This window comes from Roseovarius salincola (genome assembly GCF_026891095.1).
Lineage (GTDB): Bacteria > Pseudomonadota > Alphaproteobacteria > Rhodobacterales > Rhodobacteraceae > Roseovarius > Roseovarius salincola.
In genome coordinates, this window is sequence record NZ_JAPTNL010000005.1 from 55,267 (window position 1) to 112,209 (window position 56,943).

The following is a 56,943-nucleotide window of genomic DNA, read 5'->3' on the forward strand; positions in this document are numbered from 1 at the left end:
GGCAATGCCCCTATCTCTTGCATGTCGATGGAGAAAACGCTTTACCGGCGCAGCGCCGCAGGAGAGACCCCGCAACATCATGAACCGCCTATTCAACATATCCAGGCCCGACCGATGAATGCCGCGCGCGATGCCTTTCTTGCGGCGATGCGACAGGTCGCGGCGACGGTGACCGTGGTCACCACCGACGGGCCTGAGGGACGCATGGGCGCGACGGTCAGCGCCTTCACGTCGCTGTCAGCCGACCCGCCCATGGTGCTGGTCTGTCTCAAGCGGGGCAGCCGGATCGCGCGGGCGGTGGCGGCGAATGGTGTCTTCACCGTCAATGTTCTGCCCGAGGACGCGCATGAACTGGCGCGCCGCTTCGCCGGGGTGTTCGACGACGAGACCCCCGACAGGTTTCACGGCACGGATTTCACCGCAACCGATTTTGGCCCGGTGCTGCCGCGGGCCACCGCGTTTACCTGCAATGTCGAGCAATCCTATCACCATGCCACGCATGAGATCTGCATCGGCGCGGTCACCGGTATTTCCAACGCGGGCGAACAGCCGCTGACCTATCTGCATGGCGCGTTCCACGTTGTGCGCCCCAAGCAGCTACTTTGAGCGCGCGCGGTCCCTGAGGCAAGTCCGGGGGGGCCAGCCCCCCGGACCCCCCGAGGTATTTGACGCCAGATGAAGGGCAGGGTGCCTTCAGATGGCGAGGTTGGGGATGATCTGCTTCTTGCGGCTCATCACGCCGGGGAGCACCACGCTGTCGCCCTCGGGTGCGGCGCCGAAGGATTTCTCGGCCAGGGTCCGGACCAGATCATTGGGGACGAGGAGGGTGGCTTCCTCGTTGAGGATGTCCACCACGAAGAGCAGCACCTGATCGACGCCGTCTTCGGTGGCGACGCTTTTCATGGTGTCCATCAGGCTGTCCTTGCGCGCGAGCACCATGTCCGGTGCGGTGGTTTCCAGGACGCTGACGCGGAACTTGGTGTCGCCCACGGCATATTCCTTCGAATCCATGCGCAGAAGTTCGGCATCCGAGAAGGCGCTGACATCGGATTTGGCCGCGAACATCTCGGCGGCGTAGTCGGCGATATTGACGTCGAGGTCGGCGGCCAGCCTTTCGGCTGTGGCGCGGTCATGGTCGGTGGTGGTGGGGCTGCGGAATTCAAGCGTGTCGCTGAGGATGCAGGTGAGCGCCGCGCCTTTCATCGCCTCGGGCATTTTTGCCGCGTCATCGCCCATCAGGTCGACCATGATCGTCGCGGTGCAGGCCAGCGGGCGGATGGTGATGTCGATCGGACCCCTGGTTTCCAGACCGCCCACCAGCTTGTGGTGGTCGATGATTCCCTGCACATCGGCCTCGTTGATCCTGCCGGGCAGTTCGGCGGGGTTGTTGGTGTCGACGATCACGCAGGGCTGTCCGGCGTCCACGTCGCTGATGATACGCGGCTTGGGCAGGTTCCATTTCTTCAGCATGAAGGCGGCTTCGGTGTTGGGTTCGCCCAGCAAGACGGCTTCGGCATCGCCGCCCTGCAGTTCGTTGAGATACCAGGCCCACAGGATCGGCGAGCCGGTGGAGTCGGTGTCGGGGGATTTATGGCCGAATACGAGAGTCGTCATTGTCACTTGTCCTTACGCGTTGGATCCGATTTGCGCGCCTTATAGGTTCGCAGGGCGCGCTTGTCACCCATGCGCGATGCGGCAGGGTTTCATGCGCCGACGGGGTGCGTGGCTCAGGGTGCGAAGGGCAGCCGGGTGACGCTGTATCCCGCCTGTTCGAGCAGGCGCAGAACACCTGTCTCTCCCGGCAGATGCGCCGCGCCTACCGCCACGAACAGCCGCTCGCCGGGCGCGCGGGTCAACAGGTCGATCCAGTCGGCATTGCGCCGGGTCAGCAGGAGCGCCTCGAAGCGGGCGAAATCCTGCGCCGCGCGGTCGCCTCCCGATTCAAGCGACACCTTCCGCGAATAGGCCCAGATCAGCGCGATGCGCTGCTCCAGGTAACGCTGGCGCAGGGTGTAGGCCATGTCGTCGGGATTGCCCGTCCAGGCAAAGAACAGCCGGATCATGTCAAGCTGCTCGTCCATCGGGAAACTGTCGAGCATCCCGAGAATCGCGCGGAAATCCTCGAGCGAGCGGGTGGGCGTGCCGAGGTCTGCGGCCGTATCGCCGATCAGCTTGTCTATGCCCGCGCCGGTCATCGCGCCGTTGCGCGCCTCGCAGGGGCCGATGCCCAGCATCATCGCCGCCCAGACCGGCTTGAACCTGGCGGCGAAGAAGGGCGGGATCGCACGCGCCCGCATTTCTTCGGCGAAAAGCGCCCAGTCGGAATCGCCCAGCAGGTCGGGCAGGGTGGGGCCGTCGGTGATGAACATGAGCGAGGGATCGTCGGCCAGCGCCGTCTGCATCGCCGCCTGATCGTCGTTGGACACTTCGAGATAGACCGATTGGGATGTTTCGATGACCGGCAGAAGGTGGTCGAGATGCGCGCGCGTGTCGTCATGCGCGAAATGATAGGTGCCAAAGAGCGTGATCACCTGATCGCCGCGCGTTGCGCGCCACAAGAGCCCCTCGGGGTGGGGCATGGCGGCGGCCTCGGCCTCGAGCGCTGCGCGCTGTGCTTCGGGCAGCGCGTCAATGAGATCGGTGCCGTCGCAGCTTGCATGCGCCGCCAGCGGTTGCAGACTCAGCAGAACAATGATCAGACCGCGCAGCATATGGCTCTTTGCCCCTTGGTTTGGGGCAGGCTAGTGAGCCGCCCGGGGCGGTGCAATCAAATGTGCTGCAAAAAATTGCAAAGGACTTGTTGACAGCCCCGCCAGACCTGCCTAGCTATGCGCCGTTAGCACTCGACTAAAGTGAGTGCTAACGGTTCCACGAGGAACCACCAGGAAGAAACTTTGAGCCAAGGAGCCAAAGACATGGCATTCACACCGCTGCACGACCGCGTGCTCGTTCGCCGCGTTGAAAGCGACGAAAAAACCGCAGGCGGGTTGATCATCCCCGAAAGCGCCAAGGAAAAACCCCAACAGGGGGAAGTCGTCTCTGTCGGCGAAGGCAGCCGCAAGGATAACGGCGAACTGATCGCAATGTCCGTCAAGGCGGGTGACAAGGTGCTGTTCGGCAAATGGTCGGGCACCGAGATCACACTTGATGGTGAAGAGCTGCTGATCATGAAGGAAAGCGACATCCTCGGCATCATGGCCTGATCGCTTTTCGATTCAACAGCAACAACCGATAGTCAGGAGAGACAGATATGTCTGCAAAAGACGTCAAATTCGATACCGAGGCCCGGAACAAGATTCTCAAGGGCGTCAATGTTCTGGCCAATGCGGTCAAGGTGACGCTTGGCCCCAAGGGCCGCAACGTGGTTCTCGACAAGTCCTTCGGCGCGCCGCGCATCACCAAGGACGGCGTTTCGGTCGCCAAGGAAATCGAACTGGAAGACAAGTTCGAGAACATGGGCGCCCAGATGGTCAAGGAAGTGGCCAGCCGCACCAATGACGAGGCCGGCGACGGCACCACCACCGCGACCGTTCTCGCTCAGGCGATCGTCAAGGAAGGCATGAAGGCGGTTGCCGCCGGCATGAACCCGATGGACCTGCGCCGCGGGATCGACCTCGCCACCAGCAAGGTCGTCGACGCCATCAAGGCCGCATCGCGCGAAGTCAAGGACAGCAGCGAAGTCGCCCAGGTCGGCACGATTTCGGCCAACGGCGAGTCCGAGATCGGCCAGCAGATCGCGGACGCGATGCAGAAGGTCGGCAATGACGGTGTCATCACCGTCGAGGAAAACCGCGGCCTGGAAACCGAGACCGACGTGGTCGAGGGCATGCAGTTCGACCGTGGCTACCTGAGCCCCTACTTCGTCACCAACTCGGACAAGATGATCGCCGAGATGGAAGACTGCCTTATCCTGCTGCACGAGAAGAAACTCTCGTCGCTTCAGCCGATGGTTCCGCTGCTCGAGCAGGTGATCCAATCACAGAAACCCCTGCTGATCATTGCCGAGGATGTCGAAGGCGAAGCCCTTGCAACCCTCGTGGTGAACAAGCTGCGCGGCGGCCTCAAGATCGCTGCCGTCAAGGCGCCCGGCTTCGGCGACCGCCGCAAGTCGATGCTGCAGGACATCGCCATCCTGACCGGCGGTCAGGTCATCAGCGAAGACCTCGGCATGAAGCTCGAGTCCGTGACCATGGACATGCTGGGTTCGGCCAAGAAAGTGTCGATCACCAAGGATGAGACCACCATCGTCGACGGCGCCGGTGAAAAGGCCGAGATCGAAGCACGGGTCAATCAGATCCGCACCCAGATCGAGGAAACCACCAGCGATTACGACCGCGAGAAGCTTCAGGAACGTGTCGCCAAACTGGCCGGTGGCGTTGCCGTCATCCGCGTCGGCGGCATGACCGAAACCGAGGTGAAAGAGCGCAAGGATCGCGTCGACGACGCCCTGAACGCCACCCGTGCGGCCGTTCAGGAAGGTATCGTCGTGGGCGGCGGTGTCGCTCTCATTCAGGCGGCCAAGTCGCTTGACGGTGTGACCGGCGTCAATGTCGACCAGAACCGCGGTATCGAGATCGTGCGCCTGGCGCTCGAGGCTCCGCTGCGCCAGATCGCCGAAAACGCCGGTGTGGACGGTTCGGTCGTTGCGGGCAAGATCCGCGAAAGCGACGATCTGAAGTTCGGCTTCAATGCCCAGACCGAAGAATATGGTGACATGTTCGCCTATGGCGTGATTGACCCGGCCAAAGTGGTGCGCACCGCGCTCGAGGATGCCTCCTCGATCGCCGGCCTGCTGATCACCACCGAAGCCATGGTCGCCGACAAGCCGCAGAAAGAAGGCGCCGGTGGCGGCGCTGGCGGTGGCATGCCCGACATGGGCGGCATGGGCGGCATGATGTAATCAGCCGCGCATCGCGCAGAAAATCGGGGCCGTCCTTTGGGGCGGCCCCTTTTTCATGCCCGCGCCCGCGTTCAGCGCGCGAAGCGGATCTCCAGAACCTCCAGCTCGACGGTTCCCGTGGGCTTGGGCCACTCCACCAAATCGCCAACGCCCGCCTCGAGAAGCGCACGCGCCAGCGGCGAATGTGCCGAGATCAGCCCATCCGCGGGTGCGGCCTCATCCTCGCCCACAATGGTGTAAACCGCCTCACGGCCGTCCTCGTCGGCCACATGCACCGTTGCGCCGAACTGCACATGGCCGGGCGGCGTCATGTCCTCGTGCGGGGCGATCACGATGGCGGATGCGAGCCGCGCCTCGACATAGCGCAGATCGCGCTCCGCCACGGCCAGCGGCCATGTCCCGGCCATGTGGTCGCCCTGGCCGCGCAGCCGCGCGATTTCGGCCTCCAGCGCCGCCTTGCGCGTTTGCAACTGCGCCAACCCCTTTGGAGTAACGTGATTGGGGTGCTTGCTGATCGGCAGGTCCGGCAGGCGCTGTGGCGTGCTGCTGTCTTCCTCTTTGGTAAAGGCCTTGTTCATGATCGCGGGTCCATTGTTTTCGCCCGAATGTAGCGCATCGCGCAAGAAAACGCGACGTCGCGCCGCCATCTGCCTGCAGTGTTTAAGATTGGGGCTGTTGCCGCGCGCCGATTGCCCCTATCTCAAGCGCCATGAATGCGAGAACCTCCGCCCTTGCGCTGATCATGGCGCTGATCGTGGCTTTGCCCGCCAGGGCCGTGCGCGCCGATTGCGTGGTGCTGCTGCATGGCCTGGCGCGCAGCGATGCCTCCTTCATCGTGATGGAGGAGGCGCTTCAGGCACAGGGTTATACGACCTACCGGCCGGATTATCCCTCGACCGACCTCGATATCGCGGCCCTTGCCGAAGATACGCTGCCCTATGCGGTCCGGGTCTGTGGCGATGCAAGGATCCATTTCGTGACCCATTCCATGGGCGGCATCCTTCTGCGCCACTGGCTGCGCGACAACCGCCCGCAGGACATGGGCCGCGTGGTTATGCTCGGCCCGCCCAATCACGGCTCGGAACTTGTCGATCAGCTTGGCGGGCTAGAACTTTTCGCCTGGTTCAACGGCCCGGCGGGGATGCAACTCGAGACTGGCGCGGCCAGCTTCGCCGAAGCCCTGCCCCCGGTCGATTTCGAGCTTGGCGTGATCGCCGGAACCCGCTCGCTCAACCCCTATTTCTCGTCACTGATCGAGGGGCCGGACGATGGCAAGGTCTCGGTCGCCTCGACCCGGATCGAGGGCATGGCCGATCACATTACCCTGCCGGTGACCCATACATTCATGATGAACAACCCGCTGGTGATCGCCGAGGTGCTGGAATTCCTGCGCAACGGACGCTTCGATCACCAGATGAGTCTGGGCGACCTGTTGTCAAACGGCAGCGACAGCGAGGGCAATAGCGAGGACCGCCAGTGACCCCGCTGCCCGAACTGCGCCTTGTCGGCGCCGACGTGCTGACGCCCGAAGGTTTGGGCGAACAGCCCTTGACGCTGGTCAATGGCCGCATCGCGGATGACAGCCCGTCCTGCCGCGAAATCGACCTTGATGGTTTCCTCGTCCTGCCCGGAATCGTCGATATTCATGGCGACGGGTTCGAGCGCCACCTTGCTCCCCGGCGCGGCGCGATGAAGGATCTCGATCAGGGCCTGATCGCCGCCGAGGCCGAACTTGCCGCCAACGGCATCACCACCGCCGTACTGGCGCAGTTCTACAGCTGGGAAGGCGGCATGCGCGGCGCTGATTTCGCCGCCCGCGTGCTTGGCGCGCTCGATCAGGTGCGGGGCCGGCTGGTCAGCGAATTGCTGAGCCAGTTGCGCTTCGAGATTTGCATGCTCGAGGATTACACCGCGATGCAGCAACTGGTCGCGGCCCATGCGATCCGTTACGTGGTCTTCAACGACCATCTGCCGCATGAGGCGCTGGAGAAGGGCAAACGCCCGCTGCGCCTGACAGGACAGGCGCTCAGGATCGGGCGCAACCCGGAACGCCACCTCGAATACATGCAGGCGCTGCATCAACGGTTGCATGACGTGCCCGCCGCGCTTGACCGCCTCTGCGCCGATCTTGCCGGACAGGGCATGCTGCTTGGCAGCCATGACGACCGCAGCGCCGCCGCGCGCGGGGTCTGGCGAGGGCGGGGCGTGCGAATCTGCGAATTCCCCGAAACGCTCGAGGCCGCCGAGGCCGCGCAGCAAGCGGGCGATCCGGTGATCCTCGGCGCGCCCAACGTGGTGCGCGGCGGGTCTCATAACGGCAATGTCAGCGCCACTGACCTTGTGACGATGGGCTATTGCGACGCTCTGGCTTCGGATTACCATTACCCTTCGCTGCGCCGCGCCGCGCTGCATCTGGCCGATAGTGGTCTCCTTGATCTTCCGGCGGCATGGGCGCTCGTCTCGTGCGTCCCGGCGCGGATCCTGGGTCTCGGGGATCGCGGCAGCCTCGCTCAGGGCCAGCGCGCCGATCTCATAGTACTCGAGCCCCGCACGCGCCAGGTTTGCGCGACGATGGCGGGTGGCCGTTTCAGTTACCTGAGCGGTGAAGTAGCTGCGCGGTTCATTCGGTAGCACCTTCGCCCGTCACCAGCGCATGGCAGGACAGACGGGAGCCTCCGGCGGAAGTATTTCAAGCAAGATGAAGCCGGACTCCTGTCTTCATCTGGCGGAAAATACCTCGGGGGTTTGGGGGCAGCGCCCCCAATCCCAGCACGCGGGGCGGGCGCCTCAGTTCATCATCTGGGTGACGCTTTCGCCGAATGATGATGGTGTGGGTATGATCGTCACGCCGGATTCCTTGAGTATCTCGACCTTTTCCTGCGCCGATTCACCGAAGGCCGAGACGATGGCGCCCGCATGGCCCATGCGCCGCCCCTTGGGCGCCGAGAGCCCAGCCACATAGGCGGCGACGGGTTTGGTCATCGTGCTCTGGATAAATGCGGCCGCCTCGGCCTCTTGCGGGCCGCCGATTTCGCCGACCATGACGACGGCGTCGGTGTCGGGGTCCGCCTCGAACAGCTCGAGGATGTCGCGAAAGCTGGATCCGTTGATCGGATCGCCGCCGATACCGATGGAGGAGGACACGCCGATCCCCATCGCCTTCAACTGGCTGGCGGCCTCGTAGCCCAGCGTGCCAGAGCGCCCCACGATGCCGACGCGGCCGGGCATGTAGATATGGGGCGGCATGAGCCCCGCAAAGGCCTGGCCGGGGGTGATGATGCCCGCGCAGTTGGGGCCGATCAGGCGCATCCGGCGATCGGACTTGTAGCGGCGCATGTAGCGTTTCACGCGGATCATGTCGGCGGCGGGGATGCCGTCGGCGATGCAGACGCAGGTCCTGATGCCCGCATCGGCCGCTTCCATGATGGAATCGGCGGCGAAGGGGGGCGGCACGAAGCTGACCACCAGTTCGGCGCCGGTTTCGGCGACGGCGCCCTTCACGGTGTTGAACACCGGCAACCCGAGATGCGTGGTCCCGCCCTTGCCCGGCGTCACGCCGCCCACGACATTGGTGCCGTGATCCATCATGTCCTGCGCATGAAAGCTGCCGATGCGGCCGGTCAGGCCGGTGACGAGCACCTTGGTCCCGCTGTCGATGAGAATGGCCATCACGATGCCTCCTTGTATCTGGCGTTCTTCCAGGCGCCGACGACCTTGTCGGCGGCCTCGGCGAGGGTGTCGGCGGTGATCACCGCAAGGCCGCTTTCGGCCAGGAGCTTGCGCCCCTCCTCGACATTGGTGCCCGAGAGGCGCACGACGATGGGAAGGTCGAGATCCAGCTCCTTGACCGCGCGCACGACACCTTCGGCGATCCAGTCGCAGCGGTTGATACCTGCGAAAATGTTCACGAGGATCGCCTCGACCTTGGGGTCGTTGAGCACCGCCTGAAAGGACATCAGCACCCGTTCGGGGCTCGCGCCGCCGCCCACATCAAGGAAATTGGCCGGGTCGCCGCCCGCCATCTTGATCATGTCGAGCGTCGCCATCGCCAGCCCGGCGCCGTTGACGATGCAGCCGATTTCACCTTCGAGCCCGATATAGCTGAGGCCGCGGTCCTCGGCGAAGGTTTCGCGCGGGTCTTCCTGGCTCTTGTCGCGCAGTTCCGAGATTTCCGGGCGGCGATAGAGGGCGTTGTCGTCAAAGCTGATCTTGGCATCGAGCGCGACGATCTCGCCTGCGCGGGTGACGACCATCGGATTGACCTCGACCATGTTGGCATCCATGTCGCTCATCAGCGCGTAACAGCCCATGATGGTCTTGGCCGCCTGGGCGATGAGTGGCGGCTCGAGCCCCAGGGAAAAGGCGATTTCGCGCGCCTGGAAGGCCTGCATCCCGACTGCCGGGTCGACCACCGAGCGGATGATCGACTCGGGTTCGTTGGCGGAAATCTCCTCGATCTCCATGCCGCCCTGGGCCGAGGCCACGACCACCACGCGTTCGAGTTTGCGGTCCATCACGAAGCCGAGATAGATCTCCTGGGCGATGGCGGTGGCCTCTTCGACATAGAGGCGGCTCACCAGCTTGCCCTGGGGGCCGGTCTGGTGGGTGACGAGCTTGCGCCCGAGCATCCAGGCGGCTGCGTCGCAGACCTCTTCCTCGGTGGCGCAGATACGCACGCCGCCCGCCTTGCCGCGTGCGCCGGAATGGATCTGCGCCTTGACCACCCACTTGTTGCCCGAAAGCTCGCTGGCGCGGTAGACGGCCTGTTCGGGGCTGTAGGCGATGCCGCCGCGCGGCACCTGCACGCCGAAGCGCTTGAGCAGGTCCTTGGCCTGGTATTCGTGAATATCCATTTTCTTTCCTTTCTGCTGACCTGGTGAGCGATCGCTAGCCGTGCTGCGCGGCGATGGCGTCGTCCACGGCGATCACGTTGTTGGCCATGCGCTCGGAGGCGGCGTCGATCATCTTGCCGTCGAGGCTCGCGGCGCCGCGGCCCTCGGCGGCGGCTTTTCGCAACTCCTCGATGATGGCGCGGGCGCGGGTGACTTCGGCCTCGGGGGGCGAGAACACGTCATTGGCCAGCGCGATCTGGCTGGGATGGATGGCCCATTTGCCCTCGATCCCCAGCGCGGCGGCGCGTTTGGCCGAGAGGATGTAGCCGTCGGGATCCGAGAAGTCACCGAACGGCCCGTCAATGGCGCGCAGACCGTAGGCGCGGCAGGCGACGATCATGCGTGAAAGGGCGAAATGCCACTGATCGCCCGGATAATCGGGGTTGAGTCCGCCGATCACCACGGTGTGCGCGCGGTTGGAGGCGGCGTAATCGGCGACGCCGAAATGCAATGCCTCTAGCCGCCCGGCCGTTGCGGCGATGGCCTCGACATTGGCCATGCCGAGTGCGGTTTCGATCAGCGCCTCGAGGCCGATGCGGTGGGGCAGGGCGCAGGCGTTCTCGATCTGGGACACCAGTGTTTCGACCATGTAGAGATCGCCTGGCACGCCCACCTTGGGAACGAGGATCGTGTCGACATGCTGGCCTGCCTGTTCCAGCACCTCGACCACGTCGCGATACATGTAATGGGTGTCGAGCCCGTTGATGCGGATCGAGATGGTCTTGCCGCGGGCCTTCCAGTCGATATCGTTGAGCGCCTGAATGATATTTGCGCGGGCCTTGATCTTGTCGGGGGGCGCGACGGCGTCTTCGAGGTCGAAGAAGATGTAGTCGGCGGGGCTGTCGGCGGCCTTCTCGATCATCGAGGGGTTCGAGCCGGGCACGGCCAGTTCCGAGCGTTGCAGGCGCTGTTTCTTCAGGGGGTGCAGGGTATAGCTCATGTGTGGGTCCTTCCGTGGCGCGCCGTTCAGGCGGCTTGCGAGGCGGGTTGTTCGATCCCGTCGGGGGTGGTGAGGCGGTAGCATTCCTGTGCGGCGGCGACGCCGGCGCCGGGTTCGATCATGGCACCCGCGTCGCGCAGGGCCATTTCCGCCGCCGAGATCGCGCCGCAGAGCATCACCGGGTTGAGCGAGCCGAGATGGCCGATGCGAAAGGCGCGCCCGGCCAGGATGTTGAGGCCCGAGCCCAGCGAGGTCTGGTATTTGTAATAGGCGGTCGAGATCACGTCGCGGGCATCGACGCCCTGGGGCGTATAGATTGCGGAAACGGTATCGGAATACCATCCGGGGTCTTGCGCCACGAGGTGGCAGCCCTGCCATGCGGCGACCGCCTTGCGCACGCCTTGCGCCAGCCGGTTGTGACGCGCCCAGACGTTTTCCATCCCCGCGCCGAGCAGGAGATCAAGCGACGAGCGCAGCCCGCGCAGAAGCTGCGTGGCGGGCGTATAGGGGAAATAGCCGGTATCGTTGAGCGCGATCATGTCGGTGAAGCTGAAATAGCAGCGCGCCATCGTGGCCTGATCCTGGGCGGCGAGCGCCTTGTCGGAAACACCGAGGAAGCCAAGCCCGGCGGGCAGCATGAAGCCTTTTTGCGACCCCGCGACCGCGAGGTCGACGCCCCATTCCTCCATCTCGAATTCGATCGATCCGATCGAGCTGACGCCATCCACGAACAGCAGGGCAGGGTGCTGCGCGTCATCGAGCGCCCTGCGGATCCCGGCGATATCCGAGGTCACGCCGGTCGCGGTTTCGTTATGGGTGCAGAAGACGGCCTTGATGTTGTGGTCGCGGTCCTCTTGCAGGCGCGCCGCATATTCGTCGAGCGGCACGCCTTTGCCCCAGTCGGTGTCGCAAAGCTCCACATCGAGGCCGAGGCGGCGCGCCATGTCGGCCCAGAGCAGCGAGAACTGCCCGAAACGCGACATCAGGACCCGGTCGCCCGGATTGAGCGTGTTCGAGATCGCCGCCTCCCAGGCGCCGGTGCCCGATGAGGGGAAAACGAAGACACGGCCATTGCGAAGCCGGTAGACCTGTTTCAGATCCTCGAGAACGCCCGAAACGAATTCGCCTAAATCGGGGGCGCGCATATCCTCCATCGGGATGTTCATGGCCTGGCGCACGGGTTCGGGCACATTGGTCGGGCCGGGAACGAAAAGATGTTGATAACCGTTCATGATCTTCCTCCGAAATCAGGGTCATGCCCTTTATCGGCCAGTGGTCGGCGCTTGCGAAACGCCCGAAGGAATGGTCATCAAGGCCAGCGGCGCGCAGCTGCCAACGAACGGGTAGGGCTGCCCCACCCGTTCGAGTGAAATGGTGGGACGGAATACGCCAGTATGCGCCGGTATGCCGATTTTTCCTTTAAAATCATCGGTTTCGAGTGATCATATGTCGCAATTCAGAGCATGGTGCGAAGCGATTCCTGGTGTAAGCTTATGCGATGGAGGAGAGACAACCCATCTTGGGTACGCCCGCGCATGGCGCGGCGTCCGATGTCCCGCGGGTGATCGTGGCCGACCGGCAGGCGATCGTCTGCCAGGGGATCGCTTCGCTTGTCGCGCAGATTCCCGAAGTGGCACTGGGGGCTTTCGCCACCGACAAGGCGAGCCTCAAGAAGTTGTTATCGGGCGCGCGCGGTCAGTCGATCCTTATTCTCGGGGTGCGGCTGGCGGATGGCGACCTGACGCAGGTTCTGGAGATGGTGCGCAAGGATCACCCGGATGTCATGGTGGTGGTCATTGCCGAGGATACCGAGTTCGCGTTTATCCGCATGGCGGTGAAGGAGGGCGCGAATTCGGTCTGCATGATGAGCCAGATCCTGACCAGCCTGCCAAGAATCCTGGGCAAGCTTGTCGAGGGGCATGCGATCATGCCCACCGAGATCCTGCGGCGGCTTACCTCGGAAAATGCCGATGCGCTGTCGCGGCGCGAGCATGAAATTCTGGCGCTGTTGGTAGACGGGCTGACGAATTTCCAGATCTCGGCCCGGTTGGGCCTGAGCGAGAACACCGTCAAATATTACCTCAAGGCGATCTATCAGAAGCTGGATGTGAATTCGCGCGGTGCGGCGATCGCCAAGTATGTCGCCGGGAATTACTGAACGGCGGCGCGAGGCGGCTGGCATGCGCCTAATAGAATCGCGCATAGTCCATGGCGTAGAGTTCCTTGATCCATTCGCGCGTCTCGATGTCGAGCATGTCGGCGGTGACATGGTCGGTTTCGGGCGCGTCGCTGATGATGGAGTCGATCAGGCCCTTGGGTCGGTTCGGGCGCGCGGGAATGAACTTGTTGTGGTGACCGAAATCAACCTTGACCGTGCCGCCCGAAACCTTTTTCAGCCATTCAGCAAGTGATGCGAGACCGTTCTCGAGGTGAAACACGGTGCAGTCTTCCGGCACAAGGCGGTCGGCGGGCAGGAAATGGTTGTCGAACTGGTTTTCGAAATGGTTTCCCGAGCGGTCCAGCCGGTCAAGGAATTTGCGCAGGCCCTGACGGTGGGGAATGTGATCGAGATTGCGGTTGAAGTTGAACGCGCTGAGAAAGCGGTCGACCGGATCGCGCATGCAGGCGAAGCTGTGGTCGAAGAAATCCGGGGCGAACAGCCGTGCCAGCACATCGCGCGGCACATGCTGGGGCGAGGACCTGTTCCAGTCGGGCACGTTGGGGCCGCGCCAATCGGCATCGAGGAACGACAGAGTCAGCCCGGCATCCTGCAGGCCGTGTTCGATGGTCGAGCCCCCGCTTTTGGGGACATGCGCAAAGAGATAGATATCTCCGTCGTGGCGGAAAAACGGCATGGTAGGGCTCGTGTTTGAGTTGGAACGTTTGGGCGAGAGCGCTTGAACAAATGTGAACAGAACCGTTTGAATTGATGCGTTTGTAGTCGGCAGGGCGCATGCTGCGCAAATCGTTTCGCGCCGAAGAAAGCCCTTGCGCGGTGTCATGAGCGGAACCTTGCCCCGCGCCGCCGTTCCTGCGAAGAAAAGGGCCGTCCGGGGCCGGGGTGAGCAATTTGACGCGGGTCGAAGATTCGGTTCTGGTTGACTTGCCGCGAAGGCGACAAATTTTTAAGAAGGGAAGGCAGCGGCAGCGCGCGTAACGATGCGCACCGGTGCGTGACCGACAGGGGCGGGGGAATTGCATGTGGCTCATGTGGCGATTCCGCTTGAAGAACGCGCGAAGAGTGTTTGAAACGGAGCGGATATGAGCGACGGCGGAAGTCTTTTACCTATCATTGCGCTGCTACCATTCCTTGGAGCGCTGGTTCCGGGGCTGATGATCCGCGCGGGGCGAACGGCCTGTGCCACGTTCACGGCCGTTCCGACGCTGGCCGCGCTGGTCATGCTGGGCACGCTGGCGCCTGCGGTACTGCGCGGCGAGGTGTTGCAGGCCGAAATTGATTGGTTGCCGCAATTGGGCCTGACCGCCAGTTTCTTTCTCGACGGGCTGGGGTTGCTGTTTGCGGGCATGATCCTGGGCGTGGGGCTCTTGATCACGCTTTATGCGCGCTTCTACCTGTCGGGCGAAGACCCGATGGGGCAGTTCTATACCTATCTGCTGCTGTTTCAGGGTGCGATGCTGGGCATCGTGATTTCCGACAATATCCTGCTGTTGCTGATCTTCTGGGAGCTGACCAGCCTGTCATCGTTCCTGCTGATCGGCTATTGGAAGCACCTGCCCGAGGGGCGCCAGGGTGCGCGCATGGCGCTGGCGGTGACCGGGGCGGGGGGGCTTGCGATGATCGCGGGGATGCTGATCCTGGGCGATATCGCGGGCAGCTACAACCTGACCGACATCCTGACGCAGGGCGAAGCGATCCGCGCCTCTGAATGGTATCTGCCCGCGCTGATCCTGATCCTGCTGGGCGCGTTCACCAAGTCGGCGCAATTCCCGTTCCATTTCTGGCTGCCCCATGCGATGGCCGCGCCGACGCCGGTTTCGGCATATCTGCATTCGGCCACGATGGTGAAGGCGGGCGTCTTCCTGATGGCGCGGATGTGGCCGGTGCTCTCGGGCACGGATGCCTGGTTCTATATCGTGTCGATCACGGGTCTTGTGACCATGGTTCTGGGCGCGTTGATCGCGCTGTTCAAGGATGACCTCAAGGCTTTGCTGGCGTTTTCGACCGTCAGTCACCTGGGCCTGCTGACCATGTTGCTGGGCTTTGGTACCAAGGCGGCGGCGGTGGCGGCGGTGTTTCACGTCATCAACCACCTGACCTTCAAGGCGGCCCTGTTCATGACCGCGGGAATCGTTGATCACGAGACCCATACCCGCGACATCAAGCGGCTTGGGGGCCTGGCCAAGTTCATGCCGGTGACGGCGCTGATCGGCACGTTGGCGGCGTTGTCGATGGCAGGGATCCCGTTTTTCAACGGCTTTCTGTCCAAGGAGCTGATGCTGGAAGAGGCCGCGCATACCGGCTGGTTCGGTAATCCCTGGATCGTGCCGGTGCTGGCCACGGTGGGCGCGCTGTTGTCGGTGGCCTACTCGCTGCGGTTCATTTTTCATGTCTTCGCCGGGCCGGCACGCGACGATTACCCGGCCCATCCGCACGACCCGCCTTTCGGCATGTGGGCCGCGCCCGCCTTCCTGACGGTGCTGGTGATGGTGATCGGTATCATGCCGCATCTGGCCGAGCCGCTGGTGGCGGCGGCCGCGAGCGCCGTGACTGGCGCAGAGTTGAACCCCTATCTCAAGATCTGGCACGGGGTCACGCCGGCGCTGGTCATGTCGATCATCGCGGTTCTGGGCGGTGCTGTCCTGCTGGCATTGCACCGGCCGCTGGACCGGCTTTGGATCGCCGCGCCGCGGCCCGAGGCAAAAACCATTTTCGACGGGCTGGTCGCGGGTATCGCGGCGTGGTCGCGCGCGCTGGCCGAGGGGCTGCATAATGGCGCGATCAGCCGTTACCTTGCGATCTTCATCGCCGCCACGGTCCTGCTGGGATATGCGGCCTTTTCGGGTGGCGAGATGCGCCCGCCCACCCGCGAGATACTGCCGGTTCCACCGGTGGTGGCGGTTGGCTGGCTGCTTTTGGTCGGGGCAACGCTCCTCGTGGTTCTGAATCATCGCAACCGGTTCCGCGCGCTGGTGTTGATCGGAGTGATCGGCCTGATGATCTCGGTCGGGTTCGTTTACCTCTCGGCGCCCGATCTGGCGCTGACGCAGATTTCGGTCGAGACGGTGACGATCATGCTGTTGCTGCTGGCCCTTTACTTCATGCCCAAGGAAAGCCCCAAGGAAAGCGGTGCGGGTCTGCGTTTGCGCGACGGGACGATCGCGCTGGTCGCGGGGGCGGCTGCGGCGGCGCTGGCCATGGCGTTCCTGGTACGCGATTTCAGCCCGATCTCGGACTTCCATCTGGCCAATGCTTACAAGGGCGGCGGGGGCACCAATGTGGTCAACGTGATCCTCGTGGATTTCCGGGGCTATGACACTTACGGAGAGATCATCGTGCTCGGGATCGCCGGACTGACGATCTATGCGCTGATGGAGGCGCTGCTGGACGGGCCTGCGGGGCGCCGCCTGCGGGCGCGCCCGGTGCCGCCCGACCGGTCGCGTGACCGCCACCCGCTTATGATGGTGGTGGCGACCCGCGCGATGATGCCGATCGCGGTGATGGTCGGGGTCTACATGTTCCTGCGCGGCCATAACGAGCCCGGAGGCGGGTTCGTGGCCGGGCTGGTCATCTCGATCGCGCTGTTGATGCAATACATGGCATCGGGTTTCGCCTGGACGCAGAGCCGCCAGCGGATCGAATACCACGTGATGATCGGCTGGGGCGTGCTGATCGCGGGCCTGACCGGCGCGGGCGCATGGCTGGCGGGCAAGCCCTTCCTGACCAGCGCCTTTGGCTATATCCACTGGCCGCCGATCGAGGAGTTCGAATGGGCGACGGCGATGGCATTCGACCTTGGCGTGTTCCTGACGGTGTTGGGGGCGGTGATGCTGATGCTTTACAGCCTGTCGCGCATCGCCCGCTATGCCGGTGAAACGGTCAATGTGGAGCCGATGGATTATGATCCGTCGCTGACGATCGAGCGCAAAAAGCCGGAGGCTGAGTGACATGGAGTTTGTCGTTGCAAGTACAATCGGCGTGCTGACGGCGGGCGGGGTCTATCTGCTCCTGCGGCTGCGCGCCTTCTCGGTGATCCTGGGGCTGGCGCTGCTGACCTATGCGGTCAATATCTTCCTGTTCGCCAGCGGGCGGCTGGCGGTCAATGCGCCGCCGGTGCTGAACAAATATGCCGATGTCGCCTATTCCGATCCGTTGCCTCAAGCGCTGGTGCTGACGGCGATCGTGATCTCGTTCGGGATGACGGCGGTCTTGGTGATGTTCGCGCTTGGCGCATATCTCGAGGCCGATCACGACCGGATCGACATGACCGGCGAGTCCGAGGAAGAGGGAGAGGGCGACAGCAGCAGTGGCAGCGACGATGCTGCCATCACAGCGCAAGGGGAAAACCGAGTATGAGTCACTGGATAGTCGCCCCGGTCGTCCTGCCTGCGCTGCTGGCGCCGATCATCGCGTTCGTGATGCGTCACGATATCACGCTGGCGCGTGCGGCCTCTTTCGCGGGGACCATTGCGCTCGCGGGTATTGCCATCGGGTTGATGGTGATGGCGGCGGATGGCACCACCCATGTTTATCGGATGGGTGACTGGGCCGCGCCCTTCGGCATTGTATTGGTTCTGGACCGGCTTTCGGCCTTGATGCTGCTGGTCACGTCGGCTCTGGCGCTGGTGGTGCTTATGCATGCCACCGCGACCGGCTGGGATGATCGCGGACGCCATTTCCACGCGTTGTTTCAGTTCCAGTTGATGGGCATTTGCGGCGCGTTCCTGACCGGCGACGCGTTCAACCTGTTCGTCTTTTTCGAGGTGCTGTTGATCGCGTCCTACGGGTTGATGATCCATGGCGGCGGGCGGGTGCGTTTGCAGGCCGGGTTGCAATATGTGGTGATGAACCTTGCGGGATCGACGCTGTTTCTGTTCGCGCTCGGCACGCTTTATGCCTCGACGGGGACGCTCAACATCGCTGATCTTGCGGTGAAGGTGCGTGAGATGCCGCTTGAGGATGCGGCGCTGGTGCGGGTTGCGGCGATCCTGCTGATGGTGGTCTTTGCCATCAAGGCCGCGCTATTCCCGGTGCAGTTCTGGCTGCCGGCGACCTACGCCAATGCGCCCGCGCCGGTGGCGGCGCTGTTTGCGATCATGACCAAGGTTGGCGCCTATGCGATCATCCGGATTCACGCGGTGGTGTTCGGGCCGGACGTGCCGGTTCTGGGCGGATTGATCGGCGATTGGCTGATGCCCGCGGCGGTGGTCACTGTGGCGGTCGGCGCAGTCGGCGTGTTGGGGGCGCGGCGCCTGATGCCGCTGTTGTCCTTTTCCGTGGTCGGGTCGATGGGCACGATGATGCTGGCGGTGGCGGCCTTCACGCCGCAAGCGACCACGGCGGCGCTATATTACCTCGTGCATTCGACTTTCTCGGCGGCGGCGCTGTTCCTGCTGGCGGATCTGGTGGTGTCGCGCCGTCCCGGCGGCGATCTGTTGCGGGCGGAACCGCCCGTTGTGCAGAACGGACTTTTTGCGGCGCTGTTCTTTGCCGGGGCGATCGCGATGGCGGGGATGCCGCCGCTGAGCGGGTTTCTGGGTAAGCTGTTGATCCTGGACGCGCTGCGTGATGAACCTGCGATGACGGCGGCGTGGGTCGCGATTCTGCTGGGCTCGCTGATCACCATCGTGGGGTTCGCGCGAGCGGGGTCGATCCTGTTCTGGAAGGCGACCGCCTTGGCGCAAGAGCAGGCCGAGGAAAAGGCCGGCGAAGAGGGCGAGGCCCACGCCAAGGACGCGCCGCCGCCGGACCCGGCGAGGGCCGGGCCGCTCGAAGTGGCGCCGACGTTGACGGCGCTGGCGATCCTGGGGTTGCTGGCGTTTCTGGCCGGGCCGGTTACCGGCTTCATGGATAAAGCGGCGCATCAGCTGTTCGACGGGTCGGATTATATCGGGGCGGTGCTGGACCCTGAGGCGGAGGTCAAGAAATGATCGGGCGCATCTTTCCACATCCATTGCTGAGCGTTTTGCTGACGGCAGTCTGGCTGGGGCTGGTCAACAAGGTCACCCCCGGCAACCTGCTGCTCGGCGCTATCCTGGGCATTCTTGTGCCGATCATGACCGCGCCCTACTGGCCGCGCCGCGCCAAGATCGGGCGGCCCTTGCGGGTGATCGAGTATTTCATGATCGTGCTTTGGGATATCGTGGTGGCCAATGTCGAGGTCTCCATGATCATCCTGTTCAAGCGTAACCGTGACATCCATTCGCAATGGGTCACCGTGCCGCTGGAACTGACCTCGCCCGAGGCGATCACCGTGCTGGCGGGCACGATCACCATGACGCCGGGCACCGTGTCGTCGATGCTGGCCACCGATGGCAGCAGCATCCTGGTCCACTGCCTGCATACCGACGACCCGGAAGGCGTGCGCGACAATATCAAGAGCCGCTACGAGTGGCGCCTGAAGGAGATTTTCCAATGATCACCATTGCGCTTTACTTCGCCTTCGGCTGTTTCGGGCTGGGCCTGCTGTTCAACCTGTGGCGCATCTCCATGGGGCCGGACAGCGCCGACCGCATCCTGGCGCTCGACACGATGGTCATCAACATCATCGCGCTGCTGATCCTTTATGGTGTCTGGCAGGGCACAACCGTTTATTACGAAGCGTCCATGCTGGTGGCGATGGTGGGGTTCGTTTCGACCGTCGCCTATTGCCGCTTCGTGCTGCGCGGCGACATCATCGAATAGGAGGCGGTCATGGAGTTTGTAAGCGAATTGCTGATTTCGTTTTTCCTTGTCGTGGCAGGGATTTTCGGACTGGTGGGATCCTTCGGGATGATCAAGCTGCGCGACACGATGAAGCGTCTGCACGCCCCGACCAAGGCCACGACATTGGGGGTCGGCGGAGTATTGATCGCGTCGATGCTGTATTTCCTGCTCGTGAAGGGCGGGCTGTCGTTCCATGAGCTGCTGATCACGCTCTTCCTGTTCCTGACGGCGCCGATCACCGCGAATTTCATCGCCAAGACATATTTGCAGGCCAATCTGCGCCCGTCAGACCTGCCCGGCACCGAGAGCGAATACGGCTGGTCGGTCTATCAGGACCCGCCAAAGCGCAGCGACGAGGAATGAGCCTCAAATCCTGCTGAGCACCCCCGGTGCGTCAGCTTGCTGGGTCGCAGTAAAAGCCCCGCTGCGCCTGGAATGACGGTGAGATGGAATTCGCGGTATCCTGAATCCTGGGCAGCAGGTCCGAAATGATCTGTTCGTGCGTCCAGGTATGGGCCGATACCGAACATTGCACGGCTGCCAGTGCGCGCCCGTCATGGCCCGCGATCGGTGCGGCGACGCCGATCTCGTTCAGGATCATCTGCCCGGTCGAGATCGCGAAGCCGTCATGCACGGCGCGCTCGACGCTGCCGCGGATATTGTTCCGGTCCAGCGTGGTGCTTGGCGTGAACTGGATGATCGGCCAGTTGTCGACGGCGGCGATTCGCTCGGCTTCGGGGAAGGTGGCCAGCATCGCGCGCCCGGCGGATGTGGACAGTGCGGGCAATCGGCGACCGATAATGGTGGCCGCGAAATATGTGCGCTTGCAGGGCAGACGGCTGACATAAATGATATGATCGCCAGACATTTCGGCAAGGTTGACGGTTTCGCCGATCTCCTGTGACAGGCTGATGAGTTTGGGGATCGTCTGACCGACCAGCGGATCGGACCAGTAATAGGCGTAGGCCATCTGGAGCCAGGCGTGCGACGGGCGAAAGCGCCGCGTCACCGGGTCCTTGTCGAGCATGCCTTCGACGTGGAGCGTGTTGGCCAGGCGCTGAGTCGCGCTTTTGTCGAGGCCGCTGCGGTGTGCGAGGTCGGACAGGGACAGTTCCGTGTGGCTTTCGTCGAATGCCCGCAAAAGCCGCAAACCCTTGGCGAGTGAGCCGACAAAGAGTGTATTTTGTTTCGTGGTCATGGTTGTCTCGATATTTTCCGTCGTGGATCACCCAAGGGGGTTGACGCTGGCGGGCAGATTGGAATTAATGGATCATATGAAGGTTCATGGTATTATAATATGATACTTGAAGCAAGGAAACCAGAAATCTGCGGCGCCAGTTCGCGTCACATCAGAACAGGGAGACAATGATGAAAACATCCTGGCTTAAATCCGGTATCGCCAGCGTCGCGCTTGTCGCGGCTACGGGCGCTGCGTGGGCCGAGAAGGCCAATGACACGCTGCGCGTGGCATTCACCAAGGAACTCGAGAATGTCGACAGCTTCTTCAACTCGTCGCGCGAAGGCGTGGTATTGCAGCGCGCCATCTGGGATGGCCTGATCTACCGCGATCCGGTGACGAATGAATACAAGGGCAACCTCGCGACATCCTGGGAATGGATCGACGACACCACCCTTGAGCTCAAGCTGCGCGAGGGCGTGACCTTTCACAATGGTGCCCCGTTCAGCGCCGATGACGTTGTCTACACAGTCAATTTCGTCTCCAAGGAAGAGAACGGCGTCAAGACGCAGCGTAACGTGAACTGGATGGAATCCGCGGAGAAAGTGGATGACTATACGGTGCGCATCCACCTGAAGGAAAAATTCCCGGCGGCGATCGAATTCCTGTCCGGCCCGGTGTCGATGTATCCGGCCGAGTATTATGCCGAGGTCGGCCCCAGCGGCATGGGCCTCGAACCGGTCGGCACCGGCCCCTACAAGGTGGTGTCGGTCGTTCCCGGTCAGCATTTCGTGCTGGAGAAGAACGAGAACTACCATGACAGCCCCAAGGGTCAGCCGGAGATCTCCAATGTCGACATCCGTACCATTCCGGATGTGAACACCCAGATGGCCGAGCTGTTCAGCGGATCGCTTGACCTGATCTGGCAAGTACCGGCCGACCAGGCCGAGAAGCTGGCCACGATGGATCAGTTCACCGTCATGAACGAATCCACCATGCGAGTGGGCTATCTGAACATGGACGCTGCGGGTCGTTCGGGCGACACGCCTGTCACCGATCTGCGCGTGCGCCGTGCCATCAACCATGCGATCAACCGCGAAGAGCTGGTAAACGCACTGTTGAAGGGCAAATCGCGAGTGGTCTCGACGCCCTGTTTCCCCAGCCAGTTCGGCTGTGTGGAAGAGGCGGCCAAGAGCTACGAATACGACCCCGAAAAGGCTAAGGCGCTGCTGGCGGAAGCGGGCTATCCCGATGGTTTCACCATCGATTTCTACGCTTATCGGGACCGGGAATATGCCGAAGCGATCATGAGCTATCTGAACGCGGTCGGCATCGATACCGATTTCAAGTTCCTGCAATATTCCGCCCTGCGCGAGCAGAACATGAAGGGCGAGGTGCCGCTGGCCTTCCTGACTTGGGGCAGCTTCTCGATCAACGACGCCTCGGCGATGGTCAGCCAGTTCTTCAAGCACGGATCGCTTGACGATGCGCGCGACGATCAGGTGCTGGAGTATCTCAACACTGCCGACAGCTCGACGGATCCAGACACCCGCATCGAGAATTATGCCAAGGCGATCGAACGGATCACCGATCAGGCATTTTGGGCGCCGATGTTCTCGTATAACACGAATTACGTGTTCACCAACGACGTCGAGTACACGCCCACCGCCGACGAGGTGCTGCGCTTCACAACAATGTCCTGGAACTGATCCAGGTCCGGGTGCGGGGGCCGTCACGGCCCCCGCCAGCGCCTGTAGCCCCCATGCAGTCGCCGCGTCGTCAAGCGCGCGATAAACGAAGGTGTCTCCGTGCTAACATTCACTCTTAAACGATTGGGCCTTGCCGTCCTGGTGGCCCTGACGGTTTCGTTCATCAGTTTCATCCTGTTATTCCTCGCGGGCGATCCGGCCGCGGCGTTGGCGGGCGAGACCGCCAGCGGCGAGGATATCGAGGCGATCAGCAGGCTTTACGGGTTCGACCGTCCCATGCTGGTGCAATATGGCGACTGGCTATTCTCGGCTTTGCGCGGTGATTTTGGCGAGAGCTATTACTTCCGGCTGCCGGTGGCCTCGCTGATTTTCGAGCGCCTTGGTGTGACCATGACTCTGGGGGTTTGCGGTATCAGCTTTGCATTGCTGACGGCGGTGCCGTTGGGCGTTGCCGCTGCGATCCGGCCAAATTCGCTTATCGACCGCGTGGCTTTGTTCCTGTCCGTGGCCGGACAGGCGATGCCGAGCTTCTGGTTCGGTCTGATCCTGATCGTGCTGTTCGCTATCACGCTGGGTTGGCTGCCACCCTCGGGCGCATCTAGCCCGATGCATTTCATCATGCCGACCATCGTTCTGGGCTATTACGCGATGCCGGCGATCATGCGCCTGACGCGGGCGGGGATGCTGGATGTGCTGTCATCGGACTATATCCGCACGGCGCGCGCCAAGGGCGCACCCGAGGGAAGGGTCCTGTTCCGCCACGCGCTGCGCAACGCGATCATCCCTGTGGTGTCGCTGGCGGCGGTGCAGATGGGCTTCATGCTGGGCGGCTCGATCGTGGTCGAGTCGATCTTCGCGCTGCATGGCGCGGGCTACCTGGCCTGGGAGAGCATCGCACGCAATGACCTGCCGACCGTGCAGGCGCTGATCCTCGTCTTCTCGATGTTCTATATCGTTTTCACCTTCCTTGCCGACGTTCTGAACGCCTGGCTGGATCCGCGCATGAGGAGCAGCTGAGATGGTCGATACCAGCACCACGGATTCCCTGCTGCGGGAAATCACTGGCCCGACGCCCGGCCAGATGCTGCGCAAGCGCGTCTTCGGGCATCAGGGGCTGCTGTTCGGCGGGATCGTCCTGGCGATCCTGCTGTTCATCGCGATCTTCGCACCGCTATTGGCGCCGCATGACCCTTATGCGCAAAGCCTGATGACCCGCATGCAGCCACCGGTCTTTCTGGGCGGCGACTGGGAACACCCCCTGGGCACCGACCATCTGGGGCGCGATTACCTGTCGCGGCTGATCTATGGCGCGCGGGTGTCGCTGATGATCGGCGCGGTGGCGGCGTTGATCTCGGGTGTGATCGGCACCGCAATGGGTGTCGCAGCTGGTTATTTTGGCGGCCGTGTGGACATGGTGGTCACGTTCCTGATCAATGTGCGCCTTGCGATGCCGGTGGTGCTGGTGGCACTGGCGGTGGTGGCGATCCTGGGCGGCTCGCTCCAGGTGGTGATCGTGGTGCTTGGCCTGCTGTTGTGGGATCGTTTCGCCGTGGTCATGCGCGCATCGACCCTACAGGTGCGGGGGCGCGAATATGTTGCCGCCGCGCGCGCCATCGGCGCATCGACCCCGCGCGTGATCCTGTCCGAGATCATGCCCAATATCGCCAACAACCTGATCGTGGTGGTCACGCTGGAGATGGCCCACGCCATCCTTCTGGAAGCTGCGCTGTCCTTCCTGGGCCTTGGCGTGCAACCGCCGACGCCAAGCTGGGGTCTGATGGTATCGGAGGGCAAGAACATGATGCTGTTTGAACCCTGGATGGTGCTTATTCCCGGCGCGGTGCTGTTCCTGTTGGTGCTGGCGATCAACCTCATGGGCGATGGTCTGCGCGACGTGACTGCCCCCGAAAACCGGAGCTGAGACAATGGAAAAACCCCTGTTGAGCGTCCGAAACCTGACGATCGACATTCCCGTCGGTGGGGGCACCCTGCATGCGGTGCGCGGCATCGACTTCGATCTGAACCGGGGCGAGACCCTTTGCATCGTCGGCGAAAGCGGCTCGGGAAAGTCGCTGACATCGCTGGCATTGATGGGGCTCTTGGGCAAGAATATCGACCGCAGTGCCGACCGGATGGAATTCGACGGCACCGAGCTGACCACCGCAAGCCCGCGTACCATGCGCGCGCTACGCGGAGCGCGGATGTCGATGATCTTTCAGGAACCGATGACATCGCTCAATCCCGCCTACACGATCGGCGATCAGCTGATCGAGGCGCTGCGCCTGCATAAGCCGGTCAGCCGCGAGGCGGCCCGTGCGCGCGCCATCGAGTTGCTGGAAAAGGTCGGCATCACCGCCGCCGCCAGCCGCCTGTCGCAATATCCGCACCAGTTGTCGGGCGGGTTGCGCCAGCGTGTGATGATCGCCATGGCGCTGATGTGCGAGCCCGAGCTGATCATCGCGGACGAGCCGACGACGGCGCTGGATGTCACCATCCAGGCGCAGATTCTGCGCCTGCTGCATGATCTTGGCCAGGAGATGAACATGGCGATGATCCTGATCACCCATGATCTGGGCGTGGTGGCGCGGGTCGCCGACAAGGTGGCAGTGATGTATGCCGGAGAACTGGTTGAGACCGGCTCGGCGGTGGATGTCTTCAACACCCCGTTGCATCCCTATACGCGCGGTCTGCTGCGCTGTATTCCGCTGCCCGGCAAGACCGCGCGTGGCAGCACGCTTGGTACCATTCCGGGGATCGTGCCGTCGCTGGTGGGCGATATCGAGGGCTGTGCGTTCCGCACCCGTTGCCCGCATGCGTTACCCGCATGTCAAAGCGCCATCCCCCTGCAGGGCCGTCCGGATCATGCCTTTCGCTGCATTCATGAAGACGGCAAACGCCACGACGAGGAGGCCATGGCATGACGGTGCAGACAACGACTTCGGCCGTGCTGGAACTGCGCAATGTCACCAAGACCTATCGCGTGAAGCAGGGTCTTTTCGGCAAGGCCAAGCCGCTGACGGCGGTCAACGATGTGTCATTGTCGCTGCCGCGCGGCGAGGTGCTGGGACTGGTGGGCGAATCCGGCTGCGGGAAATCGACGCTGGCCAAGATTCTGCTGGGCCTCGAGGCACCCAGCATGGGGCAGGTCATGGTGGATGGCCAGGAGATCACCGCCCAAGACCGCCTGAGCCTCGCGCGGCGTATCCAGCCGATCTTTCAGGATCCCTATTCGTCGCTCAATCCGCGCAAGAGCATCTTTGATATTGTGTCTTTGCCGCTGCGGGTTCACGGGATCGGCGACAAGGCGCATTGGGACACGGAAGTGCGTCGGATTCTCGATATCGTCGGCTTGCCTGCCCGGGTGATGAACACATTTCCCAGTCAGATGTCGGGTGGCCAGCGCCAGAGGGTCGCGATCGCGCGGGCGCTTATCATGAAGCCCGAGATCGTGATCTGTGACGAGCCGACCTCGGCGCTGGATGTGTCGGTACAAAGCCAGATCCTGAACCTGCTGGGCGATCTGCGCAGCGAATTTGGTCTGACCTATCTTTTCATCAGCCACGATCTGGCGGTGGTCGAGCATCTGGCGACGCGGGTGGCGGTCATGTATCTGGGCCGGATCGTCGAGGAATCCGACGTGGCGGGCCTGTTCGACGACGCGCGCCACCCTTATACGCAGGCGCTGCTGAAATCGGTGCTGACGCCCGAGCCGGGGCTTGGTGTGCCCGACACTCAGCTTGGCATGGCCTATCCCAACCCGATCGATCCGCCGAGCGGCTGTCAGTTTCATCCGCGCTGCCCGATGGCGGGCGCGCATTGCAAGAGCGTCGCTCCGCGCTCCGTTCCCACCAGCCATGGCCATGTGGAATGCCATCTGCACGACCCCGACAGCCCCATGTATGACGCGAAGGTCGCCTGATATGTCCGTGAACCTGTCGCGCAGCGCACAGACCCGCAAGATCGTCATCGAGACCGAATACGGTGTCGTCGCCGCGCAGCACCGGCTGGCGGCCGAAGCGGGCGCCGCAGTGCTGGAGGCCGGGGGCGATGCGGTGGATGCGGCCGTGGCCACGTCATTTGCCATCGGTGTGCTGGAACCATGGATGAGCGGACCCGCGGGGGGTGGTGCGCTGATGCTGTGGCGCGCCGATACCGCTAAGGCTCATGCGCTGAACTACGGGATGCGCGCCCCGGAGGCGCTTGATCCCGCCGACTATCCGCTATCGGGCAAGGGGGTCGCGGGCGATCTTTTCCCCTGGGAGGAAGTGGTTGAGGACCGCAACGTGCAGGGCGCTACCGCAGTGGCCGTGCCCGGGTTGGTCGATGGTATGGGGCAGCTACATGAGCGTTTCGGGCGGATGCCCTGGGGCGAGCTTTTGTCGCCCGCGATCGGCTTTGCCCGCGAGGGCTTGCTGGTGGATTGGTATGCGGCGCTGATCATCGCCTCGACCACCCGCGAGCTGGCCAAGGACCCGGATGCCGCCGCCATGTTCCTTGAGGACGGCCAATGGCCGACCATCAGCGGCTGGACCGCGCTGGCCGAAAAGCGGCTGGAGCAGCGGCGGATGGCCGACAGCCTCGAGCAACTGGCGCGCAAGGGTGCGCGCGAGTTCTATGACGGCGAGCTTGGCGCCGCGCTGGCGACCGACATGCAGGCCAAGGGCGGCAGTCTGAGCCACGCCGACCTTCGCGCCTATCGCGCCGAGTTCAGCGATCCGCTGAGCTTTGATTATCGCGGCGCGCGGTTCGACGTGGCGCCAGGGCTGACCGCAGGCCCGACATTTCGCCATGCGCTTGGCGAGATGGAGAGGGCAGCGGCATTTGGTGCCGCGCCGGGGCCTGAGGCTTTCACGGCTTATGCCGGGGGGCTGAGCGGGGCCTATGACGAGCGGCTTGCGACAATGGGCGACACGGGCGAAAGCGAGACGCATTCGGGCTGCACGACGCATTTCTCGGTGGTCGATCGGGATGGCAATATGGTCAGCCAGACGCAGACATTGCTGTCGATCTTCGGCGCGCGGGTCGTATCGCCCGCGACCGGTTTTCTGATGAATAACGGCATCATGTGGTTTGACCCGGTTCCGGGGCGCCCCAATTCGCTGGCACCGGGCAAGCGTTGCCTGATGAATGTCTGCCCGATCCTCGGTGAAAGTGGCGGCGCGCGCTTTGCATTCGGTGCGTCGGGCGGGCGCAAGATCGTCTCGGCGATGGTGCAGATGGCGTCTTTCGTGGCGGATTTCGGCATGGATATCGCCGATTGCTTCCATCATCCGCGCATCGATGTGTCGGGTGGCAAGGCGGTCGTGGCCGACGAGACCCTTTCGGGCGACATTCTTGACGCTCTGCGCGCCAGCTACCCGGTCCATACCACGCGGCGCAGCCCTTTTCCTTATGCCTTTGCCTGTCCGGCCGGGGTGATGCGAAAGGCCGGGGTCAATACCGGATGCACCGAGATCATGTCGCCCTGGGGCGACGCCATTTGCGAAGAACAAGGTAAATTATGACACGAAGCGACGCGATCGACACCGTAACCGCCTATTTCGACGAGGGCCGGTTTCAGGCAGAACTTGCCGATCTGGTGGCATATGAGACCGAAAGCCAGAATCCCGAGCAGGCGGCGGAACTGTCGCGCTATCTTGCGCAGGCGATGACACCCCGGCTTGGCGCAATGGGTTTTTCCTGCAAGACATACGACAACCCGGTCGATGGGGCAGGGCCGATCCTTTTGGCCGAGCGGATCGAGGATGACGATCTGCCCACGGTTTTGAGTTATGGACATGGCGATGTGATCCGCGCCCAGACCGACCAGTGGCGCGACGGGCTGCACCCCTTCCGTCTGGTGGAAGAGGGCGAGCGGCTTTATGGGCGGGGCAGTGCAGACAACAAGGGTCAGCACCTGATCAATATCGCTGCGCTCGATGCGACATTGCAAAGCCGGGGGAAGCTGGGTTTCAACTGCCGGATCGTGATAGAGACCGGCGAGGAGACCGGCTCGCCGGGTCTTGCCGAGTTCTTTGCCGCGCATAAGGACGATCTGAAGGCGGATGTGCTGATCGCCTCGGACGGGCCACGCCTGCAACCCGAAACACCCACCATGTTCATGGGCTCGCGCGGGGGTGTGACCTTCGATCTGGCGGTGGAGCTGCGCGAAGGGGCGCATCATTCAGGCAATTGGGGCGGTTTGCTGGCCGACCCCGCGATGATCCTGGCGCAGGCGCTTTCGACGATCACCGACGCGCGCGGTCAGATACGCATCCCGGAATGGCGGCCCGACAGCCTGACCGACGATGTGCGCGCCGCGCTTGACGGACTTCCGGTCGCGGGGGGCGATGGTCCCTCGATCGACGAGGATTGGGGCGAGGAAAGCCTGAGCCCGGCCGAACGTGTATATGGTTGGAACAGCTTCGCGATCCTCGCCATGAAAAGCGGTGTGCCCGAAGCGCCTGTCAATGCGATCTCGGCTCATGCGCGCGCCACCTGCCAGCTGCGCTATGTGGTGGGGACCGAACCCGAAGACATCTTGCCCGCGCTGCGGCGCCACCTTGACGCGCATGGCTTTCAGGCGGTGCGCATCGCTCCCCATGACAGGGGTTTCTTTCGCGCGACGCGGCTCAACCCCGATCACCCCTGGGTTACTTTCGTCGCTCGCTCGCTTGAGGAAACATCGGGCCAAAAGCCGCATATTCTGCCCAACCTGGCCGGGTCACTGCCCAATGACGCGTTTGCCGACATCCTGGGCCTGCCCACGGTCTGGGTGCCTCATTCCTACAGGGGGTGCTCGCAGCACGCGCCCGATGAACATGTGCTCAAACCGGTCTCGCGCGACGCGCTGCGCCTGATGGCGGGGCTGTTCTGGGATATCGGCGAAGGCAACACCCCGGCCTGAGATGCCGGCCTGAGCAGGAAGAAATCGTAACGTATGCGGGCCGTGCGCGCCGTGCCGATGAAGATCACCCGCGCGCTCACGGAAAATGGCAAGGAGTTCACCGACCGGCTGTTCGGCCTGCGCAGACGCACCGCCACGGGCAACCACGACTTTGACCGTCTCTGCGCCGATATTGGCATCGAGCACCGCCTCGCTCCGCCGATGCGCTCGCAGACGAACGGCATGGTCGAGCGGTTCAACGGCCGGACCGAGGATGTCCTGCAGAGCCACCACTTCCGCAGCGGCGCGCAGCTCGACCAGACGATCCTGCGCTAGAGCGTTTCTATGAAAACCTGAATCGCCGGGGATTCCCAGACGGCGCTGATTGTGATTCCCTTTTTCTGGGAGGATCGGATCATGTCAGCACCTTTGCCGAAGGCGCTTCGTGCGCGGTTTCAGCGGTATGTCGAGGAAGGCTTGAGCGGGCGAGCGGCGGCGTTGCGCCTGAGGCTCTCGCCGGCGACAGGCGCGCGGTGGGCGCGGGCGATCCGGACATGTGGGCATGCGGCTCCCGCGCCGCAAGGCCGCCCCAAGGGCCGGGGCAAGCTGGCGCCTTACCAGGCCTTTTTCGAGGAATTTGTCGCCCAGGATCCTGACATCACGCTGTTTGAACTGCGCGATACGCTGGCGGCGGGGGAAGGTGTCGAGGTCCACCATTCCTCGATTGCCAGCCTCCTGTCGTGTCTCGGCTTCACATACAAAAAAAGTCGCTGGTGGCCACCGAGCGCCGTCGTGCCAAGATAAGGCGCGCGCGCCAGGATTGGCAGACGCGTCGCATGCCCGCCATACGGGCACAGCCAGAACGCCTTGTCTTCATTGATGAAACCTCCGTGAAGACGAACCTCACGCGCCTGCGGGGGCGTGCCCCGCGCGGGCAGCGGCTGCAGATGAATGCGCCGTTCGGAAACTGGGGCACGCAGACATTCATCGCCGGCCTGACGGCTGAGACGCAGATCGCGCCCTGGGTGATCAAGGGCGCGATGGACGGACCCGCCTTCGCCGCCTATGTCCGCGAGGTGCTGGTGCCGGAACTGCACCCTGGCACTGTCGTCATCCTCGACAACCTTGCCACGCACCGCAACGTCGAGGCGGCAGAGGCGCTGCGGCAGGCCGGGTGCTGGTTCCTCTACCTGCCGCCGCACTCCCCGGACCTGAACCCCATCGAGCAAGCCTTCTCGAAACTCAAGGCGCACCTGCGCAGGATCGGCGCCAGAACCTTTACAGACCTCTTCGAAGCCCTCGGAGACATTTGCGATATGTTCTCACCCAACGAATGTTGGAATTTCTTCAAGTCCGCCGGACATCTCGCAGGTTAAAACCGAAACGCTTTAAGCTGCTCGGGCGTCCAGGCCGGGTCGATCCGGTGCGGCGAAAGCCGGGGAACCAACCCGTCGTCCAGCAAAACGGTCACAACGGATTTCTGCATGTCCTGCCGCCAGGGCGCGTTCTGCCGAACCCGGCCAGTCATCGGGGCCATGCGACTCTGGCGTGTCACTTGAGACAGCGTTTGGCTCAAACACACCTGTATGCATTGCGCCACGAGTTCCTCGGGCAGCTCAGGGGTCATTGATACAAACGAGTTGAGCATTCGGTCAAACTCCACAACCACACGCCCTGACCATAAAATGGCTGATTCGCGATCTGTCGTCCCCAGCGAGAGGGTCAAGGGTTTGAAATATGTGGACAACCCAGCGATCCGACGGCGGAAATAGAACCGCCCCGACCGGATCAACAGGTATTTTCCCTGTCCTTGTGTCATCGCAACACCCCATCTGTTCGGGGCTGGATGCAGGAGAAAACCGAAGCTGCCGGGGTCATCTCCAGGGCTTTGTGAGACGCCAGTGAAACGTCTGTGTAACAAACAAAGCACAAACGCCGAAATCAACCGGAGCAAATTTCGGAAATTCTGTCTTTTCAAGACCTTAAAGGAAAAATGGCTCCGGCGGTAGGGTCCTCTCCAGAGCGTCCGAACCCCTTGATTTACAAGGCCGATTCTCATCCGACAGCGCGCGAAACCAAGAAGACTCCAGGTTCGTGCCCCATCTGGTGCTCTCGACATTGCCCTACATCGAGCGCTTGGACAAGAGGAGCTTTGCGCGAGGCGGTCATTGGTCGCCGTGATACGTTCTCGTAACCGGATCGAACGGAAAGATGGGACGTGGAATGCGCGCAAATTGCAGCCGGTCAAGAGATGGGCTTGCCAGTCCCGCGCCATCTACCAAAGCGATGCGCTCTGCAGCGGGAGCGTAGGCTGCCCGAAAGTGTTGAGTGGATTTCAACGCGATCACACGTTTGTGCAGCGGCTCGACCCCCAGTGCGCGAAAGATGTTCATGTCCAGAGCTTGTGTTGCAGCGCTTGTCACAAGCACTTCAACGTTCTCAATTCGCATCAGTGCCGAGGGACCGCAGGATTGCTCCACGCCGTTCCACATCGGACTGTCGCAGACGTAGCGTCCATCCCCCAGAGCCATGACCTGCGCGGAGACTGACAGGGGTTTGCCACCGAAAGACGGATCGAAGTGTCCGCCCAGTCTGATCTGGATCGTCTGCCCGGCTCCGGCCTCTTGAGCGATGTGCACTGCGGCAGGATCGCAAAGCGCGCCAAACAGGATGTCTTGCCCGCCATGCTGGATCAAGTGAGCCAGCAGGTTGGTGGCATCGCCATAGGCGCCGTCGCCGGGATTGTCTGACGGGTCCGCAAGAACCAGTGGCGAAACCGCGTCGTGCGCACGCGCAAGTTGCGCGGCCTCTGCGGGGGTCAGCAACGCCTCGGTAGGCGCGTTGCGCGCATCCCACATTTCACTGGCCAACCTTTCGGCTGCAGCCTCTGCGATCGTTTGCGCGTCGCTGTGACAGACCGTGACGGTAGGACCGATTTCCGGAACATCAGCCAGCGAAAACCCCGCGTTGACGGATACATCCAATAGTTCAGGGCTGCTTTCTTCGATTCTCGCAGCCAAGGCGATCAGCCCCGACATTGGTTCGCTATCTGTGCGCCCGCCTTCTGGCAATGTCAGCATGGGTAGTTTTCGAACAACTGTTCTTATCGATCGCCCATTCTGCATCCGAGTTTGCAACGCTTCTGCGGCCTTGCGTCCGGTCTGGCGCATGTCGACATGGGGAAAGGTCTTGTAGGACATGACAATCTCTGCCTTATCGCACAGCGAGGATGCGAGGTTCGCGTGCAGGTCCAAAGTTACTGCGATTGGAACATCTGGCCCAAGTATGCTGCGCAGTCCGGAAACCAGCGCTGCGTCGCCGTCCGTCCCATCGTGGCGCACCATGGCGCCGTGCAATGAAAGGACCACGCCGTCGAATGGTCCCTGATGGCGCGCCGTATCGAAAATGCGCCCGGCAAAAGCATCCCATGCGTGATCAGTGACGACACCACCCGGCGTTGCGAATGTGGCCACCGTCGGCACCAGTGTCCACCCGTGCGCACGCGCGGCATCGTCAAAGCCGCCGACCTCGTTGGCAGTATCTGACAGAGCCGACAGCACGTCATCGCCTTCGTGGCAGTAGAAGGCGCGGAACGCATCTGTATCGGTCATTCTTTTGCAGAATGTATTTGTCTCGTGCATGAATTGCCCGAGAAGTACCCTGAAAGCCATATTTGCATCCTCACAAGTCGCGAATTTGTGCAAGGATAAGGTCGCAGGGTCGTCGGAATGCGTCAGTTCTAATACGAGCCTGCCGCAGGATGCAACTTTCAAATACAAACGGGTGCGAACTGTGCTTGATCCCAACCTGAACTGTTTCCTGGTCGTCGCCGCCGAAGGGTCGATTAGAAAGGCGTCGGAGAAGCTCAATATCGCCGCCTCGGCGGTTAGTCGGCGAATCACCGGCCTGGAGGAGGATCTGGGAGTGCCGCTGTTCGAGCGTCATGCGCGAGGGTTGCGCCTGACGGATGCTGGCGGGATATTCATGGACCATGCCAGGCGCGTGATGCGCGACGAAGCATGGGCCATGGGCGAGATAGAAGCTCTGCGAGACTTGCGACGGGGAGCCATCCGCATTTCATGCGTCGAGGGCACGATCAGCGGGTTGATCACCCCCGCCATCACCGAATTTCGATTTAATTCCAAAGATGTAAAGCTGTCGGTCGTGCGCGCGGGCAGCACCGCCGTGATGCGGGCCGTGGCTGCTGACGAGGCGGATCTGGGCCTTGCGTTCGATCCGCCCGCGCATCGCGATGTTGCCGTTGTCGCGCAGACACCCGCGCCACTTTACGCAGTGGCGGCGCCGGAATTCGACTTGGCGGACGGCATTTGGGATCTCTCCGAAATAGCGCATCTTCCGATCGCTATTCCTCCTGACAGCATCTATGGAATCCGCGATGTGATCGACCGCGCCGGGGTTGCTCTGGATCCTGCGTTGGTGTGCGATTCGGTTTACGGATTGGTCGGTTTCGCAAAACAAGGGCAGGGGATCTCCTTGCTGCCAATGTGCTGTATTCACGACGAGATCGAAGTCGGGAGTCTGGTAGCCCGACCGCTGCGCAACGCGCCCCTTATGAATGCGACGATCTCGTTGGTGGCGCGGCGCCATCGCAATCTGCCACCGGTTACGCGCCGCTTCTGCACGATCCTGTCGCGGATCATGGAAACCGCGCCATCGTAGCGTTCGAATTTCGGCAACCCGGTGTGCCAAAGTCTTGCTTGTTCATGAACGCTAACTGTTCAACCGTTGGTTCGAGATCAGGGATGACTTTGCTGGGCGTCGGAAGTTCGGTGCGGGTCCCGCTCGGAAAAGAAGATGATGGCGCGGCAGAATATGCGCCCGAACCAACAGGAGAATAATTCATGAAGACCATTGCATCTGCCTTGTTCGCGACGGCCTTGACTGCCGTGGGGTCATTTCCTGCATGGGCGCAGAGCGTGACAATTACGCTGGCTCATGAAGAGCCGGCCGATACGTCGACGTCCGCTGCACATATGTCCGCAACCGTGTTCAAAAGCACTGTCGAAAGCCTGTCCAACGGCGATATGGCTGTCGATATCCAGGCCTCCAGCGCCTTGGGCAATCAGCGCGAGCGGATGGAATTGACACAGGCCGGGATCATCCAGGTCAATATAGCCTCCGTCGGCGGCCTCGCGCAGTTTTATCCCGCGATCAACGGCCTTGAACTGCCATTTGTATTTCCCAACGAGATCGTGGCCGAGCGCGTGTTCGACGGGCCCTTCGGCGATACGCTGTCCGACAAGTTGTCCGAGGCGACTGGTCTGCGTCTGCTGGCCGTGACGGCGGGGGATTTTTATGTCTTCACCAATGGCACACGCCCGGTCAAATCGCCCGAGGACATGAAGGGGCTGAAGGTGCGCACCATGTCCGTGCCCAGCCACGTCGCGCTGATGGACGCGCTGGGGGCTGCGGCGACACCGGTGCCATGGGACGAGCTTTACGGTGCGCTGGAGACGGGCGTGGTGGATGCACAACACAATCCGGTGCCGATCATCGCCATCGGCAACCTGCAAGAGGTGCAAAGCTACGCGACCATGACCAATCACCTTTACGGGGCCGATTGGTGGGTTGCCTCCGAGGATTTCCTTTCAAGCCTGACGTCTGAGCAAAAACGCATCTTTACCACCGGTGTCGAGAGTGCAAAGGTTGCCGGTCGCGGCGCCAAGATGGCCCTGCGCGCCACGAAATTCGGCAACGCGTTCCTGAACGAGGCCGGCATCGAAGTCTATGCGCCTTCTGCCGATGAGTTGGCCGCATTCCGCGAGATCGCCATTCCGGCTGTCACCGCCACGATGGAGACAGAGTTCGGCGAAGAGGCCGTTGCGTTGGGCAAGGATTTGCAAGACGCGGTCAAAGCCGCCGAAGACGATCTCTACGCTGACTGAGACCGCGCTGGACGCCTTGCGGGGCCGTGGTGAGAAAGCCGCGGCCCCGGTCATTTCGAACAGAGGTAAGGTGGCTGCATGAAAACCCGGATCGTCGCAGGACTTTGGCGGATATCGAAGGCGGTGAACATCGCGGTCGCCATCCCTCTCGTTGCGGCGGGTCTCGTTATGGTTTCTGTGGTTATTGCCGGCACCGTATCGCGATATGTGTTCAATGCACCGCTGATCTGGTCCGAAGCCTCGGCACGCTACCTGATGATTTGGATCGGGCTGGTCGGTGCATCCGTCGCGTTGCGGCACGGCGATCATATCGCGATTGATGCCGTTCGAACGCGTTTGCCACGCGGTTTGCGCCGTGTCGGCGATCTCGCGGTTGCTGTGGCCGTGGCCTGGTTTCTCTGGGTGATGATGATCGAGGGGTGGTCGGCGGCCATGCGCGGTGCCAGTCAAAGCTCCCCGGCGTTGGGTGTGTCGATGTTCTGGCCGCTGGCGGCGGTTCCTGTGGCGGGCGCGCTGATCCTTGTGCAGCATGTGTTGCATACGGTGTTGCGCCTTCTGGATGGAGAGAAGACGGGCGATCGCCTGCCTGGCGGAGGGCCGTTCTGATGTTGACCCTGCTGGCGGCTTTTGCGCTGCTTGTACTGCTGGGAACGCCTTTGGCTTTCTCTATCGGGATCGTCGGTCTGATCGCTCTGACCCAGCCTGAGGGACCCAGCCTTCTTCGCCTGGTGCCGATGCGCCTCTTTTCCGGAATCGACATGTTCTCGCTGATGGCGATGCCGTTCTTCATTCTCGCGGGCGACATCATGAACCGGATCCAGATCACCGACCGACTGGTTGACCTCGCCAACGCGTTGGTTGGGCAGGTGCGTGGCGCGCTGGCGCATGTGAATATTCTCGTATCTGTCTTTTTCGCGGGGCTGACCGGCGCGGCGGTTGCGGATACCGCCGCTATAGGGCGAATGATGATCCCTGCGATGGCCGATCAAGGATATAACCGTCCGTTTGCAGCAGCGGTCACGGCAGCGTCATCGGTGATCGGGCCGATCATTCCGCCGTCGATCATCATGGTGATTTACGGGTCATTGATGCAGGTTTCCATCGCCGGCCTCTTTGCTGCTGGAATCCTGCCCGGAATACTGATGTCGATGGCGCTGATGAGCTATGTCGCGTGGCGTGGGCGCAAGGAGGATTTGCCCATTGCAACGTTGGACCGCGAAGTGCCGCCTGTGCGTGTTGCATTGAAGCGCGCAATCCTGCCCCTGATGATGCCACTGATCATCCTTGGCGGCATTCTCGGTGGAGTTTTCACACCGACCGAGGCGGCAGCTGTCGCCGTGGTCTATGCCTTGACCGTGGGTGTTCTTGTCTATCGCAATTTCAATCTGCGGGATCTGTGGGATGTCCTTTACGAGATGGTGCGTGCCTCTGGCGCGGTGTTCATCATTCTGGCTGCCGCCTCGATCCTTGGATGGGTGCTGGCCAAGGAAGGTGTGCCGCGCGATCTTGGTAACTTTCTGGGCGGCATCAGTGACAGCCCGCTGGTGTTCCTGCTGGTCGTAACCGCTGCGCTGCTTGTGATCGGCATGTTCATGGAAATGACTGCGGTACTGATCATTCTTGGCCCGATCCTGCATCCGATTGCCGTCGCCATCGGGGTGGATCCGCTGCATTTCGGGATCATCATGGTGGTAAACCTGAACATCGCGCTGATCACCCCGCCTCTGGGCGCGTGTCTGTTTGTCGCCTCCTCTGTCGGCAATGTCCGGTTCGAGAATGTGGCCAAGGCAATCCTGCCCTTCATGTTGGTCGAACTCGCCGTGCTTCTGCTGGTGGTGTGCTTCCCGGCCATATCGCTGACCCTGCCGCGCCTTCTGGGTCTGGGCTGACCTCGATAGAATAAGGAGAGATGCAAATGATGCGGGAGATCATCATGTATGGCTTGGGATCGATGGGCCAACGGATCGCGCGACTGGCGCTGGAGCGCGGCTACCGTGTAGCCGGGGCTATCGACCTCGATCCTGCCAAGGCGGGCCAGCCGCTGAGCCGGGTGCTGGGGCTGCCTGACGGGGCTTGCGATGCCACTGTCAGCGCGGACGCCGCCGAGGTGCTGGTTTCTGCGCAGCACGCTGTCGTGTTGCAGGCGACATCGTCGTTCCTTGCGCAGGTTGCCGAGCCGATCGAGCGCTGTCTCGAACTTGGCCATGACGTGATCTCGATTGCCGAGGAAATGACGTTTCCGGCGGCCGCCTGCCAGGAGACGGCGGAGCGGTTGAACCGGGCCGCGTCGCAGAATGGCGCGCGGGTCCTGGGTACAGGAGTGAATCCGGGATTTGCAATGGACATGCTCGTGTTGGCACTTACCGTGCCTTGCGGTCGGGTGGATCATATCCGAGTGACGCGCACCAATGATCTCTCTGATTTCGGACCGACCGTCCTGAACGGGCAGGGTGTGGGCCTGAGTCCGGACGCGTTTCACAGCGCCGTGGATGATGGCCGGGTCGTGGGTCATGTCGGGTTTGATCAATCTGTCGCCCTGATTGCCCGACATCTGGGTTGGCAGATCGAGCGAGTAGAAGAAACCCGCGCGCCCATCGTGTCGTCGGTGGTTCGCGCGACCGATCATCTGGCGATCGAGCCCGGAGATGTGGCTGGCTGTCTTCACCGCATGACGGCCTTTGCTGGCGGGCGAGAGGTGCTGCATCTCGAGCATCCCCAACAGATCCGTCCTGATCTGGAAGGACAGGCCACATCGGACCGGATCGTCATCACTGGCGATCAGACTGTCGATATGGTCATTGCGCCCGAGATTGGCGGCGGCGCGGGCACTGCCGCCGCTGCCGTGAACGCCATCGAGTATCTTGCCTGTGCGGCGCCGGGATTGGTCCACCTGACCGACCTGCCGCTGAACAGTCCGCGCGTGTTGACAGCCTGAAAGGAAAGTTCATGACATCTCTTGCCGGAAACTGGGTTCAGATCCACAACATTGTTCTGCGTCCCGACCAACGCCCGGAAACCTTGCCTGCAGAGACCCGTGCCGTGCCGCTGGAGTTGCGCGTCAAGGGCTGGCAGATCACGGGCCGCGCCGAGATCGGTCAGGAGGTCAGAATTCGCACCGTTCTGGGCCGAGAGCAGACCGGCACGCTGATCGCTGTCAACCCGGAGTATGGACATGATTTTGGTCGCGCGATCCCCGAGCTGCTGGCCGCTGGGGACGAACTGGTCGCGATGATGCGCGACACGCCGAAGGAGGGTTGAAATGACCAAGACCGATTACGCCTCAGTCATGGCCCGCAAGGGCGATATCATGCTGTCGTCTTTGGGCATAGATTACGCGCCCTTCATGGCGCATCCTGCCATGTTTGACTACGAGGCTCTCATGGGCCTTGTGCCTTATGATATCGACCAGGTCCGGCAGGTTCAGTCGCGCGCCGGAGTCGGCAGTACGGCCCTGATCGAGCTGCGCCAGATTACGCGGCTGGCGCGCAAACTGGCACCCAAGGGCAAGGGCGCGCGCATCTTCGTCAAGGATGAGGCCGCCAACCCTTCGGGCAGCTACAAGGCCCGGCGCGCCGCGCTCAGCCTTCATCACGCCGAGCATGCCGGTTTCAAGGGGGTTGTCACGGCGACCAGCGGCAACTACGGCGCCGCCGTCGCCAGCCAGGCTGCGCGGCGCAATCTGGCATGTGTCGTCGTTCAGGAGGTCTATGACAGCCACGGAATCGGCCAGCCCGAAATCCTCGAGAAGGGGCGGGCCTGCGAAATCTACGGCGCCGAGGTGGCGCAGCTATCAGTCGGGCCAGAACTTTTCTATAGCTTCCTGCGTGTGCTGGAAGATACCGGCTATTTCAACGCGTCGCTTTACACGCCCTTTGCCATCGCCGGAGTCGAACCCTTGGGTTTCGAGATCGTCGAGCAGATGCGGGATGCCACCGGTACCACCCCCGATGTGGTGATCTGCACCCATGCGGGCGGTGGTAACCTGACCGGCACGGCGCGGGGGTTGCGCAAGGCGGGCGCGGATCATACCCAGATCATTGGGGCCAGCGTGGATCTGACCGGACTGCACATGGCCAGCGACACTGATTTCAACCGCAAGCATTTCACCACGGGCCATACCGGGTTCGGAATCCCGTTTGCAGGTTGGCCGGACCGCACGGACGTGCCGCGCAATGCCGCGCGCGTGTTGCGCTACATGGACCGCTACCTTCTTCTGAAGCAAGGCGAAGTGTTCTACATGACAGAAGCATTGGCCCGGCTGGAGGGGCTGGAGCGGGGACCTGCAGGCAATATTTCGCTCGCTGCTGCGTTTGCATTGAGCCAAGAGATGGATGCAGATCAAACCATCGTGGTTCAGGAAACCGAATATGCCGGGGCAGGTAAACAACCTTCGGCGCAGCTCGACTTTGCGCGTCGTCGCGGGATCGACATCCTGCGTGGCGATTCCGAGTCGGAGATTCCGGGTCAGAACGTAATCATCCCGGATGATCCGCGACGGATCAGGGTGCGAGACGTGGACATGACCAAGCTGCGCCGGAGTCTGGTCAAAAAGGTGGTGGCAATGTCGGAACCGGGCACGTGCGGTGACGATCTGGTCAGCTTTCTGGCTGAAGAAACGCAGATGCCACGGGCGGACGTCGCTGCGTTGATCTGAAGGCCATTTTCGACAATCCTTGTCGAACGAAACGCCCGCGAGCGTCGCGAGCCGATCAGTTGTGCGCAATGCGTATCGACCTATGGAGTCGAGGGTCAAAACAAACTGCTTGACACCCACAGATAAAATGATTGTTTTATAAATTAGTAAAACAGCGCGTTTGTTTCAAAATGCGTTTCATTTCAGATTAGGACGCTCGATACACATGGTTGCCACCCCCTCTGCTCCAGCGCTGGAAATCGAAGGGCTCGAGAAAAGCTTCGGTCAGATCAAGGTCCTGCGCGGGATCGACCTGATTGCGAACCGCGGCGACGTGGTGTCGATCATCGGTGCGTCCGGTTCCGGAAAATCCACGTTTCTGCGCTGCATAAACATGCTGGAAATGCCCTCGGCAGGCACGATCCGCGTGGCGGGCGAGGAGATCAAGACGCGTCAAGGCAAGGATGGCCTGGAGGTGGTGGATCGTCGCCAATTGCAGCGCATCCGATCGGAACTGGGCATGGTATTTCAGGATTTCGCGTTGTGGAGCCACCTGTCGATCCTTGAGAACATCACGGAAGGGCCACTGCGCGTGTTGGGCCTTGGTCGGGCGGAGGCGCTGGACAGGGCCGAGGCACTGCTGGAAAAGGTGGGCCTCGCGGAAAAACGTGATGCCTATCCCGCGCATATGTCGGGCGGTCAGCAACAGCGTGCCGCCATTGCGCGCGCACTTGCGATGGAGCCGCAGGCGCTGCTTTTCGATGAACCTACATCGGCGCTGGATCCCGAACTCGTGGGTGAGGTGCTGCGGGTCATGCAGTTGCTCGCCGATGAGGGGCGCACGATGATCGTCGTCACTCATGAGATGCAGTTCGCGCGCAACGTGTCCTCCAAGGTGATGTATTTCCACCAGGGCCTGGTGGAGGAGGAGGGCACGCCCGAAGAGGTCTTTGAACAGACCAGATCCGACCGCTGCCGGCAGTTCCTTTCTGGGGGCTGAGGGCGGCCAATCAACCAAAGAAAACACAACAGACAGGAGATCAAACCATGACACCCAAACATATCATTGCCGCCGCTCTGGGCATTTTCGTAGCGCAAGGCGCAGCCGCCGATGCGCTACGCATCGCGACGGAGGGCGCCTATCCCCCGTTCAACTTCGTCGATGAAAGCGGCGAAGTGCAAGGGTTTGATGTCGAGATTGCCAAGGCGCTCTGCGCCGAGATGGAAGCAGAGTGCGAGATCGTCACGCAGGCGTGGGACGGCATCATTCCGGGGCTCAAGGCAGGCAAGTACGATGCCATCGTCGCGTCGATGTCGATCACGGAGAAACGCAAGCAGGCGGTGGACTTCACCGATCCTTACTATGCTGCCGGTGCCGCTCTGATTGCCCCGAAGGACAGCGACATCACCTACACACCCGAGGGCATGGACGGCAAAACCATCGGTGTCCAGCGCGCGACGACCTATGCCATACTGGTGGAGCAGAAGTTCCCCGGTGTCTCGCTCAAGGCCTATGACACGGTCGAGAACCACAACCTCGATCTGCAAGCGGGTCGTCTGGACGGCGTCGTGGCGCAGCAGGTTCTGATGTTCGACTGGCTGGAAAACGAGGGTGGTGACGCGTTCGAATTCAAGGGCGAGCCGGTGAAGGACGTCGAATTCATCGGTGCGGGCGCCGGGATCGCGGTCGGGAAAGGCAACAGCGAGCTTCTGGAGCGGCTCAATGCGGCGCTTGATACGATCCAGCAGAACGGAACCTACGAGCAGATCAACGCGAAGTATTTCCCGTTCTCGATCAGCGCCGAATGATGTATCGCGCGCCTTGCCCCATTGGTGGGGCAGGGCGCGTCTGACGAACAGGACCCGCCCCCGTGTTCAACCTCGAAGGCTTTGGCCATCTTCTTCTGCAAGGCACGCTGATGACCATCCAGCTGGCCCTTGTGTCGCTGGCGTTCGGCCTGGCCTTTGGCCTGATCGGCGCCACGATGAAGCTTTCTCGCTTTGGGATTCTGCGGTTGCTGGCGGGCATCTATACCGCGCTGATCCGCGGCATCCCCGAGCTGATGGTTATCCTTTTCGTCTATTATGGCGGGGTGATCCTGCTGAATAATTTCGCGGGTTGGCTGGGATATGACGGCTATATCGATGTTTCCGCCTTTGGCGCTGGTGTGGCGGCATTGTCGTTGACATTCGGCGCCTACGCGACCGAAATTTTCCGCAGCGCCATCCGCACCGTGCCAACCAACCAGATTGAGGCCGCGCGCGCGATCGGCATGTCGCCCGTTACCACATTCCGCCGTATCCTGCTGCCGCAGATCTGGCGTTTCGCGTTACCGGGGCTGGGCAACACATTCCTCATCATTCTCAAGGAAACGGCGCTTGTTTCGGTGATCGGACTCGAGGAACTGATGCGCAAGACTGATATCGCCGTAGGCTACACCAAGGAGCCATTCACGTTCTTCATGTTTGCGGCGCTGATCTACCTGGCGATGACCGCTTTCGTCATGGCCGTCCAGCAGCGCCTTGAGAAGCGGGCCAATCGGGGCGTGGCCGGGCGGGTGATGCCATGAATTTCGGGGTGATGATCGAGGCGCTGCCTGACCTGATCGGCGGGCTCTGGCTTACTCTGGGTCTGGTGGCGCTGGCGCTGGTTCTGGGCTTTGTGATTGCGCTGCCGACAGCGCTGGCACGGCTGAGCAGATGGGCGCCGCTGCGCCTGGTTGCCTGGGCATATGTTTTCTTCTTCCGCGGGACGCCGCTCTTGGTGCAGATATTCCTGATCTATTACGGATTGTCACAGTTCGAGGGTATTCGGGCCAGTTTTCTATGGACTATTCTGCGTGAACCGTTCTGGTGCACGCTGATCGCACAGGCGCTCAATACCGGCGCTTACACGGCCGAGGTGTTTCGCGGTGGTATCCTGTCTGTCGCCCACAATCAGATAGAAGCTGCGCGCGCTGTCGGCATGTCGCCGGCCACCACCTTCCGCCGCATCATCTGGCCTCAGACGATCAAACAGGCGCTCCCTGCTTATGGCAACGAGATGATACTCATGGTCAAGGCCAGCTCGCTCGCCTCGACCGTGACGCTGATGGATATCACCGGGGTCGCGCGCACGCTGGCAGCCGAGACCTACATGCCGATCGAGATCTACACGATGGCTGGCGCGATCTATCTCGCGCTGACCTTCGCCATGAGCCAGATCATCCATATGCTGGAGTGGAAGATGGATGTCACACGGGCGCGAAAATGATGCGCAGACCATCGGAGAGACCGAGATGAACGAACGATTCAAAAACCGAACCGGTGAGGCGTTGAAGGCTGCCGATCTGTCGCATCACTTGCACCCTTTTACCGATCACGGTGCGCTGGCCGACGAGGGCGGGCCGCGCGTCATCACCCATGGGGAAGGCGTTTATCTGTGGGATACCGAAGGGCGCCGTATACTGGATGGCATGGGTGGACTCTGGTGCGTGAATATCGGCTATGGCCGCAAAGAACTGGGCGAGGTGGCACATCGCCAGATGGACAAGCTGGCGTTCTACAACACCTTCTTCAAGACCTCGCACGAGCCGGTGATCGAGTTGTCCGAACGCTTGGCGGGACTGACGCCCGAGGGAATCAACGATTTCTTCTTCGCAAATTCAGGGTCGGAGGCAAACGATACCGCCCTGCGTCTTGTACGCGGTTACTGGGCCGCGCAAGGGCGCCCCGAGCGGCAAGTCATCATCAGCCGCAAGTTTGCCTATCACGGATCGACCGTCGCAGGGGCCAGCCTTTGTGGCTTGCCTTCGATGCACGATGTGCCCAGCCTGCCGATACCGGGTGTCGTTCATGCGGATGGCCCTTACGCATGGCATGCCGGGCGCGATCAACACGATCCGGTCTATGGCGCTGATGCCGCCGACGCGGTCGAGGCCAAGATCCTTGAGATCGGCGCAGAGAACGTGGCCGCCTTCATTGGCGAACCTGTGATGGGGGCAGGCGGGGTCATTACCCCGCCGCCTGGCTATTGGACTCGCGTCCAGGAGATATGCCGCAAGCACGACATCCTTCTGATCGTCGATGAAGTGATCTGCGGCTTCGGGCGCACCGGCAAATGGTTCGGGTCGCAAACCTATGACATTCAGCCGGATCTGATGTGCATGGCCAAGGGGATGAGCAGTGGTTATCAGCCGATTTCGGCGGTCGGCGTCGGCGCGCGGATTGCTGATGCGCTGCGTCGGACACCGGGAGTGTTGTCGCATGGCTTCACCTATTCCGGCCATCCTGTCGCCGCGGCCGTGGCGCTGGAAAATATCGACATCATAGAGCGCGAGGGCATTGTCGATCATGTTCGCGAGAAGGTCGGCCCAAGCATGCGCACCCAGCTGGGCGCGCTGACCGCGCATCCGCTGGTTGGGGAAGTGCGCGGTATTGGAGGCATGTGGGCTCTTGAACTGACGGCCGACAAGGCCACTCGCGCGCCCTTCGATCCGCTTGGTTCCGTTGCCACCAAGGTGCGTAACCTGTGCTTCGAGCGCGGTCTTGTCACGCGCGCTGTGCGCGAGGGGTTGGTGTTTTCGCCGCCTTTGATCATCACCGAGGCGCAGATCGAGGAGATGGCCGAAATACTGACCGGCTGCCTGGACGATGTGGCCACAGCGCTTTGAATGGCGCGAGCCAAGGAGGACAGCCATGAAAATCGGTATTGCACGGCTCTGGCATGAAGCCAATTCCTTTGCGGCCGGCACCGTCTCTCTGGACCATTTCGAGGGCCGCGAATATGCGCGTGGCGCCGAGGCGGCAGAGCAGTTTCGTGGGACCACGGTGGAAACAGGCGGCGCTTTGGAATGGGCGGACCGAACGGGCGCCCAGTTGGTCTTCTCGCGTCTTGCTGCCTCTGCTCCTGGCGGGCCGGTGGAACAGGGGGTGCTGGACGCTCTGATTGACGAAATCGTGGAAGATCCGGTATTCGGCGACGTGGACGGAATTTATCTGTCGATGCACGGTTCTTGTATCGGGACGAATGACCCGTCGCCGGAAACCACGCTGGTCACGCGGCTGAGGGAGCGTTTTCCGGATCTGCCAATTTCAGCCTCTTTCGACATGCACTGTATCCCAACAGATGAAATGTGCGCGGCATTGGACGGCGCGACAGTCTATCGCGAGTATCCCCACACGGATATGCCGCAGGCGGCCATACGCGCATTGAACCTGCTGGAAGATTTGATCAAGCGCGGAACACGCGGCCGGGTCATGTTGACCTGCTGTGATCTCATTCTGCCCAGTTTCAACATGCGCACCGATGAACCCGGCCCGATGACCGAGATCGAGAATCTGGCGTGCCGGTTGGAAGAGGAACAGGCGAACGCTGGAATGCCGCTGGCCATCTACCCCTATGCCAGCTTCGCCTATGCCGATGTGCCCGCGGCCAATTCAGGCGTGATGGTGAGTATGAACACGCGCGATGACCCGGCAGCGTTGCAGGCGGCGAAGAATGTAGGCTGCTGCATGGTCAAGGAGATGACGGCGCGAAAGACCCGTTTTCGCCCGGACTTGCCAAGCGCCGCCAGCCTTTTGGAGCAAGCTCCCTGGCAAGATGGCCGCCGCTGGGCGATCCTTGAACCGTCCGACAACCCCATGTCGGGCGGCAACGGCGACACGACCGGGCTGCTTTCCGCGGCGTTGGCGGCAGACTTGCCCGAAGGTACCGTCTTTGCTTTCATTGCGGACCCGGCGGCGGTCGAAGACGCGCAGCGCGCTGGCATGGGCGCGACCCTGACGCTGGATCTGGGGGGCAGGCAGGATAGCCGATTTGGCGCTTCTGTGCGGGTGCGCGCCGTCGTGGAGATGCTGACGGACGGAAAGTTCGTCAATTCCGGACCCATGGAGCATGGGATTGCCGTCAATCTCGGCCCGACTGCGCTGCTTCGCGTAGGGCCGCTGCGCATTATCGTTACCAGCAGGGTCTATTCGCCCAACGATCCGGGCTATTTCCACTTGCACGGTATCGAGGCAACCGAGATCCCGTTGTTGCTGGCCAAGGCCAAGAACCATATCCGCGCGTCTTTCGGACGCAGTTTCGACGCGTTTGCCCAAGTGGAAACGCCGGGTCCGGCCATGGCAGACATCACGCAATTGCCCTTTTGCCATATCCCGGCCGCGCGGGTGGAACTGGAGACCTGAGATATGTCTGATGCAAAGAAAACCGAGATCATGACCCTGGCCGAACTTCACACCCGTATCGTGGACAGCCTGCCAGACATGCCTCGTCAGGTGGCGCTGGCCGCGCGCTATGTGGTGGATCATCCCGATGATGTGCCGCTTATATCGATGCGTGATCTGGCGGCATGCGCGGGGGTATCGCCAGCCACACTGCTGCGCTTGACCCAGACGTTGGGTTTCGAGAGCTGGGGTGATTTCCGCGCTTTGCATGTTGATCACCTGCGCCAGACCCCGGTTGCTTATACGGAACGGGCGACGCGTGCCCTGTCCCGCAGCGGGGTCGATGCACTGGTGGCCGAAAGTTTCGCCGCTTCCCGCGCCAACCTGGATCACGCCGAATGGGCCAACCCACCCGAGGCTTTTGCCCGCGCGGCTGCGCATCTGGCCCGGGCAGAGCGGGTGTTCATTTCGGCCTTCATGAGCTGCAGGGGGCCGGGTATGACATTCGCCTATCTCTGCCGGATGCTGCGCAACAATGTGGCTCTGCTGGGGGCAGAGGCCACGTCGCTAAGCGTCGATCTGGCGCTCCTCAGGCCCGGTGACACGGTGCTGTCGATAAATTTCGATCCCTACGGCCACGAAATTCACCAGATCGCCCGCGCGATCGAAACGACCGGTGCCACGCTGATCTGCCTCTCGGACAGTCGTGCCACGCCGCTCACCCGACTTGCGGCGGAGACGTTGCTGTTCCCCGTGGACGGTCCATCCTTTTTCCCTTCAATCGCGGCAGCTCAATCGCTGGTCGAGGCTTTGATCGCGGCTGTCTTGACCGAGCTTGGAGCCGAAGCCACCACGCGCATCGGGCATATCGAGCAAGCCCTTTATGACAGCGGCACCTATACCACCCTCCATAAACGGACCACATGACATGAGCCACGTTTTCCACCGAAGCGCCCATGACGCCCCCCTGATGGCCGCAGGGGCGGAGGGCGCATATCTCTTCGATACCGAAGACCGGCGCTATCTGGATGCGGCCGGGGGAGCGGCCGTGTCATGCATTGGTCACGGCGATCCACGCGTAACCGCCGCCGTCACCGAACAAATGGCGCGGCTTGATTATGCGCATAGCGGCTCTTTTACGAACGATCCGGCAGAGCGCCTGGCAGAACGGATATGCAGCAAGGCTGGGCAGGGCATGGAGCGGGTTTACTTCGTAGGCTCAGGTTCCGAGGCCGTGGAGACCGCAATCAAGATGGCCCGTCAGTGCCAGCTGGAACGGGGACAGCCAAACCGCCATATCGTCATCTCGCGCAGGCAAAGCTATCACGGGAATACGCTGGGAGCGCTGGCGCGATCGGGCAATGAAAGTCGCCGCGAGCCCTATGCGCCGATGCTGCCCGAACGGACGCAGGTGGATCCTTGTTTCTACTATCGTCACGCGCATCCCGGTGAGACCCCAGAGATGTATGGACGCCGCGCCGCCGATACGCTTGAGGCAGAAATCCAGCGGCTGGGCGCTTCGAATGTCGCGGCCTTTCTCGCCGAAACCGTGGTTGGGGCGACCACTGGCGCCACGACTCCCGAACCGGGTTATTTCGCCCGGATCCGCGATATCTGCGATCGCCACGGCGTTCTGCTCATCTTGGACGAGGTCATGTGTGGTGTATATCGCACCGGCCCCTTTCTGGCCTGCGCCGATGAAGAAGTCGCACCCGATATCGTGACATTGGCAAAGGGATTGGGCGGTGGCTATCTCCCAATCGGCGCGGTTGCCTGCACGCGCGCAGTATATGACAGTTTCGCCCAAGGCTCGGGCGGCTTCGTGCACGGTCATACCTATATGGCGCATCCAGTCTGCTGTGCCGCCGCTCTGGCGGTTCAGGGAGTGATCGAGGCGGACAGGCTCGATGAAAACGTAACCCGTCAGGGCGCCCTGCTGCAATCTGCGCTGCATGAGACGCTGGGCCAGCACGCTCATGTTGGCGATATCCGGGGGCGCGGTCTGCTCTGGGCGGTTGAGCTTGTAGCCTCGCGTGAAACGAATGCGCCGTTTGCGCCGACCCGCAAGCTCGCCCAGCGGATCGGAGCCGAGGCTGCGGCTCTGGGCTTGATGGTATATCCCGGTTCCGGCACGGTGAATGGGCATGAGGGCGATCACGTGTTGTTGGCCCCGCCCTACAATGTCACCGACGATCAGATCGCCTTCATCGCGTGTCAGCTGCCTCTCGCCATCAACGCTGCCCTGCGGGCGTAGCCGCGGCCAGTATATCGGATACCAACATGACCACACCCTGCATCATATGTGTCGCCATCACCGGCAGCGTCCCGACCAAGGCCAACAATCCGGCTGTTCCCATCACCGTTTCGGAGCAGATCGAAAGCACGCATGAAGCCTTCGAGGCTGGTGCCGCCATCTGCCACGCCCATGTTCGCAACGATGACGAAACGCCCAGCTCGGATCCAGAGAAATTCGCCTTGCTCCAGGAGGGTCTGCGCAAACACTGTCCGGGCTTGATCATCCAGTTCTCGACGGGTGGCCGGTCCGGTGCAGGGCGGAAGCGCGGAGGCATGCTATCGCTGCGGCCCGACATGGCGTCACTCTCGGTGGGCTCCAACAACTTTCCCACGCGGGTCTACGAGAACCCTCCCGACCTGGTGGATTGGCTGGCTTGCGAGATGCGCAGCCATGGGATCAAGCCCGAGGTCGAGGCCTTCGATCTCAGTCACATCTTTCAAGCGGCAAAGATGAACGCCGACGGGCGCATCCATGGTAACGTCTACATCCAGTTCGTCATGGGGGTAAAGAACGCCATGCCGGTCGATCGCCATGTGTTCGATTTCTACCGCGAGACCGTTTCCCGACTTATGCCGGACGCTCAATGGTGCGCTGCGGGGATAGGTCGACACCAGATCACACTGAATGAATGGGCGATCACGACCGGAGGACATGTGCGCACGGGGCTTGAAGATAACATGCGCCTTGACCGAGAAACGTTGGCCCCCTCCAACGCGGCCTTGGTGCGCCGTGCCGTGGAGTTGTGCGAGAAGCATGCGCGCCCGGTAGCCACCTGTGACGAGGCGCGCACTCTATTGGATTTGCCGCGGGTTTGAGGTGCAAAGGTTACGCTGAACTTGTTCGTGGGTGAGGCGCGGCGTGGTCACCCCGGATCACCCAGCGTTGCTTCCGGCTGATGCAGGCGGTCGAGGCGCAGGGCAGGGGAATGAACGTGTCGCTTCTGCCAGTGCTGATGCTGCTGATCGCGGGCGTCGCCCACTCGAGCACGCCAACCCCCTGGTGCAGGAATGGTTCGAGGCGGTCGAGGTCCCGAAGGGCAAGCGGAGGGAATTGTTCGAGACCGCGGGCCACGCGCCATTCCCGACCGAAATTTCGCGTTTCGTAGAGAAATCAGAGGCTTCGGGGCTCACATTTCCGGCTGTGAAAGATGAAAAGAGATGAACCAGACCAACGTGCCCAATGCCATATCATCAGCCTACTGACAGCATACCACTGAAGGTTGGACCAGTTCAGCGTGCGTTCGACGAGGCCAACGGAATCGGTCTTGGCCAGTCCGACCATGAGATCATGGCTGTGCCCCCGGAAATCTGATGTCGATGACGTCCGCGAGGAAGAACGGGAAATAGTCCTCCGTGCCGAACATGTTTCCCGCCTCGATCCGGAACGGCAGGCGGTAGCCCCCCACCTCGCGGAAATCCGACATCACAGCGCCGAACGGCTGCAATCTGTGGACCTTTTCGGGGTTGGCATTGCTCCAGCGCTGGAAGGAGACCTCGACCGGGCGTCCCTCTGGGTTGACAGTGACATCGACGGCCTGCTCGAGCTCCCCATGCGTGATGGTCACCCGGGCGGTGTATTCGTCCACAGTCGACCAACTGACGCCAGGTCCGGGCATGAGCGCCGCGGGTGCCCAGATTGCGGTCTCTGCAACATATCGCCCGAAGGCCGAACGCGTATGATCGGGATCGCCGCCTTGGCGCGCAACCGGGATCAGTCCGAATACCCGAAATCGCGTCCAGCTGCCGGAATCCGAGCCCGATATGGGCACGCCGCCGCGCATACGCATCGCCCAAACGAAACCTTCAGGTGCAGCGAGTATCTGGCGCGCTTCCATCCGCCGATATTTCGGGTCATCCTTGCTCTCAAGGCTGAACTCGCCCGTCATCTTGATGACGGCGACCGGTAGAAGCGGTGTTCCCGGCCGGATCGTGTACGCGAAGTATCGTTGGGCAGGTTCGGGCAGGTCGGTCACCATCTCCGGATCGAAGAGTTCGGGCTCCTCGGGCTGGAGCGCGGCCAACCTGTCCCATTCAGCCCTTTCCGCCCGCAGGTCCAGAACAAGAGATAATGCCAGTCCCAGAAGCCCAAGCACGAGGCCAAGCAGGATCCCAACGACGATTTTCATTGTGGCCATTCACTCCCACCTCTCGGGCCACTATCCATATAGAAGCCTACGATGCGATGACTTAGATTAATCTCGATGCGATGACTTGAGCCAGCATGATCGCAGTTAACCAACGTCGGTCGATGCATCAGACACCTCGGCTGTCTGATTCAGGGTCCGGAGCCGCGCCAGAAATCGGTCCACGTCCTCGTCGTCGAAGACACTATCGGGGCCATCCGGCGTCAGATCCGTGAACGGGCTGTCGTAGAGCAGGCCCCGATCAATCACCCCATTCCTGGTCAGGCGCTCGATCACGATGCCGACGCACTCGATCTGATCGGCCGAGGCACCGTCAGAGTTGAACTCTGCGAAATACCCTCGGGCCTCATTGCATCGTACTGCATGACCGACACATTCAGATCAGACGACAACCGTTGCAAACCAACGATCAGGTCCTCGCCCGCCTGCATCAAAGCCTCGATCGGCATCGGGTCCAGGCGTTCCAGCACGAACCACATGTCGCGCGAGTCTTCGGTTATCTGCGTGCGCGGGCCTTGCCGCCAGTTCCAGCGGCGGCAGGTGACACTGGTGTTGTCGCGCCAGATGACCTCGCCCGGATCGGGTGCGTCAACGACGGGCTGGCCTGTCTGACGTCAGCGCCTTTGGGACAGATTTGAGGTTTTCGTAACGGAGGATTTCTGGTTCATCGCAGCCACCAAGGAGCGAAGATGAACAAGAAATCCGGAACATCGAAGGACGCGGCCGACAAGCTGGTCACAGGGATCAAGCGCAAGACGCGCAAACAGTATTCGGCTGAAGAGAAGATCAGGATCGTTCTGGCAGGGCTGCGCGGCGAGGAGAGCATTGCCGCGCTGTGCCGCCGAGAAGGGATCAGCGAGAGCCTGTATTATACGTGGTCGAAGGAATTCCTTGAAGCGGGCAAGCAACGCCTGGCCGGGGATACTGCCCGCCAGGCGACATCGCCTGAGGTCAAGGAACTGCGCTCAGAATCGGCTGCGCTCAAGGAGGTCGTTGCCGATCTGACTCTGGAAAACCGTCTGCTCAAAAAAAGTATGATCGGGGATGGGGAGTGCGAGGCATGAGGTATCCTGCATCGGAAAAGCTGGAGATCATCCGCAGCGTCGAAGCCTCGCATCTGCCCGCTCGTCAGACGCTGGCCATGCTCGGCATCCCACGTACGACCTATTACCGCTGGTATGATCGCTGGTCGGAGGGTGGGCTTGACGCGCTCGAGGACACGCCGCCCCATCCGGGGTCTGTGTGGAACCGCCTCGCGGATGAGACCCGGGCGGATATCATCGAGTTTGCGCTCGAGCATGAGGAACTGACCCCGCGTGAGCTGGCGGTGAAATATACTGATGAGAAGCAGTATTTTGTATCGGAATCATCGGTTTACCGCATCTTGAAGACAGAAGACTTGGTAACAGCTCCGGCGCATATCGTAATGAAGGCAGCCAATGAGTTCCGGGATAAAACCACGCGCCCCAACGAGCTGTGGCAGACCGACTTTACCTATCTGAAGGTCCTGGGCTGGGGCTGGTTCTACCTCAGTACCATCCTGGACGATTACAGCCGCTACATCATCTCCTGGAAGCTTTGCACGACGATGAAGGCTGAGGACGTGACCGCCACGCTCGATCTGGCGCTGGAGGCTTCAGGATGTGACTGCGCGACCGTTGTCGCCAAGCCAAGACTTCTTAGCGACAACGGCTCGTCTTACATCGCGGGGGACTTGGCGGATTACCTCGACGACAAGGGCATGGATCATGTCCGCGGCGCACCCTACCACCCACAGACCCAAGGCAAGATCGAGCGGTGGCACCAGACCATGAAGAACCGTGTCCTGCTCGAGCATTACTTCCTGCCCGGTGATCTCGAGCGCCAGATTGACGCCTTCGTCGAATACTACAACAACCAACGCTACCACGAGAGCCTTGGAAACCTGACGCCCGTCGATGTCTACTTCGGCCGCGCTGAGCAAATCCTGAAACAGCGAGAGGAGATCAAACGAAAAACCATGCTCACCCGGCGCTTGCGCCACCAAACTGAAAACGCGTAAACTCAATCAAGGATGAGCCAGAGCCTCCAAACGAAAGCACGCTCTGATGTCCCAAATTATCTGAAGACGCACAATCCTGTCGCCCGACTCGCACAGGATGGCCCCTAAAACAGGACAAGCGCATGGACGGATCAGCACACTGGACAAGTATAGGTAAGGAACGCGGGCAGGACCCGCTTGCGATGCGAGCCCCGGTGGAATTTCTCTATCGTCGGTTGCTGTCCGGATTCAGCACGGTCACCACCCGCCTGCGCTATTACAGTTTCTACTCCTGGTGGCTGACCGAGTACTCGAGAAATGGCGCCACCGATTCCCGCGCCGATTACGATGACTGGATTCGCCGGGGTGAGGCGCTCTACGCCCTCGCTTCCCTATACAACCCCGAAAATCCGACCACCTCATCAGGTGAGCGCGGACTGTCCGGACGAGATTACGCGACTCGAGCCCTTGCCCAAGGCGATGAAATCATCGACTTCGCGTACGAAACAGCCCGGTCCACGCCGAAGACGGAGCGCTACATCCAGCGCAAGGGTGGTGACTTCTCGCAGGTCTACGCGCCCCAGATGCGCGATATCGGCCTGCTTGACCTCCGCGAGAAACAGAAGTTCATGGTGCCCACCAAGCAGGGACGAGCGCTCGCGCAGGCATTTGCAGATTCCGTGGGTGCGGCCGGATCAGCCTTTCTTGCGGCAGCCAAGGACAGGCGTGTAGACCGGGCAACACTCACTCAGATCGCGATTCTGCGCCCGAGTGCAATCGGAGATGACACCGAGGAGGCTGTCGCTTTGCGCGATCTCCTGCTGGGCCGCGATCTCGAGGCCGATTTTCACGCGGCGCGGCGCAAGACCCTCCACCTCATCCTTCAAGAGGCCGATCGAGAGACAGACAGAGAACTTTCCCAAGACAGCCTTCGCTGGTCATGGATGGAAACCATTCCCGACGATAACTCGCCCCTGGGGCAGACCCATGCCTCCTGGCGGCACTTCCAGGCGGGCGACACGGCCCGGATTGTCTGCGAGTTGCTCCTGCGCGCCGGCCTCGACCATCTTGCAAGACCAGCCGGGTCTCGCACGCTTCCCGAACTCGCCGGTCGCATCGTTGCCGACGCGCCCGAGATCAGCCTCGAAGCGTATCTCGTCAAACTGGAAGACGCCAATACGGGCATTTCACTCGAAGCTGTCCAGGCACGGGCGTGCGATGGGACAGCTATCCTCGACGACATCCTGTCTCCCCTCGCGCGGCTGTGGCGCATATGGGGGCAGGATCCCTCTCCACTCCTGGATGACTATCTGCCTCAACCCCACAGACAGACAGTGGCGACGATCCTGCAATGGATCGCCAGGGAGCGGAACACCTCTGCCGCTACCGCCCTCGCGCTTTTCTGCAAGGACTTCGTGCTTCGGCGCCACCTTTTCATTGCCGCCCGCAAGCTTCACGGCGGACGCTACACCTATCTCTTCGAGTTCGAAGAAGGGCGGCTCTTCTTTCGAAACTCCTTTGCGGTCAGCGAAGCGGGTCCGCGCCTCAAGACCGCGCAGATGTTCCTCGATGATGCAGGTCTCATCTGCAAGAAGAAGCTGACGGATCTCGGTCGCGCCGAGCTGGAGGCGGCATGAAGTATTACGCGATGTTGGGCGACAAGGGACACCACGCGACACTCCTGACCAGCTTCGAGATTGCGTCGGATGTGCTCGATAACGTGGTCTACCCCAAGCTCTCCAGCGGGGGCTCTCGCCTCATTGGTATCATCGGAGACCGGGATCGCGTGAACAGGCATTTCGAAGAGTTCGGGCCGTCTCGCCTGGCAGGGCAAACCTATCACTTGGCGAAGCGCAAGGTGAACGGGGCCTTTCATCCCAAAATCATCCTCCAGATCGGGAAGAATGGCGGACGGCTTGTCGTCGCCTCGTCAAATCTCACCAGCGGCGGGATTGCCGGCAACCTGGAGGTTGCCACGCAAATGACGGTCCACCAGGAAGAGACTTGGGCTGCGCCCCTGCTCAAGGCCTCTCTGGCCTACTTCAGCGCTCACACGGCTGCAGATGATCTCGCGATGTGGCGCATCATCAAGCGGGCGCAGCAGCGCGGCGCCAGCTGGCTCCAGCAGGCCGAGGCGGCCCGAGAGGTCATCGACCCCGACGGGAACCGGCATGCCTTACTCGTCGAAACCGAGAGCACAGGGGTCGCGGATCAGTTCGTCGATTTCACGCAAGCCGACAGTATAGAGAAGCTGGTGATCGTCTCTCCCTTCTGGGACCAGACGCTCGCGGCTGTCTCAAGGCTTCGGGAGAGCCTCGGCACCCCAGAGTTGTCGCTCGTTCTCGACCCACGGTATCACGACCTCGATCCCGGCGCTTTCAGCCAGCTGTCGCATGCGGGATTGCATTCCATTGAGGAGCTGGACGCACGGCACGGACGGCGTTTGCACGCCAAGATGATTGTCGCCTGTGGCCTGAACGCGGACTACGTCCTCTCGGGGTCGGCCAACGCCACGACGGCCGGTCTATACGGCCGACGCGGCGGCCCAGGGAATGCCGAGGCCTGCCTTGCTCGCACGGAACCTGCGGGGACGGCGCTCCACCGGCTGGGTCTTTCTGTTTGTCTTTCGGAGACAATCTCGATCGATACCCTGGCGCCACCCATACCAGCACCGGAAACGGAGACCGAGGCCGACGCGCCGGTGCGCGATGGCGGTGCACTCACGCTGCAGCACTCCCGGCTTATCTGGGTGCCACCGGACGATTGCGTTCCCGCGACCTGTAGGATCATTCTCGAGGGTAAAGGTGGTACTGCCCTGGAAACGCTTACTCCTCGGCGGATCGGAAATACATGGGGCGCAGACATTACGTGCGCAGATGCGCCGCCACTCCGCGGGCGCATCCATCTCTCCGAAACCGAAACCAGTGCGATCGTGCCCCTTACGTCGCTCGATAGGCTCGCGCAGAACAGCCTCGATCCCGTATCCCGCGACTACCAGAAACTGCTTGAAGCATTCCGGGACCAGGGTGAGCTCGGCGCCGAGATGCTGGATCTGGCCATACAGATCCGCGCGCGCCATGACGCTCACTTCGAGAGCCAGAGGCGAACGGTCAGAAGTGGGCGGGGCGGCGATAACGGAGACGAAACTCAGGACACTGACGAGAACCCGCCCGGCAACCCGCTCACCGAAGACGAGTTCTACAAGATAGAAACTGAGATCAAGGCGCTCAAGGACGAAGACGCCCGGTTCGGCCCCTTGGGTGAAACCTACCGCTTCATCAACCGGGTTCTCGGTCTCGGGTTGGACGTACAGGGCCTTGAAGACCCTGACGATCTCGCCGACCTCGACTCCACCAACGACGACGAGGTTCTTGAGGAGGACGATTACGAGGGCGACCCTGATGGCGGTAACAATGGCGCCGATCCTCCACCAGACCCTCCCCCGCAATCGCGACGGCCGCGCACGGCGCGCCGGAGGTTGAATAGTCCTGGCAAGATTCACAAGAACCTGAAGAAGCAGATATTCAGACTGCGCGAAGATCTCACCGAAAAGAGCATCGACCCCATGGACCCCGGTCCTGCGATGCTCTTGCGCCTGGCGATCCTGGCAATCATCGCTGACGGCGCACCGGTCGGCTATAGCGCCACGCCCGATCACCCAGTGCCTGCCGAGCCCGGAAAATCCGGGCCGGGATGGATCCGGCTCCTGGGTCTTCTACTCAGGGATATGGATCACGCGTGGGCGGCGGATCGGTTTCGAGACGAGCCGCCCATGCCTGAGCAACTCGATTGCATGGGTGCGATGGTCTTCGGGGCCACGATTGCTCATGAAGGGGCTGCCGCGACCGGTATGAAGTCTGGGATCTCCGATGACCACGAAAAGCTCTGCGCACGGATTACGCGCCGCATCGTGGATGTGGTGAAGGATCATCCTGCAGCGGCCAAGCGCCTCGAAGAGGCCATGGCCAGTTATGGCGCCGCGCACGCCAGGAGCGAGGCGCGCTATCAGAAGATTGGGGAAGAAAAAGCTATTGGAGGCCAGTGAAAAGCTTTTTGGGAGCGGTGCCAACGCCTTCCCGGTAGCGCGGTTTTCAGCCTAACGGGTCATTTCTCAGCAGAAATCAACAGTTTGAGGACCAAAGACCTTTTCTGAAGACATAAACTGCATCGCTCTGAAGAGTGATCAATTCTTGGCAGCGCGCTGCCTTTCCGCAATGAGTTGCATGCCTTCTGTCCATTGGACGGTTGTTCCGCGATGCCCAGTCCTCCTTTCTCGAATCCCGAATCTGGTTTTGCGATGTTACAAGGCTCGTGCATGCGTTTCGTGCCAGTAATCTGGATACGGTTGCGTACAATAGGAAACCAATTCAGGATTTTTTCAAACGAGCGTTCCGTAAGTTACTTATTTGCAATATTTCTCTGGCGCTTTCT

53 protein-coding genes and 1 pseudogene are annotated in these 56,943 nt (G+C 61.9%); 40 read left to right on the forward strand and 14 right to left on the reverse strand.

What is annotated here, in order from left to right:
• Positions 1-21: 21 nt before the first annotated feature.
• Positions 22-606, forward strand: a complete 585-nt coding sequence (locus tag N5A93_RS07985) for a flavin reductase family protein (protein WP_268954561.1) — start codon at positions 22-24, stop codon at positions 604-606.
• An 87-nt stretch (positions 607-693) separates the two neighbouring features.
• Here the strand turns inward: N5A93_RS07985 and N5A93_RS07990 are convergent, their stop codons facing one another.
• Positions 694-1,614, reverse strand: a complete 921-nt coding sequence (locus tag N5A93_RS07990; protein ID WP_268954562.1) for a manganese-dependent inorganic pyrophosphatase — start codon at positions 1,612-1,614, stop codon at positions 694-696.
• 113 nt (positions 1,615-1,727) lie between these two features.
• Complete coding sequence (locus N5A93_RS07995; protein ID WP_268954563.1) at positions 1,728-2,711, reverse strand: TraB/GumN family protein; 984 nt, start codon at positions 2,709-2,711, stop codon at positions 1,728-1,730.
• Between the two features lie 204 nt (positions 2,712-2,915).
• Here N5A93_RS07995 and groES point away from each other — a divergent pair, with 204 nt between their 5' ends.
• Positions 2,916-3,203: a co-chaperone GroES gene (gene groES, locus N5A93_RS08000; RefSeq protein WP_085817224.1), complete on the forward strand. Its 288-nt coding sequence runs from the start codon at positions 2,916-2,918 to the stop codon at positions 3,201-3,203.
• A gap of 47 nt (positions 3,204-3,250) precedes the next feature.
• Positions 3,251-4,900 (forward strand): chaperonin GroEL, encoded by a 1,650-nt coding sequence (groL, locus tag N5A93_RS08005; RefSeq protein WP_268954564.1) that lies wholly within the window; start codon positions 3,251-3,253, stop codon positions 4,898-4,900.
• Between the two features lie 71 nt (positions 4,901-4,971).
• Here the strand turns inward: groL and N5A93_RS08010 are convergent, their stop codons facing one another.
• A complete protein-coding gene (locus N5A93_RS08010) occupies positions 4,972-5,478 on the reverse strand; it encodes a GreA/GreB family elongation factor (RefSeq protein WP_268954565.1) in 507 nt (168 codons plus the stop codon).
• Positions 5,479-5,642: 164 nt separating this feature from the next.
• Between N5A93_RS08010 and N5A93_RS08015 the strand changes: the two genes are divergently transcribed.
• Complete coding sequence (locus N5A93_RS08015; protein ID WP_372921050.1) at positions 5,643-6,380, forward strand: alpha/beta fold hydrolase; 738 nt, start codon at positions 5,643-5,645, stop codon at positions 6,378-6,380.
• Positions 6,377-7,531 carry an alpha-D-ribose 1-methylphosphonate 5-triphosphate diphosphatase gene (locus N5A93_RS08020; protein WP_268954567.1) on the forward strand — a complete coding sequence of 385 codons (1,155 nt, stop codon included), beginning with the start codon at positions 6,377-6,379 and terminating at the stop codon, positions 7,529-7,531. Before N5A93_RS08015 ends, N5A93_RS08020 begins: the two co-directional genes overlap by 4 nt.
• Positions 7,532-7,687: 156 nt before the next feature.
• Here the strand turns inward: N5A93_RS08020 and sucD are convergent, their stop codons facing one another.
• Genes sucD through N5A93_RS08040 form a run of 4 tightly spaced genes read right to left on the reverse strand, consistent with a single transcriptional unit; the run spans position 7,688 to position 11,964 of the window.
• Positions 7,688-8,569 carry a succinate--CoA ligase subunit alpha gene (sucD, locus tag N5A93_RS08025; RefSeq protein ID WP_268954568.1) on the reverse strand — a complete coding sequence of 294 codons (882 nt, stop codon included), beginning with the start codon at positions 8,567-8,569 and terminating at the stop codon, positions 7,688-7,690.
• Positions 8,569-9,753: a malate--CoA ligase subunit beta gene (locus N5A93_RS08030; RefSeq protein WP_268954569.1), complete on the reverse strand. Its 1,185-nt coding sequence runs from the start codon at positions 9,751-9,753 to the stop codon at positions 8,569-8,571. Before N5A93_RS08030 ends, sucD begins: the two co-directional genes overlap by 1 nt.
• 34 nt (positions 9,754-9,787) lie before the next feature.
• Positions 9,788-10,732 (reverse strand): HpcH/HpaI aldolase/citrate lyase family protein, encoded by a 945-nt coding sequence (locus N5A93_RS08035; RefSeq protein ID WP_268954570.1) that lies wholly within the window; start codon positions 10,730-10,732, stop codon positions 9,788-9,790.
• Positions 10,733-10,758: 26 nt separating this feature from the next.
• Positions 10,759-11,964: an aminotransferase class V-fold PLP-dependent enzyme gene (locus tag N5A93_RS08040; RefSeq protein WP_268954571.1), complete on the reverse strand. Its 1,206-nt coding sequence runs from the start codon at positions 11,962-11,964 to the stop codon at positions 10,759-10,761.
• A 287-nt stretch (positions 11,965-12,251) separates the two neighbouring features.
• On the opposite strand from N5A93_RS08040, the gene N5A93_RS08045 reads away from it, so the two are divergent.
• Positions 12,252-12,890, forward strand: coding sequence for a response regulator transcription factor (locus tag N5A93_RS08045; protein ID WP_268954572.1), 639 nt, complete (start codon positions 12,252-12,254; stop codon positions 12,888-12,890).
• A gap of 28 nt (positions 12,891-12,918) precedes the next feature.
• Here the strand turns inward: N5A93_RS08045 and N5A93_RS08050 are convergent, their stop codons facing one another.
• Positions 12,919-13,587 carry a sulfotransferase family 2 domain-containing protein gene (locus N5A93_RS08050; protein ID WP_268954573.1) on the reverse strand — a complete coding sequence of 223 codons (669 nt, stop codon included), beginning with the start codon at positions 13,585-13,587 and terminating at the stop codon, positions 12,919-12,921.
• Positions 13,588-13,993: 406 nt separating this feature from the next.
• Between N5A93_RS08050 and N5A93_RS08055 the strand changes: the two genes are divergently transcribed.
• The 6 genes from N5A93_RS08055 to N5A93_RS08080 are packed head-to-tail and all read left to right on the forward strand — an operon-like array spanning position 13,994 to position 19,979.
• Positions 13,994-16,858, forward strand: a complete 2,865-nt coding sequence (locus N5A93_RS08055; RefSeq protein ID WP_268954574.1) for a monovalent cation/H+ antiporter subunit A — start codon at positions 13,994-13,996, stop codon at positions 16,856-16,858.
• A 1-nt stretch (position 16,859) separates the two neighbouring features.
• The gene (locus N5A93_RS08060; RefSeq protein ID WP_268954575.1) at positions 16,860-17,267 is read left to right on the forward strand and encodes a Na+/H+ antiporter subunit C; all 408 of its coding nucleotides are present in this window, start codon (positions 16,860-16,862) and stop codon (positions 17,265-17,267) included.
• Positions 17,264-18,841, forward strand: a complete 1,578-nt coding sequence (locus N5A93_RS08065) for a monovalent cation/H+ antiporter subunit D (protein WP_268954576.1) — start codon at positions 17,264-17,266, stop codon at positions 18,839-18,841. Before N5A93_RS08060 ends, N5A93_RS08065 begins: the two co-directional genes overlap by 4 nt.
• Complete coding sequence (locus N5A93_RS08070; RefSeq protein ID WP_268954577.1) at positions 18,838-19,329, forward strand: Na+/H+ antiporter subunit E; 492 nt, start codon at positions 18,838-18,840, stop codon at positions 19,327-19,329. Before N5A93_RS08065 ends, N5A93_RS08070 begins: the two co-directional genes overlap by 4 nt.
• Entirely contained in the window at positions 19,326-19,595 is a 270-nt protein-coding gene (locus N5A93_RS08075) for a K+/H+ antiporter subunit F (RefSeq protein WP_268954578.1), read from the forward strand. Before N5A93_RS08070 ends, N5A93_RS08075 begins: the two co-directional genes overlap by 4 nt.
• Positions 19,596-19,604: 9 nt before the next feature.
• The gene (locus N5A93_RS08080) at positions 19,605-19,979 is read left to right on the forward strand and encodes a Na+/H+ antiporter subunit G (RefSeq protein WP_268954579.1); all 375 of its coding nucleotides are present in this window, start codon (positions 19,605-19,607) and stop codon (positions 19,977-19,979) included.
• A gap of 31 nt (positions 19,980-20,010) precedes the next feature.
• Here the strand turns inward: N5A93_RS08080 and N5A93_RS08085 are convergent, their stop codons facing one another.
• Positions 20,011-20,814: an IclR family transcriptional regulator gene (locus N5A93_RS08085; RefSeq protein ID WP_268954580.1), complete on the reverse strand. Its 804-nt coding sequence runs from the start codon at positions 20,812-20,814 to the stop codon at positions 20,011-20,013.
• A 170-nt stretch (positions 20,815-20,984) separates the two neighbouring features.
• Here N5A93_RS08085 and N5A93_RS08090 point away from each other — a divergent pair, with 170 nt between their 5' ends.
• The 9 genes and pseudogenes from N5A93_RS08090 (at position 20,985) to N5A93_RS08130 (ending at position 30,743) form a co-directional block, all read left to right on the forward strand.
• Positions 20,985-22,502, forward strand: coding sequence for an ABC transporter substrate-binding protein (locus N5A93_RS08090; RefSeq protein WP_372921046.1), 1,518 nt, complete (start codon positions 20,985-20,987; stop codon positions 22,500-22,502).
• A gap of 99 nt (positions 22,503-22,601) precedes the next feature.
• Positions 22,602-23,519 (forward strand): ABC transporter permease, encoded by a 918-nt coding sequence (locus tag N5A93_RS08095; protein WP_268954582.1) that lies wholly within the window; start codon positions 22,602-22,604, stop codon positions 23,517-23,519.
• A gap of 1 nt (position 23,520) precedes the next feature.
• Positions 23,521-24,423 carry an ABC transporter permease gene (locus N5A93_RS08100; protein WP_268954583.1) on the forward strand — a complete coding sequence of 301 codons (903 nt, stop codon included), beginning with the start codon at positions 23,521-23,523 and terminating at the stop codon, positions 24,421-24,423.
• Positions 24,424-24,427: 4 nt separating this feature from the next.
• Entirely contained in the window at positions 24,428-25,423 is a 996-nt protein-coding gene (locus tag N5A93_RS08105; RefSeq protein WP_268954584.1) for an ABC transporter ATP-binding protein, read from the forward strand.
• On the forward strand, positions 25,420-26,421 hold the full coding sequence (locus N5A93_RS08110; RefSeq protein WP_268954585.1) for an ABC transporter ATP-binding protein: 1,002 nt from the start codon (positions 25,420-25,422) through the stop codon (positions 26,419-26,421). The genes N5A93_RS08105 and N5A93_RS08110 overlap by 4 nt, the downstream gene beginning before the upstream one ends.
• A 1-nt stretch (position 26,422) precedes the next feature.
• The gene (locus N5A93_RS08115) at positions 26,423-28,006 is read left to right on the forward strand and encodes a gamma-glutamyltransferase family protein (protein WP_268954586.1); all 1,584 of its coding nucleotides are present in this window, start codon (positions 26,423-26,425) and stop codon (positions 28,004-28,006) included.
• The gene (locus tag N5A93_RS08120) at positions 28,003-29,388 is read left to right on the forward strand and encodes a M20 family metallopeptidase (protein ID WP_268954587.1); all 1,386 of its coding nucleotides are present in this window, start codon (positions 28,003-28,005) and stop codon (positions 29,386-29,388) included. Before N5A93_RS08115 ends, N5A93_RS08120 begins: the two co-directional genes overlap by 4 nt.
• A 45-nt stretch (positions 29,389-29,433) precedes the next feature.
• Positions 29,434-29,700: pseudogene (locus N5A93_RS08125) on the forward strand (integrase core domain-containing protein); the annotation flags it as partial.
• Positions 29,701-29,784: 84 nt separating this feature from the next.
• Positions 29,785-30,743, forward strand: a protein-coding gene (locus N5A93_RS08130; RefSeq protein WP_268954588.1) for an IS630 family transposase whose coding sequence is annotated in 2 segments (ribosomal slippage) — positions 29,785-30,126 and positions 30,129-30,743 — 957 coding nt in all. Because the reading frame shifts where the segments join, the coding sequence is not laid out codon by codon here.
• Here the strand turns inward: N5A93_RS08130 and N5A93_RS08135 are convergent.
• Entirely contained in the window at positions 30,740-31,186 is a 447-nt protein-coding gene (locus N5A93_RS08135; protein ID WP_268954589.1) for a hypothetical protein, read from the reverse strand. The two genes, N5A93_RS08130 and N5A93_RS08135, sit on opposite strands and share 4 nt — an antisense overlap.
• 346 nt (positions 31,187-31,532) lie before the next feature.
• Positions 31,533-32,978 carry a M81 family metallopeptidase gene (locus N5A93_RS08140; RefSeq protein WP_268954590.1) on the reverse strand — a complete coding sequence of 482 codons (1,446 nt, stop codon included), beginning with the start codon at positions 32,976-32,978 and terminating at the stop codon, positions 31,533-31,535.
• Between the two features lie 28 nt (positions 32,979-33,006).
• On the opposite strand from N5A93_RS08140, the gene N5A93_RS08145 reads away from it, so the two are divergent.
• The 16 genes from N5A93_RS08145 (at position 33,007) to N5A93_RS08220 (ending at position 49,164) form a co-directional block, all read left to right on the forward strand.
• Entirely contained in the window at positions 33,007-34,047 is a 1,041-nt protein-coding gene (locus N5A93_RS08145; RefSeq protein ID WP_268954591.1) for a LysR family transcriptional regulator, read from the forward strand.
• A 182-nt stretch (positions 34,048-34,229) separates the two neighbouring features.
• Positions 34,230-35,273 (forward strand): TRAP transporter substrate-binding protein DctP, encoded by a 1,044-nt coding sequence (gene dctP, locus N5A93_RS08150; RefSeq protein ID WP_268954592.1) that lies wholly within the window; start codon positions 34,230-34,232, stop codon positions 35,271-35,273.
• 78 nt (positions 35,274-35,351) lie between these two features.
• Positions 35,352-35,879 (forward strand): TRAP transporter small permease, encoded by a 528-nt coding sequence (locus tag N5A93_RS08155; protein ID WP_268954593.1) that lies wholly within the window; start codon positions 35,352-35,354, stop codon positions 35,877-35,879.
• Positions 35,879-37,162 carry a TRAP transporter large permease gene (locus tag N5A93_RS08160; RefSeq protein ID WP_268954594.1) on the forward strand — a complete coding sequence of 428 codons (1,284 nt, stop codon included), beginning with the start codon at positions 35,879-35,881 and terminating at the stop codon, positions 37,160-37,162. The genes N5A93_RS08155 and N5A93_RS08160 overlap by 1 nt, the downstream gene beginning before the upstream one ends.
• 26 nt (positions 37,163-37,188) lie before the next feature.
• The gene (locus tag N5A93_RS08165; RefSeq protein ID WP_268954595.1) at positions 37,189-38,208 is read left to right on the forward strand and encodes an NAD(P)-binding domain-containing protein; all 1,020 of its coding nucleotides are present in this window, start codon (positions 37,189-37,191) and stop codon (positions 38,206-38,208) included.
• Between the two features lie 11 nt (positions 38,209-38,219).
• Entirely contained in the window at positions 38,220-38,531 is a 312-nt protein-coding gene (gene ortA / locus N5A93_RS08170) for a 2-amino-4-oxopentanoate thiolase subunit OrtA (protein WP_268954596.1), read from the forward strand.
• Between the two features lies 1 nt (position 38,532).
• Positions 38,533-39,927 carry a 2-amino-4-oxopentanoate thiolase subunit OrtB gene (gene ortB / locus N5A93_RS08175; protein ID WP_268954597.1) on the forward strand — a complete coding sequence of 465 codons (1,395 nt, stop codon included), beginning with the start codon at positions 38,533-38,535 and terminating at the stop codon, positions 39,925-39,927.
• 205 nt (positions 39,928-40,132) lie between these two features.
• On the forward strand, positions 40,133-40,906 hold the full coding sequence (locus N5A93_RS08180; protein WP_268954598.1) for an ABC transporter ATP-binding protein: 774 nt from the start codon (positions 40,133-40,135) through the stop codon (positions 40,904-40,906).
• A 47-nt stretch (positions 40,907-40,953) separates the two neighbouring features.
• Positions 40,954-41,715, forward strand: coding sequence for an ABC transporter substrate-binding protein (locus tag N5A93_RS08185; RefSeq protein ID WP_268954599.1), 762 nt, complete (start codon positions 40,954-40,956; stop codon positions 41,713-41,715).
• Between the two features lie 62 nt (positions 41,716-41,777).
• The gene (locus N5A93_RS08190) at positions 41,778-42,476 is read left to right on the forward strand and encodes an ABC transporter permease (RefSeq protein ID WP_268954600.1); all 699 of its coding nucleotides are present in this window, start codon (positions 41,778-41,780) and stop codon (positions 42,474-42,476) included.
• Positions 42,473-43,159 carry an ABC transporter permease gene (locus N5A93_RS08195; protein WP_268954601.1) on the forward strand — a complete coding sequence of 229 codons (687 nt, stop codon included), beginning with the start codon at positions 42,473-42,475 and terminating at the stop codon, positions 43,157-43,159. The genes N5A93_RS08190 and N5A93_RS08195 overlap by 4 nt, the downstream gene beginning before the upstream one ends.
• A gap of 25 nt (positions 43,160-43,184) precedes the next feature.
• Complete coding sequence (locus N5A93_RS08200) at positions 43,185-44,558, forward strand: aspartate aminotransferase family protein (RefSeq protein WP_268954602.1); 1,374 nt, start codon at positions 43,185-43,187, stop codon at positions 44,556-44,558.
• Between the two features lie 25 nt (positions 44,559-44,583).
• Entirely contained in the window at positions 44,584-46,074 is a 1,491-nt protein-coding gene (locus N5A93_RS08205) for a M81 family metallopeptidase (protein ID WP_268954603.1), read from the forward strand.
• A gap of 3 nt (positions 46,075-46,077) precedes the next feature.
• Entirely contained in the window at positions 46,078-46,980 is a 903-nt protein-coding gene (locus N5A93_RS08210) for a MurR/RpiR family transcriptional regulator (RefSeq protein WP_268954604.1), read from the forward strand.
• Between the two features lies 1 nt (position 46,981).
• Positions 46,982-48,307: an aspartate aminotransferase family protein gene (locus N5A93_RS08215; protein WP_268954605.1), complete on the forward strand. Its 1,326-nt coding sequence runs from the start codon at positions 46,982-46,984 to the stop codon at positions 48,305-48,307.
• Positions 48,308-48,333: 26 nt separating this feature from the next.
• Complete coding sequence (locus N5A93_RS08220; RefSeq protein WP_268954606.1) at positions 48,334-49,164, forward strand: 3-oxoadipate:acetyl-CoA acetyltransferase; 831 nt, start codon at positions 48,334-48,336, stop codon at positions 49,162-49,164.
• A 470-nt stretch (positions 49,165-49,634) separates the two neighbouring features.
• Here the strand turns inward: N5A93_RS08220 and N5A93_RS08225 are convergent, their stop codons facing one another.
• The 3 genes from N5A93_RS08225 to N5A93_RS08235 form a co-directional block, all read right to left on the reverse strand.
• Positions 49,635-50,441: a DUF6544 family protein gene (locus N5A93_RS08225; RefSeq protein WP_268954607.1), complete on the reverse strand. Its 807-nt coding sequence runs from the start codon at positions 50,439-50,441 to the stop codon at positions 49,635-49,637.
• Positions 50,442-50,579: 138 nt separating this feature from the next.
• Positions 50,580-50,768 carry a hypothetical protein gene (locus N5A93_RS08230; protein ID WP_268954608.1) on the reverse strand — a complete coding sequence of 63 codons (189 nt, stop codon included), beginning with the start codon at positions 50,766-50,768 and terminating at the stop codon, positions 50,580-50,582.
• Positions 50,765-50,971, reverse strand: a complete 207-nt coding sequence (locus N5A93_RS08235; RefSeq protein ID WP_268954609.1) for a hypothetical protein — start codon at positions 50,969-50,971, stop codon at positions 50,765-50,767. Before N5A93_RS08235 ends, N5A93_RS08230 begins: the two co-directional genes overlap by 4 nt.
• A 210-nt stretch (positions 50,972-51,181) precedes the next feature.
• Here N5A93_RS08235 and N5A93_RS08240 point away from each other — a divergent pair.
• The 3 genes from N5A93_RS08240 to N5A93_RS08250 all read left to right on the forward strand — a co-directional run bounded on the left by N5A93_RS08240 (position 51,182) and on the right by N5A93_RS08250 (position 56,557).
• Positions 51,182-52,533, forward strand: a protein-coding gene (locus tag N5A93_RS08240) for an IS3 family transposase (RefSeq protein ID WP_440590573.1) whose coding sequence is annotated in 2 segments (ribosomal slippage) — positions 51,182-51,517 and positions 51,520-52,533 — 1,350 coding nt in all. Because the reading frame shifts where the segments join, the coding sequence is not laid out codon by codon here.
• Positions 52,534-52,655: 122 nt separating this feature from the next.
• Entirely contained in the window at positions 52,656-54,149 is a 1,494-nt protein-coding gene (locus N5A93_RS08245; RefSeq protein WP_268954611.1) for a hypothetical protein, read from the forward strand.
• Positions 54,146-56,557, forward strand: a complete 2,412-nt coding sequence (locus N5A93_RS08250; protein ID WP_268954612.1) for a phospholipase D-like domain-containing protein — start codon at positions 54,146-54,148, stop codon at positions 56,555-56,557. Before N5A93_RS08245 ends, N5A93_RS08250 begins: the two co-directional genes overlap by 4 nt.
• The last annotated feature ends 386 nt before the right edge of the window (positions 56,558-56,943 follow it).

Excerpts from the sequence above, each read along its gene's own strand:
- N5A93_RS07985 (WP_268954561.1), top strand. The coding sequence starts at position 22 with ATGTCGATGGAGAAAACGCTTTACCGGCGCAGCGCCGCAGGAGAGACC.
- N5A93_RS07990 (WP_268954562.1), bottom strand. The coding sequence starts at position 1,614 with ATGACGACTCTCGTATTCGGCCATAAATCCCCCGACACCGACTCCACC.
- N5A93_RS07995 (WP_268954563.1), bottom strand. The coding sequence starts at position 2,711 with ATGCTGCGCGGTCTGATCATTGTTCTGCTGAGTCTGCAACCGCTGGCG.
- groES (WP_085817224.1), top strand. The coding sequence starts at position 2,916 with ATGGCATTCACACCGCTGCACGACCGCGTGCTCGTTCGCCGCGTTGAA.
- groL (WP_268954564.1), top strand. The coding sequence starts at position 3,251 with ATGTCTGCAAAAGACGTCAAATTCGATACCGAGGCCCGGAACAAGATT.
- N5A93_RS08010 (WP_268954565.1), bottom strand. The coding sequence starts at position 5,478 with ATGAACAAGGCCTTTACCAAAGAGGAAGACAGCAGCACGCCACAGCGC.
- N5A93_RS08015 (WP_372921050.1), top strand. The coding sequence starts at position 5,643 with ATGGCGCTGATCGTGGCTTTGCCCGCCAGGGCCGTGCGCGCCGATTGC.
- sucD (WP_268954568.1), bottom strand. The coding sequence starts at position 8,569 with ATGGCCATTCTCATCGACAGCGGGACCAAGGTGCTCGTCACCGGCCTG.
- N5A93_RS08030 (WP_268954569.1), bottom strand. The coding sequence starts at position 9,753 with ATGGATATTCACGAATACCAGGCCAAGGACCTGCTCAAGCGCTTCGGC.
- N5A93_RS08035 (WP_268954570.1), bottom strand. The coding sequence starts at position 10,732 with ATGAGCTATACCCTGCACCCCCTGAAGAAACAGCGCCTGCAACGCTCG.
- N5A93_RS08040 (WP_268954571.1), bottom strand. The coding sequence starts at position 11,964 with ATGAACGGTTATCAACATCTTTTCGTTCCCGGCCCGACCAATGTGCCC.
- N5A93_RS08050 (WP_268954573.1), bottom strand. The coding sequence starts at position 13,587 with ATGCCGTTTTTCCGCCACGACGGAGATATCTATCTCTTTGCGCATGTC.
- N5A93_RS08055 (WP_268954574.1), top strand. The coding sequence starts at position 13,994 with ATGAGCGACGGCGGAAGTCTTTTACCTATCATTGCGCTGCTACCATTC.
- N5A93_RS08060 (WP_268954575.1), top strand. The coding sequence starts at position 16,860 with ATGGAGTTTGTCGTTGCAAGTACAATCGGCGTGCTGACGGCGGGCGGG.
- N5A93_RS08065 (WP_268954576.1), top strand. The coding sequence starts at position 17,264 with ATGAGTCACTGGATAGTCGCCCCGGTCGTCCTGCCTGCGCTGCTGGCG.
- N5A93_RS08070 (WP_268954577.1), top strand. The coding sequence starts at position 18,838 with ATGATCGGGCGCATCTTTCCACATCCATTGCTGAGCGTTTTGCTGACG.
- N5A93_RS08075 (WP_268954578.1), top strand. The coding sequence starts at position 19,326 with ATGATCACCATTGCGCTTTACTTCGCCTTCGGCTGTTTCGGGCTGGGC.
- N5A93_RS08080 (WP_268954579.1), top strand. The coding sequence starts at position 19,605 with ATGGAGTTTGTAAGCGAATTGCTGATTTCGTTTTTCCTTGTCGTGGCA.
- N5A93_RS08085 (WP_268954580.1), bottom strand. The coding sequence starts at position 20,814 with ATGACCACGAAACAAAATACACTCTTTGTCGGCTCACTCGCCAAGGGT.
- N5A93_RS08090 (WP_372921046.1), top strand. The coding sequence starts at position 20,985 with ATGAAAACATCCTGGCTTAAATCCGGTATCGCCAGCGTCGCGCTTGTC.
- N5A93_RS08100 (WP_268954583.1), top strand. The coding sequence starts at position 23,521 with ATGGTCGATACCAGCACCACGGATTCCCTGCTGCGGGAAATCACTGGC.
- N5A93_RS08105 (WP_268954584.1), top strand. The coding sequence starts at position 24,428 with ATGGAAAAACCCCTGTTGAGCGTCCGAAACCTGACGATCGACATTCCC.
- N5A93_RS08110 (WP_268954585.1), top strand. The coding sequence starts at position 25,420 with ATGACGGTGCAGACAACGACTTCGGCCGTGCTGGAACTGCGCAATGTC.
- N5A93_RS08115 (WP_268954586.1), top strand. The coding sequence starts at position 26,423 with ATGTCCGTGAACCTGTCGCGCAGCGCACAGACCCGCAAGATCGTCATC.
- N5A93_RS08120 (WP_268954587.1), top strand. The coding sequence starts at position 28,003 with ATGACACGAAGCGACGCGATCGACACCGTAACCGCCTATTTCGACGAG.
- N5A93_RS08135 (WP_268954589.1), bottom strand. The coding sequence starts at position 31,186 with ATGACACAAGGACAGGGAAAATACCTGTTGATCCGGTCGGGGCGGTTC.
- N5A93_RS08140 (WP_268954590.1), bottom strand. The coding sequence starts at position 32,978 with ATGACCGATACAGATGCGTTCCGCGCCTTCTACTGCCACGAAGGCGAT.
- N5A93_RS08145 (WP_268954591.1), top strand. The coding sequence starts at position 33,007 with ATGAATTGCCCGAGAAGTACCCTGAAAGCCATATTTGCATCCTCACAA.
- dctP (WP_268954592.1), top strand. The coding sequence starts at position 34,230 with ATGAAGACCATTGCATCTGCCTTGTTCGCGACGGCCTTGACTGCCGTG.
- N5A93_RS08155 (WP_268954593.1), top strand. The coding sequence starts at position 35,352 with ATGAAAACCCGGATCGTCGCAGGACTTTGGCGGATATCGAAGGCGGTG.
- N5A93_RS08160 (WP_268954594.1), top strand. The coding sequence starts at position 35,879 with ATGTTGACCCTGCTGGCGGCTTTTGCGCTGCTTGTACTGCTGGGAACG.
- N5A93_RS08165 (WP_268954595.1), top strand. The coding sequence starts at position 37,189 with ATGATGCGGGAGATCATCATGTATGGCTTGGGATCGATGGGCCAACGG.
- ortA (WP_268954596.1), top strand. The coding sequence starts at position 38,220 with ATGACATCTCTTGCCGGAAACTGGGTTCAGATCCACAACATTGTTCTG.
- ortB (WP_268954597.1), top strand. The coding sequence starts at position 38,533 with ATGACCAAGACCGATTACGCCTCAGTCATGGCCCGCAAGGGCGATATC.
- N5A93_RS08180 (WP_268954598.1), top strand. The coding sequence starts at position 40,133 with ATGGTTGCCACCCCCTCTGCTCCAGCGCTGGAAATCGAAGGGCTCGAG.
- N5A93_RS08185 (WP_268954599.1), top strand. The coding sequence starts at position 40,954 with ATGACACCCAAACATATCATTGCCGCCGCTCTGGGCATTTTCGTAGCG.
- N5A93_RS08195 (WP_268954601.1), top strand. The coding sequence starts at position 42,473 with ATGAATTTCGGGGTGATGATCGAGGCGCTGCCTGACCTGATCGGCGGG.
- N5A93_RS08200 (WP_268954602.1), top strand. The coding sequence starts at position 43,185 with ATGAACGAACGATTCAAAAACCGAACCGGTGAGGCGTTGAAGGCTGCC.
- N5A93_RS08205 (WP_268954603.1), top strand. The coding sequence starts at position 44,584 with ATGAAAATCGGTATTGCACGGCTCTGGCATGAAGCCAATTCCTTTGCG.
- N5A93_RS08210 (WP_268954604.1), top strand. The coding sequence starts at position 46,078 with ATGTCTGATGCAAAGAAAACCGAGATCATGACCCTGGCCGAACTTCAC.
- N5A93_RS08215 (WP_268954605.1), top strand. The coding sequence starts at position 46,982 with ATGAGCCACGTTTTCCACCGAAGCGCCCATGACGCCCCCCTGATGGCC.
- N5A93_RS08220 (WP_268954606.1), top strand. The coding sequence starts at position 48,334 with ATGACCACACCCTGCATCATATGTGTCGCCATCACCGGCAGCGTCCCG.
- N5A93_RS08235 (WP_268954609.1), bottom strand. The coding sequence starts at position 50,971 with ATGTGGTTCGTGCTGGAACGCCTGGACCCGATGCCGATCGAGGCTTTG.
- N5A93_RS08245 (WP_268954611.1), top strand. The coding sequence starts at position 52,656 with ATGGACGGATCAGCACACTGGACAAGTATAGGTAAGGAACGCGGGCAG.
- N5A93_RS08250 (WP_268954612.1), top strand. The coding sequence starts at position 54,146 with ATGAAGTATTACGCGATGTTGGGCGACAAGGGACACCACGCGACACTC.